35 protein-coding genes and 2 tRNA genes are annotated in these 52,282 nt (G+C 67.1%); 3 read left to right on the forward strand and 34 right to left on the reverse strand.

Annotated features, from left to right (window positions below):
- The 10 genes from FJY73_04730 to FJY73_04775 form a co-directional block, all read right to left on the reverse strand.
- Positions 1-6,709: hypothetical protein (locus FJY73_04730; protein ID MBM3319963.1), on the reverse strand; the 6,709-nt coding region annotated here is incomplete at its 3' end.
- Positions 6,710-7,285: 576 nt separating this feature from the next.
- Positions 7,286-8,617 carry a hypothetical protein gene (locus FJY73_04735; protein ID MBM3319964.1) on the reverse strand — a complete coding sequence of 444 codons (1,332 nt, stop codon included), beginning with the start codon at positions 8,615-8,617 and terminating at the stop codon, positions 7,286-7,288.
- Positions 8,614-8,967 carry a DUF1844 domain-containing protein gene (locus FJY73_04740; protein MBM3319965.1) on the reverse strand — a complete coding sequence of 118 codons (354 nt, stop codon included), beginning with the start codon at positions 8,965-8,967 and terminating at the stop codon, positions 8,614-8,616. Before FJY73_04740 ends, FJY73_04735 begins: the two co-directional genes overlap by 4 nt.
- Positions 8,968-9,199: 232 nt before the next feature.
- Complete coding sequence (locus FJY73_04745; protein MBM3319966.1) at positions 9,200-10,201, reverse strand: right-handed parallel beta-helix repeat-containing protein; 1,002 nt, start codon at positions 10,199-10,201, stop codon at positions 9,200-9,202.
- Between the two features lie 1,150 nt (positions 10,202-11,351).
- Positions 11,352-11,428: transfer RNA gene (locus tag FJY73_04750), tRNA-Asp, on the reverse strand.
- A 54-nt stretch (positions 11,429-11,482) separates the two neighbouring features.
- Entirely contained in the window at positions 11,483-12,976 is a 1,494-nt protein-coding gene (locus FJY73_04755) for a glycoside hydrolase family 3 protein (GenBank protein ID MBM3319967.1), read from the reverse strand.
- Positions 12,976-14,373, reverse strand: a complete 1,398-nt coding sequence (locus FJY73_04760; GenBank protein ID MBM3319968.1) for a SpoIID/LytB domain-containing protein — start codon at positions 14,371-14,373, stop codon at positions 12,976-12,978. Before FJY73_04760 ends, FJY73_04755 begins: the two co-directional genes overlap by 1 nt.
- Positions 14,370-15,557 carry an anhydro-N-acetylmuramic acid kinase gene (locus FJY73_04765; protein MBM3319969.1) on the reverse strand — a complete coding sequence of 396 codons (1,188 nt, stop codon included), beginning with the start codon at positions 15,555-15,557 and terminating at the stop codon, positions 14,370-14,372. The genes FJY73_04760 and FJY73_04765 overlap by 4 nt, the downstream gene beginning before the upstream one ends.
- Complete coding sequence (locus tag FJY73_04770) at positions 15,554-17,245, reverse strand: Na+:solute symporter (protein MBM3319970.1); 1,692 nt, start codon at positions 17,243-17,245, stop codon at positions 15,554-15,556. The genes FJY73_04765 and FJY73_04770 overlap by 4 nt, the downstream gene beginning before the upstream one ends.
- Before the next feature lie 165 nt (positions 17,246-17,410).
- Entirely contained in the window at positions 17,411-21,511 is a 4,101-nt protein-coding gene (locus FJY73_04775; protein ID MBM3319971.1) for a hypothetical protein, read from the reverse strand.
- A 219-nt stretch (positions 21,512-21,730) separates the two neighbouring features.
- On the opposite strand from FJY73_04775, the gene FJY73_04780 reads away from it, so the two are divergent.
- Positions 21,731-23,287 carry an FG-GAP repeat protein gene (locus tag FJY73_04780; GenBank protein ID MBM3319972.1) on the forward strand — a complete coding sequence of 519 codons (1,557 nt, stop codon included), beginning with the start codon at positions 21,731-21,733 and terminating at the stop codon, positions 23,285-23,287.
- On the opposite strand, the gene FJY73_04785 is transcribed toward FJY73_04780, so the two are convergent.
- From FJY73_04785 to FJY73_04810, 6 genes are all read right to left on the reverse strand, one after another.
- Positions 23,268-24,620 carry a tetratricopeptide repeat protein gene (locus tag FJY73_04785; protein ID MBM3319973.1) on the reverse strand — a complete coding sequence of 451 codons (1,353 nt, stop codon included), beginning with the start codon at positions 24,618-24,620 and terminating at the stop codon, positions 23,268-23,270. The two genes, FJY73_04780 and FJY73_04785, sit on opposite strands and share 20 nt — an antisense overlap.
- Positions 24,617-27,022 (reverse strand): sulfatase-like hydrolase/transferase, encoded by a 2,406-nt coding sequence (locus tag FJY73_04790; GenBank protein ID MBM3319974.1) that lies wholly within the window; start codon positions 27,020-27,022, stop codon positions 24,617-24,619. The genes FJY73_04785 and FJY73_04790 overlap by 4 nt, the downstream gene beginning before the upstream one ends.
- Positions 27,019-29,145, reverse strand: coding sequence for a tetratricopeptide repeat protein (locus FJY73_04795; GenBank protein MBM3319975.1), 2,127 nt, complete (start codon positions 29,143-29,145; stop codon positions 27,019-27,021). The genes FJY73_04790 and FJY73_04795 overlap by 4 nt, the downstream gene beginning before the upstream one ends.
- Positions 29,142-30,452: a right-handed parallel beta-helix repeat-containing protein gene (locus FJY73_04800; GenBank protein ID MBM3319976.1), complete on the reverse strand. Its 1,311-nt coding sequence runs from the start codon at positions 30,450-30,452 to the stop codon at positions 29,142-29,144. Before FJY73_04800 ends, FJY73_04795 begins: the two co-directional genes overlap by 4 nt.
- Before the next feature lie 125 nt (positions 30,453-30,577).
- Entirely contained in the window at positions 30,578-31,237 is a 660-nt protein-coding gene (locus FJY73_04805; GenBank protein MBM3319977.1) for a hypothetical protein, read from the reverse strand.
- A gap of 179 nt (positions 31,238-31,416) precedes the next feature.
- The gene (locus FJY73_04810) at positions 31,417-31,974 is read right to left on the reverse strand and encodes a hypothetical protein (protein MBM3319978.1); all 558 of its coding nucleotides are present in this window, start codon (positions 31,972-31,974) and stop codon (positions 31,417-31,419) included.
- A gap of 713 nt (positions 31,975-32,687) precedes the next feature.
- Here FJY73_04810 and FJY73_04815 point away from each other — a divergent pair.
- Positions 32,688-34,724 carry a hypothetical protein gene (locus FJY73_04815; GenBank protein ID MBM3319979.1) on the forward strand — a complete coding sequence of 679 codons (2,037 nt, stop codon included), beginning with the start codon at positions 32,688-32,690 and terminating at the stop codon, positions 34,722-34,724.
- Between the two features lie 86 nt (positions 34,725-34,810).
- Here the strand turns inward: FJY73_04815 and FJY73_04820 are convergent, their stop codons facing one another.
- The 17 genes from FJY73_04820 to FJY73_04900 all read right to left on the reverse strand — a co-directional run bounded on the left by FJY73_04820 (position 34,811) and on the right by FJY73_04900 (position 50,287).
- Positions 34,811-35,545, reverse strand: coding sequence for a hypothetical protein (locus FJY73_04820; protein MBM3319980.1), 735 nt, complete (start codon positions 35,543-35,545; stop codon positions 34,811-34,813).
- A gap of 415 nt (positions 35,546-35,960) precedes the next feature.
- A tRNA-Val gene (locus tag FJY73_04825) sits at positions 35,961-36,034 on the reverse strand.
- A 33-nt stretch (positions 36,035-36,067) separates the two neighbouring features.
- A complete protein-coding gene (locus tag FJY73_04830) occupies positions 36,068-36,289 on the reverse strand; it encodes a hypothetical protein (GenBank protein ID MBM3319981.1) in 222 nt (73 codons plus the stop codon).
- Between the two features lie 58 nt (positions 36,290-36,347).
- Positions 36,348-37,355 (reverse strand): endolytic transglycosylase MltG, encoded by a 1,008-nt coding sequence (gene mltG / locus FJY73_04835; protein MBM3319982.1) that lies wholly within the window; start codon positions 37,353-37,355, stop codon positions 36,348-36,350.
- Between the two features lie 4 nt (positions 37,356-37,359).
- Positions 37,360-37,851, reverse strand: coding sequence for a Holliday junction resolvase RuvX (gene ruvX / locus FJY73_04840; protein MBM3319983.1), 492 nt, complete (start codon positions 37,849-37,851; stop codon positions 37,360-37,362).
- Positions 37,852-37,854: 3 nt separating this feature from the next.
- Complete coding sequence (locus tag FJY73_04845; protein ID MBM3319984.1) at positions 37,855-38,721, reverse strand: hypothetical protein; 867 nt, start codon at positions 38,719-38,721, stop codon at positions 37,855-37,857.
- Positions 38,718-39,608 (reverse strand): ABC transporter ATP-binding protein, encoded by an 891-nt coding sequence (locus FJY73_04850; GenBank protein MBM3319985.1) that lies wholly within the window; start codon positions 39,606-39,608, stop codon positions 38,718-38,720. Before FJY73_04850 ends, FJY73_04845 begins: the two co-directional genes overlap by 4 nt.
- On the reverse strand, positions 39,605-41,866 hold the full coding sequence (locus FJY73_04855; GenBank protein ID MBM3319986.1) for a SpoIIE family protein phosphatase: 2,262 nt from the start codon (positions 41,864-41,866) through the stop codon (positions 39,605-39,607). The genes FJY73_04850 and FJY73_04855 overlap by 4 nt, the downstream gene beginning before the upstream one ends.
- A gap of 65 nt (positions 41,867-41,931) precedes the next feature.
- Positions 41,932-42,381 carry an ATP-binding protein gene (locus tag FJY73_04860; GenBank protein MBM3319987.1) on the reverse strand — a complete coding sequence of 150 codons (450 nt, stop codon included), beginning with the start codon at positions 42,379-42,381 and terminating at the stop codon, positions 41,932-41,934.
- Between the two features lie 5 nt (positions 42,382-42,386).
- Positions 42,387-42,731 (reverse strand): STAS domain-containing protein, encoded by a 345-nt coding sequence (locus FJY73_04865; GenBank protein MBM3319988.1) that lies wholly within the window; start codon positions 42,729-42,731, stop codon positions 42,387-42,389.
- 306 nt (positions 42,732-43,037) lie between these two features.
- Positions 43,038-44,030 carry an RluA family pseudouridine synthase gene (locus FJY73_04870; GenBank protein ID MBM3319989.1) on the reverse strand — a complete coding sequence of 331 codons (993 nt, stop codon included), beginning with the start codon at positions 44,028-44,030 and terminating at the stop codon, positions 43,038-43,040.
- Positions 44,005-44,523, reverse strand: coding sequence for a signal peptidase II (lspA, locus tag FJY73_04875; GenBank protein MBM3319990.1), 519 nt, complete (start codon positions 44,521-44,523; stop codon positions 44,005-44,007). The genes FJY73_04870 and lspA overlap by 26 nt, the downstream gene beginning before the upstream one ends.
- On the reverse strand, positions 44,520-44,894 hold the full coding sequence (locus tag FJY73_04880) for a TraR/DksA C4-type zinc finger protein (protein MBM3319991.1): 375 nt from the start codon (positions 44,892-44,894) through the stop codon (positions 44,520-44,522). The genes lspA and FJY73_04880 overlap by 4 nt, the downstream gene beginning before the upstream one ends.
- Positions 44,891-48,082 carry an isoleucine--tRNA ligase gene (locus FJY73_04885; GenBank protein MBM3319992.1) on the reverse strand — a complete coding sequence of 1,064 codons (3,192 nt, stop codon included), beginning with the start codon at positions 48,080-48,082 and terminating at the stop codon, positions 44,891-44,893. Before FJY73_04885 ends, FJY73_04880 begins: the two co-directional genes overlap by 4 nt.
- Before the next feature lie 40 nt (positions 48,083-48,122).
- A complete protein-coding gene (locus FJY73_04890; protein ID MBM3319993.1) occupies positions 48,123-48,758 on the reverse strand; it encodes a DivIVA domain-containing protein in 636 nt (211 codons plus the stop codon).
- A 124-nt stretch (positions 48,759-48,882) separates the two neighbouring features.
- The gene (locus FJY73_04895) at positions 48,883-49,248 is read right to left on the reverse strand and encodes a YggT family protein (GenBank protein ID MBM3319994.1); all 366 of its coding nucleotides are present in this window, start codon (positions 49,246-49,248) and stop codon (positions 48,883-48,885) included.
- Positions 49,249-49,570: 322 nt separating this feature from the next.
- The gene (locus tag FJY73_04900) at positions 49,571-50,287 is read right to left on the reverse strand and encodes a YggS family pyridoxal phosphate-dependent enzyme (protein MBM3319995.1); all 717 of its coding nucleotides are present in this window, start codon (positions 50,285-50,287) and stop codon (positions 49,571-49,573) included.
- Between the two features lie 114 nt (positions 50,288-50,401).
- Between FJY73_04900 and FJY73_04905 the strand changes: the two genes are divergently transcribed.
- Positions 50,402-51,664 (forward strand): hypothetical protein, encoded by a 1,263-nt coding sequence (locus tag FJY73_04905; GenBank protein MBM3319996.1) that lies wholly within the window; start codon positions 50,402-50,404, stop codon positions 51,662-51,664.
- Between the two features lie 185 nt (positions 51,665-51,849).
- Here FJY73_04905 and FJY73_04910 read toward each other — a convergent pair.
- A partial coding sequence (locus FJY73_04910; protein MBM3319997.1) for a hypothetical protein occupies positions 51,850-52,282 on the reverse strand: 433 nt, incomplete at its 5' end.

The raw sequence follows: 52,282 nt of genomic DNA on the forward strand, positions 1-52,282 counted from the left end.
ACGGGCCGAAGTTGTAGCTCGCGTAGGCCACGTCGTTCGCGGAGAGCTGCGCCCCGAACTTGATCTTGTTGCCGCCGACGATCGTGAAGTCGTACTTCGTCGGGCTCGCCAGCGCGTCGAAGTGGGCTTGCGTGTGGTACGTGCAGACCACATCGGCCGCGCCGGTGTCGATCGCGACGTCGACGGAGTACGCGTAGTTCGTCTCGTCGCCCTGGATGGCCCCGGCCAGCAAGGCGGTGGAGATGTACGGATAGAAGTTCTGGACCGTGAGGACCTCGTCGAGCACGCGGTTCGCGTACCAGAAGTACACCGCCGCCTTCTCGGGATCCGCCGCGTTCTGCGAGTCGCTCAGCTTGGCCCGGATCCAGAGCTCGCTTCCCCGCGTCACCCAATCGAGAACCGTGTCGGTGTAGTGGATGTCCTCGGCCGCCGCCTTGGCGAGAGGACGAGCCGCCGTGTCGATCACGGCCTCGGTCGAGAGCCGGCCGAACTCGTACGGGTTGAGATGCGGAGGCGTCGTGTTCAGCTCCTCGTCGGTCGCCCCGATCGAGAACTGATAGCGCCCGTCCGTGAGGCCGCTGATGTTCCAGGCGAACGTGTACGGGTAGACCGCGTCCGCCGGGACGTTCGCGCGCGTCCACGGGTTGTTGAAGATGTTGAGGTCCGGATCGGTGTAGTAGCAAGGATCCAGACGGAACCAGACATACACCGAGTCGACCGTCGTGGTGTCCTCGGCGGTCACCATGAGATCGAGGGTCGTATCGTCCGCGCCGAGCTGGTCGCCGGCGTCGCCGTCCGCGACGGGGCCGAGCACGTCGATCGTGTCGCCGTTCGAGAAGGCGTAGATCACGTCCGTCTCCGGCGGCACGTTCTCTTGGATCGTGATCGACACGTAGTGCGGGAACGGATCGAAGTTTCCGGTCTTGTCAAACGCGACGGCGTGGATCAGAACCTGCGTGTCGGTGTGGAACCACCCGAGCGCCGTCATCGCGTCGATGTCCATATAGACCGCATACGGCGCGAGGTGATCCTGCGCATTGAAGTCGTCCTCGTCCGCGACCCCGTCCCCGTCCGTGTCGGTGAGGTTCGTGGGGTCCTCCTCGATGAGCGGATGGATCCGCATGCCGAGCATCTCGGTGAGCGCCGGCGCGATCCCGTTCCGGAGGAGGATATCCGTCGAGGTGACCGTGAACGTCGTGTCGTCGGCGTAACGGTCGTGGACGATCGCATCCCCGAGCGAGAACCCGGTCGTATCGTCCAAGTTCACAAAGAAGTCGTTGTCGTCGTTGAGGTCGAGCACGTCCCACGTCGCGCCGCCGTCGAGCGAGTACTCGAACTCGACGTACTTCAGGTCGGCGTCCGGGCTCTCCGCCCAGATCTTGATGAAGCCGTTGTCGCCCGCGACGATCAGGTTGTTCAGATTCGCCGCGCCCACGGTCTTCTCGCCGCCGTGACCGATCGCGATCGCGGCGATCGTCGCCGCCGGGGGCTCGGTGTCGAGCGAGATGACCTCGTACGGGATCGGCGAGCCGGCGGAGGTCGTGTCGGTATTGCCGAGCTCGTCGGTCGCCACCGCGCGAACGAGGTACTGGCTTCCGAGGCCGGCCACGTTCCAGTTCCCCATCCAGAGCTGGAGGCTGTCGGTCGGGCCGTTCTGGAGGAAGCCGCCCATGTTCTGGCGGAAGATCCAGTCCGGGTTGTTGAACGCGTCGCTCGAGTCGGCGTCCGCGTAGAACTCGATCGCGGCGAAGGCGGTGAGCGGGTCCCCGAGCGTCGGCGTTCCGATGATCACCACGTCGCCTACGTTGTAGACGCCGTTCATGTTCACGTCCCGCACGATCGGGTCACGCTCCGAGTAGCCGTCCCCGTCGTAGTCGACATACTTGATGTTCGTCGGGAACGAACGGTAGAGGTTCGCGCCCCAAACGCCGTGCAGGCTGTCGAGCATCCGGAGCGTCCCGGCACCCTCCCGAAGGATGATGTCGCCTCCCGGATCCGCGGAGAGCGTGTCGTCGTTGTCGTCCCTCGTGATGTATACCCAGTAGCTCCCCGCGTCGTTCGGCGTGCCGTCCGCGTCCAGGTCGTACCAGTACTCGAAGTCGACTCGGTCGACCTCGATGTCGTGGATCCAGACCTTCGCGTAGAGGGCGAAGGTCGAGTCGTCGAGGCGGGTCGGTGGGTCGATGTACGCCCGGAGCCCGGTCTCGCGAACCTTCGCCGTGAAGATGAAGGTCGTGAGCTTGTTGTCGTTCCCCTCGACGTCGCGCGCCCACGCGCGGATCTCGTAATCACCCTCGGTGATCAGGGTGTCCGCGGTGTTCCACGTCACGGCGACCGGCGGGTAGAGGTCGGCCAGCGTGTCGGTGCCGGAGATCGTTCCGGTGACCGAGCCCATGATCTCCCAATCGCCGTACGCGGTGGCGGTCTTCCCGTACGTCACCTTGCGGTACTCGAACCGCACGAACGGCACGTCGGTGAACGCCGTGAGGTCCCGGTCGTCGAGATCGCCTCCGGTGATCCGGAAGATCACGACCGAGTCCTTCGGCACCTCGCAACCGTTCGAGAGGTCGGCGTCGATGTTCCCGCCGAGCACCTCGCACGACGAGATGTTCGTGATCGGGATCACGCCGTCGACCACGGTGAACATGAGGTCGTAGGTCGCGAGCGTGGTGTCGAGGATCTCCCAGTTGCCGAACGTGTCCTTCGAGCGGACGCGGAAGTAGACGTCCAGCGTGCTGTCCGGCGGGGAGTTCCCCATGATCGGCGCCGTATAGAGGTACGCGAACGGCGCGTTGTTGTCCGTGCCGGCGGTGACCCAGGTTGACGTAGCAAAGTTGTACGCCTCGAAGAGAACCTCGACGACGTCCGGGTTCGTGATCGCATGGACCCAGTAGGTCGCCGGCGTCGGCGGCACGTTCTGCGTCGAGTCGTACGAATCGAACACCTGGATGCCGGCGAGCGGCTTGACGTCGTAGGCTCCGAAGGCCGCCACGTCGATCGTCGCGTCCTCGGCGGTCAGGTTGAGGACGAACTTCTCGGACGTCGAGTTATCCGGATTGAAGTTTCCGGTCCGGTTCGCCGGGTTGTACCAGATACCGGTCGCCGACGGCGGCAGGTACCAGTGGCCGACCGCGACCGAGTCGTCGTTGTAGCCGATCTTCGGGCCGATCGACTGGCCGACCCAGTCGTACGCCACCGCGCGGATCTCGAACGTGTCCGCGTCGGTGATGCCGTAGAGGGTGGCCACAAGGCCCATGTTGATGTTGAAGCCGTTCTGGAAATACCAGTGGAACGCGCTGTCGGCGGCGGAGACGGTCTCGTCGCCGTACAGGCCGTTCGGGTTCTTGCCGAGCCCGTTCAGCGTGTCGCCGCTCAGGTCCCACCAGTTGGCCACGTCGAGGAGCCACGGCATGTAGTCCACGCCGGTGCCGGTCCGAGCGAGGCCGTCGACGTCGTTTTGGGAGATCGTCGAGCCGTCGATCATCCCGTCCTCGTCGTCGTCCCAGCGCATGTAGTGGGTGTAGAGGGTGTCGGCGTTGTTGTCGACCGTCCCGTCGTTGTTGTTGTCGACGCCGTCCGCGAGCGGAGTGCTCCTCGCCGCCTTGACCTCGACGTCCGCCGTGTCGGCGAGACCGTCGCCGTCATCGTCGTACCCATCGATCCCCGGGAACCCGCCGTCGCCGGCGTTGTCCCCCCTCGGGTCGAGAGCCATCTCGGTCCACGACCCGCCGTTCTTCTTGATCTGAACGACGAGGTAGTCGACCAGCGAGTCGGACGGGGTCTCGAACGTCAGGTCGATCCAGTTCCCGATCTTGAAGATCTGGAGACCTGGCTCCTGCATGTTCGTCTCTTCGTCGACGTCCCACCGGCTGTCCTGCTGCTCGACGCGCGAGATGTAGCAGACCTCGGGCGCGACCTGATCGAGATCGATCAGCATCGTGTCGAGCGCGAGGTTCTGGTGCGAGTCCATGAGGTTCACGATGACCGGAAGGTCCTTGATCACCGCGAAGCCGGTCTCGGTCTTCGGGAGGCCCGACTCGTCGGTCACCGAGGTGGACGCGCGGATCGTGTCGAGGACCGCCCAGAAGAGACGCTCCTCCGGATCGTTGTAGTCGAGGTTCCCGTCGCCGATGTTGTAGAGCTTGTTGCCGCCGTGGTTCGTGTAGGCGGTGTCGGCGATGTTCCAGAACTCCTCGCCGAGATCCCAGACGCCGTTTCCGTTCTCGTCGATGAACGGCTCCGGCCAGTTCTTCTGGTTCGCGAAGGGCTGGTACGTGTCGCCGCCGGCGGCCGTCGTGTCCCAGTCATCGTCGTTGTCGGTCTGGTCGGCGAGCCAGTTCTTAAACGCGATCGAGTCGTTGCCGGTGTAGGTGTCGACCTTCGAGAAGTCGGCCCACATCCGGCCGCGGGAAGCCGCGAGGTTCAGATAAGTAAGCAATGGGTCGAGCGCGAGCGGGTTCACCGTCATCGTGTCGCCCGCTCCGGAGAAGTCGAGCCTCACGACGATCGAGTCGCCGTTCGCGTAGATGCGGAGCGGGTTGTACGGATCGACCATGTTCCCGATGCGCGCCGAGAAGATGTCGTTGAGGTGCGCGAAGGGATCGCTCGCGTTCCCCCACTGGTCGTAGGCGACGAGCCAGACGAAGTTGTCGTCGTCTCCGTTGTCGTGGCCCATGTTGACCGGGCCCCACGCGCCGCCGCCGTTCGCGTTCGCGACGGCCAGCGTCTCGGTGAGGGCCGCGTCCCCGTAGACGACCACCTTCGCGTTCGCCTCGACAGAGCCGGAGTCGGCGTAGATCGAGTCGTTCAGCGTGCCGGCCGCGTTCCAACGGCCGATCACGTGGATCACGTTGTCGTCCTGATCGAACTTCGGATCGCCGGCCAGGATCCAGTCGCGGATGTCGTCGATGTGTCCGGCCACGAACGTCTGCTGCAGGGCGATCGCCTGCTGCGTTCCGGCGAAGTTGATCACGCCGTAGTTGCCGTTGTAGTCCACGCCCACGATCCCGACGTGGATGATGTCGCCGTCCTCGATCACGTCCCGGTTCGAGACCACGCTGTCCGGGGTGATGTTGAGGTAAGCGATGATCGGGTTGTCCCGGTTCGGGGTCGGGTTGAAGACCGGGATCCCGCGGTTCCAGTTGGCGGTCACGAACGTGTCGGTGACCGCGGCCCCGATCCGGGTGAAGAGCTTGTAGTACTTCACGCGATCCGTGCCGGCCGACTCGCGCCACGCGATGCGCGCGATCGAGGAGTCGTTCGGCCAGGAGAACTCGCGGACGAGATCGGTGCGGACCTGAATGATGTCCGACATCGTCGGCGGGTTGTTGTAGCGGACCGGATGACGGACGCTGGAGGTCGCGACCTCGCCGGAGGCCGAGCCCTCGATCGGGGTCGCCGCGCCGGTGTTGATCGCGATCGTCGCGCCTTCGGACCAGGAGTTGTCGTTGATTCGGCGGGCGAAGCGCCGGCCGGTCCCCACCCAGTTCGAGGCGCCGTTCGGCGTGAACCCGCGGATGAGGAACGCTCCGTCCTGAACGGTCGAGCCGGTCACCTGCTGGCTGAAGTGAACGATGACCGAGTCCTGTCCGCCCGTCAGGTTGTCCTTATAGAGAGCGGCCAGAATGATGGGCCCGAGAGAGACCGTATTGGCCTGCGTGTCGGTGTTCGGGTCCCACATGTCGTTCTGCATCACGTCCGTCGCGGAGTGCCGGATGTTGTCGCCCGCGGCCGCTCCGGTCGCCGGGTTCGTGAAGCGGACGACCCACGGCGTCCACGGCTGCTCGACCGGCTCCGAGAGATCCGGGTTCGCGCCGGTGAGGTCGAGCGTTCCGGTCCCGCCGATCGTGAAGTCGGTCCGGTCGATCGTCGTGACGTCGTTCAGGTTGATCGTGTCCGCGCGCACCGGCATGTTGTAGACGATGTAGAGGGTGTCGTCCCCGAGGCCCGGCGTGCTCAGCGAGTCGTACGCCGCATCGAGGATGTACGCCCCCTCGGCGCTCGTGATCCGGTGCAAGACCCGCGAGGTCGCGGTGTCCCCCGCTGCGTTCTCCACGTCGTTCCCCGCCCGGAAGGCGATCGTCGTGATGTAGGGGAGGAGCTGGACCGCGCTGTCCGGCGCCGTGGCGAAGCGGAAGTTCGCGAGTATGTAGGTCGTCGGACCGCCGACCACGTTCAGCGCGGTGTCCGAGAGGGCCATGCTGAACGCGAAGTCGGTCGAGTCGACGTTGCTCGCCGCCTCGGAGAGGATCACGACCAGAACGTCGTTCGTCGGATCGTCGTCCAGGTTGGTCGTGAGCACCGCCGAACGGATGATCGGCCCCTTGTTGATCGGGATCGGGGTCGCCTCGTTCGAGAGGAGCTGATCCGGAGAGGACGCGATCGCCTCGATCCAGCTAATGAAGACGCTGTCCGTGCTGTCCGGCACGTTGCTGACGAAGCTAGTCCATTCGATCATGTCTCCGGAGAAGGCGCCGCCTGCCGCGGCAATCGTCGTGTCGGTGAAATCGATGTCCGTCACCTGCACCGAGCCGAAGACGGTCGATTCGTTGAAGACCGTGTACAGGCTGCTCGTCCCGTCCCACGCCGCGTCGATGATCGCGGGGCCACCCGGCCGCGGAAGAGCGTCCGCGCCGCTCGCGAAAAGGGACACCGCGAGCAACGCTCCGACCAACGAATTCAGGATCAGACGTCCCAAGCGATCAGACATCTTCTCGCCCTCCTTTGAACGGGCTACCGGCCCGCCGCGAGGTTTCAATTTCCGACAGGAAAGCGGGATAACGCTTGTTCTCGAGCCGTTCTCCACCTTGTTCCTCCTGCATCCAACGTTTCCGCAAAACCAAGCTCTCCAAGCCTGTTCGCCATGCGCAGAAAAAGGTATGGTCTCTCGGACTTCCCTTTCGGCTCGCCCGAAAGATCAGGCATACTTTATCTGCGAACTAGTCTCCAACTCAATGAGATTTCTACTCTTCTTCTCCCTCGGAATGTCCCCATTCCAGAAAATCGGAGACACTTTCACACGCCCCGAAAGGCTTGTCAACAAAAAAGTCCTTTCGCGGCCTTTCCGTAGTTTCGGCCCTTTCGCGGAATCTCTTAGGGCTTTTCTCTCGGTTGCCGTTCGCCCGGCGGAGAGGGTTTCGGAGCCGCGAGGTGAGAGAGATGGGGCCCGCTCGCTCATCGCGCGGCTCGAACCCGATGTGTCGATGTCGAATGAACGCACGTTCCGTCCCTTCCGCGCGTCATCGCCGGAAAAACGCGGCGAAGCTATCAGGAGCGCCGAGCCGTGTCAAGGGTTTTTGCCGGCCTCCGGAGAAGTTTCAGGTTGCGGCGATTCCGGCGCGGGATCGAAGTCCGGACATCCGTCTTCGTCGCGATCGCCGTCCATGTCCTCCGCCTCGTCGGGGCAGAAGTCCTCCGCGTCGGGGATGCCATCCTCGTCGTTGTCGACATCGGGGACGCCGTCCTCATCCTCGAATCCGTCGCGATCTTCCGCGTCGAGCGGCGCCTTGTCCCATGCGTCGGGGATGCCGTCGCGATCGTTGTCCCTGTCGGGACAACCATCGTCATCCTCGAACCCGTCGTAGTCCTCCGGCTCATCGGGACACCGATCGAGACCATCCGGGACGCCGTCGTCGTCCTCGTCCGTTCCTCCCAGAATCCCGATCCAATGAACGCCGAGCGAGACGCGCCAATCGGGGAAAAGAAGCTCCGGAGGCGCCCAAGCGGTCGTGCTCGGATCATCGCGGGAGAGAGAGAACCCCGCCTGCCCCGACAGATGGAGCCCGCGCCGCAGGCGGACCCGAATGCCCGGAGCGAGCTCGAGAACGTTCTCGCGCGCCGAGACGACGCCGGACCTCGGGAGCCGGTCCGCCAGGACCTCGGCGAAGAGATCGACTCTCCGGGAGTGGATCTCGAGCGCGCCCCGCAGGATCAGGGCATCGTTTTGCGTATCGTCCTCGCCGGGGCCCAGTTGAGGGTAGAAGAGCGGATAGAGGAGAGCCCCCTCGGTCTCGTTTCGGTTAACTCTGTATCCCGTCTGAAGATGGACTCGGAAGCCGTTCCCTCGGTACGCGAGCCCGAGGAGGATTCCGCCGTCCGTTGCGTCGGCGGAGAAGCCCTTGTCCGGGTTTCCGGTCGGGACGTTCGCGAAGGCCTCCGCCGACGCGCGGAGGCGGCGCGCGATGGCGGGGAGCGCGAAGCGGACGCCGAGGCGGCTGTCCCCCATGTCCCCGTAGGATGTCGCCGGGGTCGCCGCTCCTCCCTCCGCCCCCGCCGGCTCGAAACGGGTGCCTCGCGCATCGAAGGCGAACGAGAGATCGACCCGCCCCCCGATCAGAGCGTAGGCGAGGAAGAGCCTCGCGTGCGCGCTCTCCGCCCGATCGGACCGCGCGGACCCCTCGACCGGGAGGGAGATCCGGTGATAGCCGGTGCCGAAATGCACGTAGTAGGCGCGCCGGGGGAGCACGGAGGCGTCCCGGACCTCGCCAAGCCAGAGCCCGCGGGGGCGAGAAAGCTCGTCGGAAGCCGCGCGCGGTGGAGCTCCAGAGGAGCTTCCCGCGAGCAAGAGAACGAGAAGCGCGGCTCCTCCGGCGGGTCGGAAGAAACGAAAAGGCTTCACGATCCTCCGCCGTTCCCCGGCCGGTCCTTCGCGGAATCGCCGGCGGGGGCGTCTTCGGACTTCTCCGGCGCCCGTTTCGCCGCTTCCTCCCGCTCGTCCACGTAGTTCAGGCGGAGGTTCGCGAGGATGTGCTCCAGATGATCCGCTTCCGCGCGGATGAGGTTTCCCTTGGTCTTCGCCTGGAGCGTCGCGAGGAAATCGATGTAGATGCGCGCCTTGTCGAGATCGCGCTCCACGGCGCCGGTCGTCGGGTCGGCGATCTTGCCGAGAAAGGCCATCGCGGCGTGGTAGAAGGAGTCGACCAGCGCGAAGAAACGGATCGTGTGGATATCCGGCTTCTCTTCCGCCACCGCCTTCCCCCTCTCCCTTCTCTCTTTCTCTCTTTTCTCTTTTCTTCTCCGAAGGCCCTGTAGGTTAGCATCGCCGTCCTGCGGTGTCAACACGCGACCCGGGGCCGTCGATCGCGCGCCGAAGAACGGCTCATGCTATCTATGCACCTCAACAAAAGCCCATGAAGACTGAAGCAAAAAGAAAGCCGGCGACCGCGCGGCCGCCGGCAGCGTTCGAATGCGAGAGCCGAACCTAGCGGTACATCGACTTGACCGCTCCCCAAGAAGTGTTCTCGGTCGCGGTTTCGCCGCAGCCGATCGAGAGCGCTCCGATGAGCCCGCAGGCGGGATCGGAGACGGCCGGGCTCGACCCGCTCACGGTGAGGTCGTCGCATCCCTCCGGCGAGCAGAACAACGGATCGGCGGAGACGCTCCCCTGACCCTGCACGACGCCGTGATAGTTCCCGGCCGGGTTCCCCCAGACGATCGAGCAGAGGTCGCTCGGCGTGCAGTTCTGCGCCCAGACGCCCGGGCCGCCCGTGTTGAAGGCGACGATGTTGTTCCGCAGAGCCGGCGACGTTCCCGCCAGCGAGATGCCGGAGCCGTACCCAGGAGCGCACGAGTTGTAAGCGATCGTGTTCTGTTCCACGACGGCGCCCGTGCAGAACGCGAGATGAATGCCTCCGCCGAACGAGGTCGCCTGGTTGCCGCAGATCACGTTCCATCGGATGACCGGGGTCGATGTCTGCGCGTAGATCCCCGCCCCCTCATGAGCCGTGTTCTCCGTGATCCGGCAAAACTCGATCGTGGGAGAAGCCATGTTGTCGACGAAGATCCCTCCCCCGCGAATGGAGGCGCGGTTCTGGCGGATATGGCAATTCGAGATCACCGCGGTCGACCCGGACTGGAAGTAGATCCCCCCGCCCTTCTGATAGCTCCCGTTCCGGACCGTGAAGCCCTCCAGGCGTGTGGAGGAGGTCGCGTTGTAGGGGACAAAGACCGTGATGTAGCTCCCCTTCCCGTCGATCGTCGTGAACTCGGGGCCCGCGCCGATGAGCTGCACGCCCGCCTTGAGAGAGATGTTCTCGCTGTAGGTGCCGGGGCCCACCTGGACGATATCCCCCGATCGAGCGGCGTTGATCCCCTTCTGGATCGTGTTGTACGACCCGGGAACGAAGATCGTGGCCGCGCCCGCGGGCCACGCCGCGGCGAGCAAGAGAAGCCCGAAGAGAAGGACCGTGGACGCTTTCTTCATGATGCGCACCTCCTGACGGCCGCCCCGTTTCGTTCCCGCGATGCGGCCGAGCCTTTCCGGATTTGTCGCGCCCCGCTCGGAGGCCCCGGTTTCGCGCCTCGACCACGGGTGAGAGCGAGCCTGCCCGGTTCTTCGTTATGGCCGGGCGGTTCTCAGCGAGCAATCGGGGGAGCAAGGAATGTGCCAGGGAGCGTCCGCAGACCAGCGGTTCGGGAGTCCTAACTTACCTATTTGAATATACTAAGGTTCTGTTGAGGTCGCTAGGAGAAGCGGCTGTTTTTTTGCCACTCTCCTGCGTCCGTGCACCGTGCAGATTCCGTCTCGCGCGTTCAATCGTGCAATGTCCGGTTCTCGCCATCCACGAGCTTCTTCTTGGCATCGTCGAGAGGAAGGACAACCTTGACGGTGCGCGCTCTTCCTCGCTCGGCGGGCCGACCTCCCCCTCGGGGCCTGATCGACGAGGCCGGGTACCCGCACCTCGACGATGGAGCCGAAGGCTCCCGCACCAGGGGGGCGGGTGGCCGAGCGATTGGAGCCGAGAACGCGCGGGGCGCGTTCGGAGGCGTCCCCGAGGAGGAGGTCGGCCTGACGAGCGGGCCCGCCCATGCTCCTTCTTGGCGACAGACACCTTCTTGGGGAAGAGCTCCGGAGCCGAGGGGGTGAGGCTCGCTTGCTCAAACATGCCGCGCGCGGCGCGCGGCAACTCGCCGCTCTGCCTCCCCCCCGTCTCCGGAGCAAGACAAACTTGCTCCTGTGGCACCCGCCGTCCGACGACAGAGAACGCAACCACGGCGGGTGACCGCGGCAGGTGTCCGCGAGAAGCGCAGCCACCAAGGCTCGGCGACTTCAATCACTCGTCCTTGTAGGCGCGACCGAGGCCGCCGAGGGAGTCCCCGGAGCGCGAAGCGCGAAGGGGGAGCATCGAGCGGACAGCCGCGGGCACGACCGAGCCGGGGCTCCCCGTCGCGAAGAGCGACGGGGGGGCGAGGAAGCTCCTTCGCGCATGCGGCGCGAAGGAGAGACCCGCCGTACGACAACAGACGACGCCGCCACAGCGGGTGGGCGCGTCCGTCCGCCGTCCGTGAACCTCGAATCCCAAGAGCCTAAATCATTGATGGATTATGGAAGAAAACCGCTGCGAGGGAGAAGATGGCGGGGCCGACGGGCCTCGAACCCGCGACCTCTGGCTTGACAGGCCAGTGTGCTAACCAACTGCACCACGACCCCGACCATGAGCTGTCGTTACGCTGAGAGGAAGGTAACAGACGAACCGCCCTTCTGTCAACGACGGCCGAAGGGGGAAATTCCGAGAGGCCTCTTTCTTCCGTCGAGGATTTCGAAGAGCGCGGAAAGGGTATCCCTCCCGAAGTCGAACGCGAAGAGACGCTCGACCCCTCGGATTCGGAGGAGCGGCTCCGGATCGGCGAGGGCGACCGCGACGAGCCGCCGGCGCCCCTCCATCAACAAGCGGAGAAGGCGCGATTGCCCTGCGGGGAGCTCCCCGCGCGCGAGAAGCCCGAGGACGACGGCTTCGGCTCTTCCGGCCTCTCGCGCGACCGCGCGGCACTCCGCGCCTGACGGGTCGGCGGGAAAGAGATGGACTGCCTCCCGTCGAAAACGCTCCCCGAAGCGCTCGTCGATCCCCGAGAGATCGAGGCTGATTCGAATCCGACCGGGAAGAGCCTCCGGGAGAAAGGCGACCCAATCCCCCTCGGGAAGCGGGCGGAAGCTCCCCGGGCCGGCCCACACGATCCCGCGGGCCGGGTCGGCCCGCACGGCGGCGCCTCCCGCCGGCCGATGGAGCCTTCTCCCCGCAAGGGCTCTCACCCGCCGCGCCGCCGCCCGAGCCGCCCGGGGATCGACCCGCCCGCTCCGAATCGCCTCGGCCAACCGGCGCGACGCGCGCCTCCCCGCCGCGAGGGAGCGGGTCACGCAGAAGAGATCGACCCCGGCGGCGAGCGCCTCCGGCAGGAACGTCTCGCCGGGAAAGCCGGCCATCTCGACCGCGTCGCTCATCACGACACCCCGGAAGCCGAGCCTTTCGCGGAGAAGCCCCCGGATCACGGACTCCGAAAGGCCCGCCGGCAGCGCCCCGGTCCCAAGGGCGGGATAGGCCACGTGCGCGATCATCACCGCCGGGAGCCCCGCGCGGAACGCCGATCGGAACGGGGGGATCGACGAGCCGAGGATCGCCCGCGCGCCCCGCCGATCGATGGGAAGGGTGAGGTGCGAGTCCGACCGCACGCTCCCGTGACCAGGGAAGTGCTTCCCGACCGGGAGTACGCCCCCGCGAAGATACCCTCGAACGGCCGCCGCGCCGAGCCGCGCGACCCGCTTCGGATCGCCGCCGAACGAGCGCGTCCCGATCACCGCGCTCCCCCCTCGGTCCTCGACGTCGAGCACCGGCGCGAGGTTCATGTTGATCCCGACCCGCCGAAGGAGCGACGCCTGTCTCGCCGCCCACTCCCGAACGGCCCGCTCGCTCCCGGCGGCCCCGAGGTGCATCGCCGAGGGAGGGCGCCCCGCGATCGCGGCGGCCGCGCACACGATCCCCCCCTCCTGGTCGACCGCGACGAGCGGCGGACGCGGGAGGAGAGAACGCGCCTCGGCGATGAGATCTTTCGCCTCTTCCGGATCCCTCAGGTTGCGCGGAAAAAGGACGAGGTGGCCGACCGACCCTTCCGCGAGGATCTCCTTCTCCCGGGAGGTCAGCCTCCGGCCGGCCGGAGCGGCCATCACGAGCGAAGAGGCGATCGCCGCTTCCGATTCCGGCATCAACGGCTCTCCTCGAGATGCTTCCGGGTCGCGTGCTCCAGCCGCGCGCCCGGATAGTAGTGGCGCAGAATCTCCTCGTATCGGTGCCCTTCGTCCGCCCTCCCGATCGCACCCCACTGGCACATGCCGACCCCGTGTCCGTTCCCGCGCCCCTCGGCGACGATCTCTGCGGCGAGACGCCCGGAACGCTTGACATGCAAAGTAAACGCGGCGCTCCGGAGGATTCCGCCTCCCCGGGGCCTTCGGAGAACCCATCGCACGCGATCGCCTCCGATCCGGACATCCGCCTTCTCCGTCACGAAGAGCGTGGAGAGGACACGCCCGGACCGGCCGACCTCCTCGATGCGGACGTCGCGAAGACGGCCGAGGCGCTCCGGGCTCATCCCTTGTTCCGCCGCGAGATTCCGGACGATCTCGACGAGATCGCTCCCCTTCCAGCGCTCCGTCCATCGGAAGTGGGGCGATTCCCTGCAGAAGGCGCGCGCGGGCGCTTCGCTCCCGTCCGGCCCGTCGCCCGTCGAGCGAAGATAGGGAGCCGGCTCCCGGTTGAACCAGACCTCCTCGACCGGCGCGCTCCGTCCGCCGCAGGTCGAGGAGTAGTAGGCGCGAACGAGCGCCCCCTCGTACGAGAGGATGACCCCCGCCGTCTCCTCGAGCGCCCGATCGACGACCGCGTCCGTCCGTTCGAGCCCGCGGTAGACCTGATCGCTCTCCGTCGCGACGAGATCCCACGGCGCGTCCTCGGCCGCGGCCGCGACGCGCCCGAGCGCGTATGTCCGCGCGGCGACCGCCTGCGCCTTCAGCGCCTCGAGCCTCTTCTCCGAAAGCCATCCGATCTCCCACGGGACGACCCCCCGGAGGTAATCCTCGAGACCGATCCCGTTGATCGCGGAGAGGCCGCGCTCCGATGCGACGAAAACAAGCGTCCCCGCGTACGGATTTCCTTCAAGCGTGAAAGGTTCAGCCCGCTCGGGAAGCACGCTCACGGGGGAAGGGACGGCGATCGGATCGAACCGCCCGCGCATCTCGATTCCTCCGCCCGCGGAGAGCGCGAACCGAAGAAGGCTCCCCTCGGCGACCGCGATCTCCCCGCCCGTCCAGCGAAGGAGCCCGCCGCTCGGAAGGCCGGCCTCGAGTGAGGGCGCGTCCATGCGGAGCGCGACGCGGAGCGGTCCGATCGGCCGGCCGCCGTCCGGTTTCCCATGCCGCGCCGGGTCCTCTCTTCCCGGCCGCTCGCGCTCGGTGTCTCGCTTCTTGCCGACCCCGCTCCGCGTGGTCCAGCCTTCGTCGGTCGGGCGGGAGCCGGCGGGGGGGCGCGGCGAGCAGCCGCCCAGAGAGACAAGAAGCGCGGCCGCGAGCGCGAGCGAGGCGCGGACGAGCGGGGCTCGGCGGCTCATCGCGGGCCGCTCCGCCCGATCCGCAAGCGGAACGATCTCGGGCCTGGGGCAAGGATGCCGAGGAGCGGGGCTCCGCGCGCACCGGTGATCGCTTTCATTGGGTAGCGCGCCCCGCGGGCGAACTCGGCCGCGAGAACGGCGAAACCGACCGCTTCGCGCGCATCGGCCGGGATGCCGAGCCTCTCGATCGGAAGGAGGTTCCGGGGCGCGATCTCCTCGGCGAGCCTGCGGACGAGCGTTCGGTTTCTCGCGCCTCCTCCGCATAGATAGACCTCGGCCCCCGGAGCGGACCTCTTCCGAATCTCGCCGGCGGCGCTCGCGGCGGTGAAGGCGGCGGCGGTCGCGAGAAGATCATCGGCCCCGATCCTTGCGGCGCGCCCCCTGTCCCAAAGATCCCTCGCGAGCGCGTCCCCGAAGACCTCGGTCCCCGTCGAGCGGGGAGGTCGTCTTCGGAGAAACGGGTGGGCGAGAAGGGCGCGGAGGATTCCTCGATGGACAGTCCCGCGCGCCGCACGCCGCCCCCCCCGGTCGCAATCCTCCCGCCCGCCCGAGGCGAGCGCGGCGAGACGATCGAGGAGCGCGTTCCCGGGGCCGGTGTCGTAGGCGAGGGTCTCTTCCCAGGCGCCCCCCGCGGGGAGGACCGTGAGGTTCGCGATCCCCCCGATGTTCAGAAGCACACGATCCACACGGCTCGAACGGAAGAGGAGATAGTCCGCGATCGGAAGAAGAGGCGCCCCCTCCCCCCCCGCGGCGATGTCCGCCGAGCGGAAATCGTGGACCGTCGGGACGCCGGTCCTCTCCGCGATCACCACTCCGCACCCGATCTGCACCGTGGCCCCCCCGCGTCTTGCCGGAGCGTGAAGGATCGTCTGCCCGTGGCTCCCGATGAGATCGACCGCGCCGATCCCCCCATGCCGGGCCGCGAGCCGGCTCGCCGCGCGCGCGAAAAGCTCCCCGACCCTCACGTGGAGCCGCGCCCGCTCCTCGGCGTCCCTTGGGCCTCGCCCCGCGATCGCGGAAAGCCTCGCGCGGTCCGCACGCCCGAAGGGGAAAACCGCGAAGGCCTCGAGCTGGAGCTGTAGAAGAGACCCGACCCCGCGGATCTCGAGGAGAGCCGCGTCGATCCCATCCATCGACGTCCCGGAGAGAAGCCCGATCACGCGGAGAGAACCCGACCGGCTCATGACCACTCCTCCCGGTTCAGCATCCGGAAGAGGAGGACGGCCCCCGCGAAGCCGCCCGCGAGGAGAAGCGCGCCGAGGCGCGGGCTTCCGAGAAGGAGACCACCGCCGCCGAAGAGGAAGAGATAGAGCGACGCCGCGCCGACCCCCCAGAGGAGGAGCCACCTTCCGAGCTCGCCCCTCTTTCCGGTCCGGAAACGCCCCCACGCGCCGACCGGACGGACGCGCTCGGCGAAGCGCATCAGGCGTTCCTCGTCGGTCGGCCGGGTGAGGAACGTCACGGGGAGCCAGACGAGCGCCGAGAGCCCGACGATCCAGGGGAGCGTGTAGGGGAACGCGATCTCCGGCGCGAAGAGGCGAAGCCCCGCGTTCGCCGCGAGCGAGGCGAGCATCGCGGAGAGCTCCGACCAGGCGTTCACGCGCCACCAGAACCAGCGGAGCACGTAGACGATCCCCGCGCCCGCGCCGAGCGAGATCGTGAGGATCCACGCGCCGGTGATCGTCTTGTATTGGAGAGCGACGAGCGCGCCCCCCGCCATGAGGAGCGCGGTCGCGAGCCGCGAGAGAAGAACGAGCCGCCTCTCCGACGCCCCCGCGTCGAGGAAGCGCCGGTAGATGTCGTTCACGAGATACGAGGCGCCCCAGTTCAGGTGCGTGACGAGCGTCGACATGAAGGCAGCGAGGAGCGAGGCGAAGAAGATCCCGCGCCACACCGTCGGAAGAACTCGGAACGCCGTGTCCGGATACGCCGTTTTGTGATCGGTCGCATTCGGGAAGAGCACGAGCGAGACGAGGGCGACGATCACCCAGGGCCAGGTGCGGAGCGCATAGTGCGAGAACTGAAACCAGAGGGTGGCGCGCACCGCCTCCCTCTCGTCCCTCGAGGCGGACATCCTCTGCACGATGATCCCGCCGCCGTCCGCGTTGTCCGTGCACCACCAGAGCATGAAGAAGTAGATGAGAAACGCGGAGAGCGGGAGCCACGACTCCTCCGCGCTCGGAACCGGACGAAGAAGCGCGCCCATTCGCTCCGGCCCGAGAGCGGCGGCGAGCCCGCCGAAGCCGCCGACCGCCCGAAGAGCGAAGACCGCGACGGCGATCGATCCGGTCATCGCGAGCGCAAACTGGAAGAGATCGGTGAGGACGACCCCCCAGAATCCGGAAAGCACCGAATAGAGAAGCGCGACCGCGCACGAGATCGCCACCGTATGCACGCGGCTCATCCCGGGAAGGATGCTCGCGAGCAGGGTTGCCATCGCGAGGATGATCCATCCCATCACGAGGCAGTTTCGGATCGTCGCGAAGTAGAAGCCGCGGAATCCGCGAAGGATGCCTGCGCCCCGCCCCGAGTAGCGGACTTCGGTGAGCTCCGCGTCGGTGAGCACGCGCGCCCGCCGCCAGAAGCGGGCGAAGACGAAGACGGAGAGCATGCCGCCGAAACCGTAGCACCACCAGAGCCAGTTTCCGGCGACGCCCCGCGTGCGGACGAGCTCGGAGACCGCGAGCGGCGTGTCGGCGGAGAACGATGTGGCGACCATCGAGGTTCCGGTGAGCCACCACGGAAGCGAACGCCCCGAGAGGAAGAACTCCTCGACGCCGCGCCCGGCGCGCCGCGTGAGCACGAGGCCGAGGACGAGCGAGAGAAGCATGAACCCGCCGACGATCGCCCAGTCGACCGCTTCCATGCGCAACGCGAACACCCCCCCGGCGGATCCTACCGGAAATCAGCGAAGAAGGTATCGGATACCGTTCGGAAGAAGGTATCGGATACCGTTCGGAAATAGAGGAAGCTCCCGGAGCGCGGAAGCGCGAAGGGAGACCCGCGGCCGCAGTAGGAAACGCGCGCATCCTCCAGGCTACCGGAGGATGACCGCCTTCCCGAGCGCTTCCGCGCGCTCGCCCGGACGGACCGCAACGAGGCGATAGAGATAGACCCCGTTCCCGACCCGATCCCCGTCCTGGTCGGTCCCGTCCCAGACGTTCGGGTTCTCGTTGTACCCGATCCTTCCGGAGAGCCCCTCGAGCACGCGGATCCTCTTGCCGGTCGTCGTGAAGACCTCGGCGCGCACCGCGTCCGCGCCGTCGGTGAGATGGTAGTAGAAGCCGGTCGCATCCTCGGTCGGGTTCGGGTGGTTCAGAAGATCGACGATTCGGAAGCGCTCCTCGACGCGGAAGCGGAACGTCTTGCCGAGGGCGCGCACGAAAACATGAAGCGCGTGATCCCCGGAGGAGAGCGCCGGGCGAAGCGCGCCGAGCCAGCGGAAGGAGTCGAGCGGGCGAAGTGAATCGGGCTCGATGGCCGCTCCGTCGAGCGTGAAACCGATTTCTTCCTCGGCGACCGGGACCGGGGTCGTGATCTCTGCGCGGATGAGCGGCCCCGGCGAGACGTAATCCCCGTCCCGGATCGCGATCCCGTCGAACGTGAGCGCGACCTGCACGAACACTCGAAGCGTGAAGGTTCCCTCCCGCCCCGCGCCGTCCCTCGCCCGGAAGACGATCGTGTACTCCCCGAAGCGGACCTCGGGGCGATAGACGATCTTCCAGCTCCTTCCGTCCTCGGGAAGCCCGTCGTCGGGCGAGACCTCGTAGAGCGCCGTGTCGAGCGGCTCCCCCCCATCGAGGACCGCAAGAGACGAGCGGTCGATCCGGACCTCGTCGTGAACGCGCGCGACGATCGTGACCGGTCCCCCATCCGCACGCCCGAGAAGCGCGCCTCCGTTCTCGACCGGAACGCCGTCCACGGTCACCTCGAAGTGGGGCGGCCGCGCGTCGATCGCGAGAAGAGGATCCCCGAAGAGCGCCTGCCGGCGAAGCACCAGGAAGCGTTGGAACGAGGGGATCGACGCGAAATCCATGAGACCGAGCGCGAAGATCTCCCCGAGAGTCCAGCGGGGCGATCCGGCGTACCAGGGAGGGAGCGCGTCCGGATCCGCGCCCGGAACGACGCCCGGCGTTCGGAAGAAATACTTGAGCACGCTATCGTTGAGGTCCAGATTTCTTATGAGCTCTTCGGTTCCGGTCGAACCGAAGGTCGCCACCGCCCCTCCCCGGTCCGAGAGCATCATCTCCTCGGGGATCGACTCGTACCCGAGCGAGAGGAGCCGGTCGAACTCCGAGATCGAGCATCCGTATCCCATGAAGATGTAGGGACGGCCCGCGTGGTTGCTCTTCTGCCGGATGTCCTGCGAGACGTTCTGCCCGAGCGGCCGGTAGCTCGGCCCGTTTCGAAGGATCACCTCGTGCGTGAGGACGTTTCGGTTCCCGTGCCCCTGAAAGTTGATGAGCCCGACCCCGGGTCCGTTGATCTGGTCGAAGAGCGCGCCCGAGACCGCCTGCCGGCAAAGCCCGATCGTGCAGTCGATGTCCGCCCGGTTCGCGTTCGCCGAATCCCCGTCGTAAGGGCAGAGCGGATGGAAGACATCGGTGAAGCGGGAGAGGAAGATGTTCACCGTATCGATCCCCTTCGCGGCGGTCTCCTTGATCTCGCGGGCGAACTCGGCCGAGTTCCTCTCGAACTGGACCTGGAACTCGTTCTGGAGGGCCTCGCCTTGGGCGACCCACGCGTCGTCCGCGAGGAAGAGAACCCGCGAGCGCCACGTGTCCTCGGGGCGTATCGTCTCGTAGGCGATCGTCTTCTCGACGAGGCGCGCCGCCTCCTCGGCCGTGCCGACTGGGAACCGTCCGAGAAGGAGATCCGGGAGCGGATCCTGGGGGCCGTCGAGAAGGACGTAGGCGAAGTCGCTTGCGTCCCAATGGTCTCCGCTCACGCGCGGGTCGGCGACCTTTTGGAAGACGGGACGGGTCGGGATGAAATCGAAATCTCCCGGCTGGGCGTTGCGCGCGATCCCCTTGAAGTCCTCGTATCCGTCGCCGACGAGAAGAACCGCGATCGGGGGCGAGGCCCACCGATGGAACGCGTAGCGGATCCAACGGGCGATCGCGGTCGTGTCCTTCACGCCTCCGTTGAACTCGTCGTACACGTCGCTCACCGGCACGATGCGCGTCCGATAGCCTTGCGCTTCCCGGTGCGAGGCGAGCGGCTCCATCGCCGCGGCGAACGCGTCCCACGCGAGAACAAGAAAGTCCGCCTCTTCGGAGGCTCGGTCGGTCGGCGCGTCGGCCGCGATCGACGAGGCGGTGATCCGTTTCGCGCGCTCGAGCGCGCACGCGGCGTAGCGCTTCGTCGCGCCGGCGGAGTCCTGAAAGACGATCGCGTACCCGCCCCCCGGCGCGGGCGACGCATCGGCGAGGATCCGCGCGCTTCGATACGGGTCGGTCACGTCGAAGAGGAGAACGTCGGGCCCCGCGAACCCGTCGACCTCGATCTGGAAACGCCCCGTCGCGCCGCCGCTCGAGAAGAGGAGACAGCCGTCGATCGCTCGATAGAGGAAGTTCGCGTGGACCTCGTACCAATCGAGGAAACCCCGCGCCTGCGGAACTTCATTTCCCTGCGGGGTCGCCCCGCGCGTTCCTTGATACAAGAAGCGGTTGACCCCGGCGGCGAGCGAGGAGGCGGGGCGCGTCCGCTCCGCGGGGAAGAGGCGCGGTCCGATGCTGTCCACGACCCCCCGGAACGCGGTGTCCGCGTCCGCCTGGTTGATGAGGATGTAGCGATCGTAGGGATAGGTCCCCTCTCCCGGCGCTTTGACGGAGACGGCCATCGCCTTGATCCCGTACGGGAGCGAGACGTCCGGCGCGGGGAGCGCGATCTCGGTCATCAAGCTCCACGTCTCGTACGACTTCGGGAAGTAGAGATCGACCGTATCCGAGGGGGTGCTGGTGTTGTAATGCTCGTCCACCTCCCAGCGGATCGAGTCGGGGAACGAGACGAGAGGAACAAGGCCTGTCCAGCCGCGGGACGCCGGCCGCGTCTCGAGCGGCTCGCGGGTCCCCTCGACCGACAGGAAGTAGACCGCTTGATACGCGAAGCGATCGTCGCTGTCCCGCCTCATCCGATCCTCGCGAAAGCCGGGAAGAAAGGCGAAAAGCGCGTCCCCCTCTCCGAAGAACCCGTCCGCCGCGGCGTCTCGCACATGAAACGGAATCGAGATCTCCGTGAACGGATCTCCTCCCTCCCGGAAGAGCGAGTCCGCGAACCCCCGGCGGTAGAGAGCGAGCGCGTCGATCGGCGTTCCCGCGGCGAGCCCCGCCTTCTTGAGCTCGGAGAAATCGATCCGGTAGAGCCCGCTCTCCTTCACCGAGATCTTGTATTCATTCATCGCGCGGAGCTGCTTCCGGAGCGGGGCAACCGGTCGAGGGGCTCGCGCGCGGAAGGACCGGGCCTGGTCGTAGTTCAGGACCGCCCCCCGGTAGACATCCTCCCACCGTCCCTCGTTCCCTACCGGCTCCCCGGGGACGGACGGGTCGGCCTTCGACGGATCGGGGACGAACTCCACCTCGACCGTGAGCCGATCGTAGACGCGGAGAAGCCCGCTGGACGGCTGGAACTGGAAGGGCGAAACGGCAACCGAAACGAGCGTTTGGTGGCGGAGCCGCGCCGGCTCGCCGACCGTGACGAGCGGCTCCGGATACCAGGACGCGCCCGCGTAGAACGCGCGGTCGATCGTGAAGAGGAGGACCGGGCTCCCGTCAATGAGGCTCTCGCTCGGCGTCGGCTCGACCGGCGGCCCCGGAAGATCGCGAAACTCGGCGTGCACGACGCGCGCCCGCGCCGTGTGCCCCTCCGGAACCGCGATCCAGAAACCCCGCACCGGAAGATCGGGGAGTCCGGTCTCCCCCGTCCGACCGGCGCCGAACAGGCGGACGCTTCGATACGCCTGGCCCTCCCGCACGACCTCCTCGATCGTGTGGCGGTCCGGTCCGACCGTCCATCGGAGACCGTTGTCTCCGAAAGTGGTCGCGGATTCCGCTGCGACGCCCCCGACGAAAACCGCGCCCAAAAGGACGGCCGCCCCGAGAACCCACCAACTTACACGAACGCAACAAGATCCGATCATGACGCCACGTCCTGTCCTGGAGAGCGCCCGCTCGGACGCCGGAAGGGAAGGGAATCTCGCGTACATACGGAGAAAGGTAGCAATCCTGGTGCCAGGCGGTCAACGGCTTGGCCCGACGATAGGAGAAGACGCGGGGCGGGGACTCGCGACGAGCCCGCGCCCGTTGACCCCCGCGTGAGCGGCTGGTAGGATGCCGCGAGACAGAACTTCGAGGGGATCATGAAGCTAAGCGCCTTCTTGCTGTCGTTCGGTTGGGCCCTCCTCGCGCTCGCGATCGGAGCCGCCTCGCTCGGCGCCGAGTCCCTCGACCTCCAGGCGGAAAAGACTCTCGTTCTGTGGGGCGGCGAGTCGGGAGGACAGTTTGGGAACGCGGTCGCGGCGGGAGATTTCGACGGGGACGGGATCGACGACCTCGCGGTCGGCGCGCCCGCGGCCGGGGGGACGGCGGGCGAGCCGATGGCGGGGCGCGTCTACCTCTTCTTCGGGCGCGCCGGGCGGGAGCTCGCGGGCGGGTTCCGCGCCGCGGAGACCGCGGACCTCGTGATCGTCGGCGCCTATTCCCGCCATCAGATCGGGATGCGCCTCGCGGCCGGCGACATGGACGGAGACGGTCGCGACGACCTCGCGGTCGGCACGATGTACGGGACCGGGCCGGACGGACATCGGGCCGGCTGCGGCGAAGCGCGCGTCTTCTTCGGGCGCCCCCGCGACGAGCTTCCCGAGCGGATCGATCTCGCCGAGTCGGAGGCGGACATCACGCTCTACGGAGCGGAAACCCACGACCGCTTCGCCGGGGAGATGGCCTTCGGCGATCTCGATGGGGACGGGCTGCAGGATCTCGCGATCGGCGCGTTCTACGGGGACGGTCCGATCGGGGATCGATATCACGCCGGAGAGGTCTCCCTTCTCTTCGGCGACAAGAGATCCCGCCTTCCGCGCGTCGTCGATCGTGCGAGCGACCGGCTCCCCACGATCTTCGGGCCCGAGCCGACCGACACCTTCGGGCGCGCGATCGCGACCGGAGACGTGGACGGGGACGGGCGCGAGGATCTCGTCGTGGGCGCCTACTATGGGGACGGTCCGGGGAACACGCGCATCAACGCCGGGGAGACCTTCCTCGTGTTCGGAAGAGAGCGGAGCGCCTTCCCGGAGGGACTCGATCTCGCCGAGGGAGGGGCGACGATCCTTCATGGCGAAGAGGATGGGGATGTGTCCGGACGGTCGGTCTCTACGGCCGACCTCGACGGGGACGGCCTCAAGGATCTCCTGATCGGCGCGCACCTCTCCCCGTGCCGTTCGTCCGCGGGCTCGCCGGGGAAGTGCGGGGCGGTCTATGTCGTCTTTGGCCGGACGCGGGCCTCATGGCCGCGCGCGCTCGATCTTCGGACCGACGCGGACGCGAGGATCGAGGCGATGGCCGAGAACGACCAGCTCGGCTGGCCGATCGCCGGCGGGCGTTGGGGGAGCGAGGGAGATGTCGCGCTCCTCTTCGCGCGCGGGTCCGACGGGGGCGATCTCCGCCGATCGAAAGCGGGAGAGCTCTTCGTTCTCGGACGCTGTTCGCGGGAAGACCTTGCGCGCGCCGAGACGATTCGGTCGGCGGCGCGCTTCTCCCTCGTCGGGTTGGACGAAAGGGACCGGATCGCGGCCGACGCCGTCCTTCTCGATTGGAACGGGGACGGGCGGCCGGAGATCGCCCTCGGGGTCCCCGTGGCGGCCGGGGAGAAGAACCTCTTGCCTCAATGCGGCGAGGTCGCTATCTGGTCTCGTCGGTAGGCCGCGCCGGAACCTCTTTGCCCTTCTTCTGATGAATCGCGCTGCCGACCTCCTCGGTCCTCCACGTCTGCGGCTCCTCTTCGGGCACCGGCTCCCCGCGCTCCAGATAGGAGATCGCGCGCCTCGCCTCGTACCCCTCCCAACCGTACGGCGCCATCTCGTTGACGCGCTTCCACGCATCCACCGCCTCGGCGTACTTCCCTCTCTTCTGGAGGATGTTGGCGTAGTCGATCCAGCCGTGGAGATAGTCCGGATCGACCTCGATCGCGCGCCGCACGTAGAGCTCGGCCTTCTCTCCGTCCCCGAGATCCCGGTAGCACATGCCGAGGTTCCTCCAGGCGAGCTGGTTCCTCTCGTCGAGACGACCCGCGGTCTCATAGAAAGGGATCGCGCCCGCGGGGTCGTTTTCCATCCGGTAGATGAGCCCGAGCTGAACGAACGCCTCCACGTGAACGGAGTCGAGGAAGATCGCAAGCTCGAGAAAGCGCTTGGCGGCCTGTTTTTCCGGAACGCTCCGATGTTGGATCCCGAGGTAGAGGAGTTTTCCCGGGAGACGCGGGTCGATCGCGTGCACGCGCTCCCGGAGACGCGCAGCCTCCTCCTTCCGGCCGAGCCGCTCCTCGACGAGCGCGAGAATCGCGAGCGCCTCCGCGTCCTCGGGGGTCTCCCGGAGTAGCTCATCGAGAACCCCCTTCGCCTCGGCGAGATCTCCCGCGTAAGCGAGCGTCGTGCCGAGCTCGAGCCGGACGGGGAGCGACCCAGGGTCGAGACGGTGCGCTTCCCGCACCTCCGCTTCTTCCTCCCCCCCGCGCGCCCTCGTCCGGTGCACGAGCCCGAGGTAGAGCCGGGCCATCGCGCGTTCCGGATCGAGCTCCACCGCCCGCCGGAGCGCCTCCTCCGCCGCGAGGAATTGGAAACCCTCGAGAAGCGAGCGCCCGTATTCCTCCCACGCGCGGGCGAAACCCGGGTTCTCGGCGAGCAAATCATCGAAACCTTCACTTTTTAGCTGGGAACGTCCGAGAAGAACGACGCGGGCCAGGCGGACCGCTGGGTTGCTCGGATCCTTCAGGACGAGCCGCTCGTACTCCTGGCGAACCGTCTCCCTCTCCCCCGCCGCCGCGCGCAAATGCACGTAGGCGAGGTGCGCCTCGATGTCGTCGGGAACCTCCGCGATGCGCGCCTCGAGGAGAGCGCGCGCCTCGTCGACGCGCCCGGCGCGATGGAGGGCGGCCGCCTCGCGCACCGCGTCTTCGGCTCCGAGCGCCCCGGGAGCCGCAAGCGCGCACGCGATCCACGCCGCGAGTAGAACGCTTCCGAACCCGTTCCGAATCATTGAACACCCTCCATGTTCGCGCGCGCGGACCGGATGTTCTCCCGGGCCGTCGCGGCGCTCGGCGAGTCGGGCGCCGCGAGCGACGCCTTCTCCCACGCCTCGATCGCTTGGGCAAGATTCCCGTGGGCCGCCTCCGCCACCCCCAGGTTGAGATAGATATCGGGATCCCGTCGGTCGAACTGAAGCGCGAGACGATACTGTTCAGCCGCCTCCCGGTGCTTCCCTTCCTCGCGCAGCAGGTTGCCGATCCCGTACAGGCCCTTCGCGAACCGCGGGTTCACCTCCACCGACTTGTTCAAGTACTCGGCGGCCAGCCGCCGATCCCCGCGCTTCTTGGCGAGAATCGCGATGTTGTAGTAAGCCTCCACGAGCGTCGGATCGCTGTGGAGCGCCTTTCGATACTGATCGACGGCCCGCTCGATCTCTCCCGCTTTCTCGTATGCGAGCCCGAGATGGTAGTAACCCTTGGCGGCTTCGTTCGGGCTCTCGATCGCCCTCTTGTAGTACTCGATCGCCTCCGGGAGACGGTTTTGCTTTTCCGCGACCTTTCCAAGACCGATAAGGGCGACCCCGGACGTCGGCACGATCTCCATCTCCTTCCGGTACTCCTCCTCCGCCTCCGCGAAGCTCCCCCGCGCAAGGGCAATCTCCCCGAGGCGCGCGTGCACCCTCTGGGCGTGCGGGTCCGCATCGAGAACCGAGTGAAGGATCTCGGCCGCCTCGTCCGCCCTCCCCAGCCGGAGGAGAGCGTAGGCGCGGTTGCTGAGCGTGGGGAGGGTCCTCGCTCCCAACTGGATCGCCTTCGTATACACGCTCTCCGCGCGCGCGGCGTCCCCCATCGCGAGGAACCCGTCCCCGATCGAGGCGAGAATGCGCGGGCTCGCCGGGTCCTCCTTCTCCAAATCGACCAACGCCTGGAGCCCTCCCGGGAAGTCTCCCCGGTCGAACAGGTTGAAGGACGCGAAGTACTTCCTGAGAAGGTCGATCCGATCCTTTGGATCCGGAAGATCTTTGTACGAAATTTCTTCGTCGACCTCCGCTTCTCCCGCGAGGTAGCCGAGCGCCTCGAGTTTCCGCCGAGTCTCCTCGTCGACGGTGATCCCGTCGGTCTCTCCGCGGCGCCGATTGTCCTCCGCGATGATCTCCTCCAGTAGAGCCCGCATCTCCGCGGCGATCTCAGGCCTCTCCGCGATCCGGTTCGCGGTCTCCCCCGGATCGACGGCGACCTCGTAGAGCTCCTCCCTCGGGAGAAGGATGAACTTCCACTGGTCGTTGGAGACCGCGCGCACCTCGCTCCACCCGAAATCCTCCCGCGAGGAGATCGACTCGGCGTAGTGGACGAGCCCGAGCGGCGCGTCCGGATCGAGGAGGAGGGGAACGAGGCTCACCCCCTCCGCCTCGGGCATCCCCGGAAGGCCGAGGAGGTCGAGGATGGTCGGGGCGGCGTCTACCATCCGGACGATGCTCTCCACCACCGTCCCCCGCCGGAACGGCTTCTCGCGGAAGGCAGGATGATCGGGCCACCGGATGATGAACGGCACGCGGATCGTCGATTCATACGTGAAGGTTCCGTGCGTCACCTCGCCGTGGTCTCCGAGCCCCTGCCCGTGATCCCCGACGAGAACCACGAGGGTCTCTTCCGCGAGCCGGAGCCTCTCGAGCGCGTCGAGGAGACGCCCGATCTCACGGTCGGTGTACGCGATCTCTCCGTCGTACAGGTTCGAGGCGTAACGCGTGAGGAACGGCTCCGGAGGTTCGTACGGCTGGTGCGGATCGAAGAGATGGACGAAGAGGAAGAACGGCTTCCCCTCCTTCTTCTCCAGCCACCGGATCGCGCGGTCGATCGTGACCTCCGCGCGCACCTCGGGGATCCCTCTTTGGAGCGGGGACTCCCTCTCCGGGGGGAGGGAATCGACGTACGTGTCGAACCCGCGTGCGAGGCCGAAACGGGCGTCGAGGACGAACGCGGAGACGAACCCCGCCGTCCGATACCCTTCCGCGCGGAGCCTGTCGGCCAGCGTCTCCTTCCCCTCGGGGAGGCGGTACGTCCCGTTGTTCCGCACCCGGTGCCTGTAGGGGAACTGGCCGGTGAGCATGCTCGAGTGCGAGGGGAGCGTGAGCGGAGCGACCGACGCCGCGCGGGCGAAGCGGACCCCCTCGGCCGCGAGCTTGTCCATCCGAGGCGTCTCGATTTCTTTATATCCATAGCATCCGACGTGGTCCGACCGGATCGTGTCGATCGAAAGAAAGAGGACCGAGAGACCGGTCCGAGCGGACGGGGCGCCGTCCGGCTTCTGCTCGCGGACGTCCGCCCGGTCCCCGGCCGGCTTCTCCCCGCCCCCTCCGCAAGCCAAGGCGGAGACGAGAACCACAAGGACGATCGCAAGGCTTCTTCGGATCAACGGGATCCTCCTTCCCGCCCCTCGGCCAGGGCGGCTTCGGCCATCCGGATGTTCGCGATCACCGGGCTCTCCGGATCATAGTCGAGAATCGTCCTCCACGCCTCGATCGCCGCGTCGACCTCTCCTTTGTGAAAGCGGAGAAGACCGATGTTGTTCCAGGCCGCGGAGTGGCGCGGGTCGATCTCCACCGCCCGCCGGTACTCCCGCATCGCCTCCTCGTCGCGCTCCTCCTTCTCGAGAAGATCGCCGAGGCGGTTGTGGAGATCCGCCGTGGACCCGATCCGCGCGATCGCCTCGCGGACCGTCCGCTCCGCCTGCGGGAGGTCCCCCCCCCGCTCGAGGGCGTTCACGAGGTTCCGAACGATCCTCTCGTTCCTCGGGTCCATCTCCACGGCGGCGGCGTACTCCGCGGCCGCCTCGCCGAAGCGGCCCATGTCGTAGAGCGCGTTCCCGAGGTTATAGAGGAACTCGGGCGACGCGGGCCGGAGATGGATCGCCTCGCGGTACTCCTCCACCGCCTTCTCGTTCTCCCCGAGCGAATGATACACCGTGCCGAGGTTCGCGCGAGCCTCCGCGAACGCGGGGGAGCCTCGGATCGCTGCTCGGTACTCCTCCGCCGCATCGGCCGCTCTTCCCTCCAGCTGCAGGAGGCGCCCGAGCCCGTAGTGCGCCGTCGGGTATCCGGGAAGAAGCCGGAGCGCCTCGCGATAGGCGGCCTCCGCCTCCTCGCTCTCCCCGCTCGCCAGAAGCCCGTTCGCGAGGTGCACGAGCGAGTAGGCCCGCGCGATCCCCTTCCCCGCGCCGAAGGAGCCCCCGTTCACGAGGACGAAGAGAAGGGCGAGAGAGCCGGCCGCCCAGAGGCGGGGGGCCCACGCGCCTCTTCGAAGAACGCCCGCGAACGCCGCCGTCCCGACCGCCGCCGGCGGGATGAGCGCGACGGAGAAGGGGATCCGGTACCTCGAGTGCGTGTAGAAGAGAAGAGCCGAGAGGAACTGCGCCGCGAGAAAGAGGAGGACCGGCGCCCCCCTCCGCCGGCGGAGAAGGACCGCGAGACCAAGCGCGCCGAGCGGAGCGATCACGCCGAACACGAACGGAGCACGCCGGAGCGCGGGGATCTCCTCTTGAAAAAAGGAGAGATCCGCGTTGTCCGGCGCCTCGGCGTTGTTCCAATGGAGCACCGCTTTTCGGCCGAGAAGAGCGAGATACGCGCCCGGGTCGCCGCGGATCCAATCGAGCGCGCGGCGCGTCCAGTACCACGACACCTCGGACGCCTTCAGCGAGCGCCCCGCCCCTGCCTCGGCAATCCGCCGGGAATCGCGGATGTTGATGTTCTCGGGAGAGAGAGGGATCGGCTCGTCGGGGAACGCGAAGACCCCGGCCGCCTTCTCGTTGTTCCCCATGTAGAAGTTGATCCCGCTGTGCGAGGAGACGAGGACGAAGTCATTCCCGCGGACGAGGTTTCGGATCGTCGCCGGGGAGACGGCGAGGAGTAGACCGGCGAGAAGAAGAAGGGCGGCCCGCGCCTTCCTTGTTTCCTCGCGCGCAAAGAGGATCCAACCGAGAAGAAACGGAAAGAAGAGGAGGAGGTTCCCTTGGATCAGCGTTCCGACGCCGAGGAGGATCCCCGCGGCGAAAAGCTTCGCGTATGAAGCGCCGGGACGGCGCCGGAGAAGGAGCGCGAGAAGAAGGAGATTAACGAAGACCCCGATCGCCGTCGGGAGAAGGAACGCCTCGTAGAAGAGCGCGGGGCGGTAGAGCCCGCCGGCGAGAAGCGCGAGAAGTCCGGCCGGCGCGCCCCCGAGGCGGCGCCCGATGTCGAAGAGGAGGAGCGCGCTCCCGATTCCGAGAAGGAGCTGGAAAAGGACGATCGGAACCGGCCCGGCGCCGAAGACCTTGTAGAAGAGGGCGAGGGAATACGGGTAGAACGGGTTCGTCGCGAAGACGTCGAGCGGATACCCCTCGCCCGCCGCGATCGCGCGGGCCAGCCGGTCGTTCACCTCCGCGTCCACGGCCGGATGAAGGAACAGAGGGTGCGCGCGGACCTCGGCGAAGTAGGCGACCCGGAGACCAGCCGCGAGAAGAAGAGCCCCCGCAAGGAGGAGCGCTCCCCTCCTCGCCCTCACGGCTCTCCCCGCCGGAGCGGCGGCTCCCCGGGGCCCGGCTCTTCGGAGCACGCGGCCCGGTAGCAGCCGGCGCGGAGATCCCCGAGAAGCGGAGAGCGCGCGTGAAGCCGATGGTCCGTTGCCTCGTCGCAGAAGCCGGGGTCGAGAACGCGGACGCCCTCGATCGGCGCGGCGCCCTCCGGCCCCTCGGCCGGAGCGCACGCCCAGACGACGTTCCCCTCCGCCTCGAGCGACGCCTTTCCTTCATGCATCAACCAAGGTCCGGTCGAGCGAACGACGAGGTTCCGGCGGATCGCCGCGCTCCCCGTATCCTCCACGCGGATCCCTCCCATGAAGCCGTGGTTCCGGACGAGCGTGTTCTCCTCGATCCGGGCGCTCGACTTCCAGGAGTAGAGCGACGCCCCCTGTTGGCCGCAGTGGTTGTCGAAGGCGAGGTTCCGCTCGATCCGCCCGTCGACCTCTTGGAGGAACGAGACCGCCCCGCCCCGCTTCATCGCGAAGTTCCCCTCGAACAGGTTTCCGAGGACGGCAGCGACGCACTGTTTGAGCGCGGCGACCCCGCCCCCCGAATCGAAGACGACGCGGTTATCGACGAAGCGGTTCTCCGCGATCTCGACCCGCGCGCGATCGAGAAGGCAAAGGCCGCCTCCGTGAAAGACCGCCGAGTTCCCCTCGAACAGGTTCCTCTCCACGCGGCCGGATGCGCCCGCGAAGAAGCACGCGCCCCCGCCGTGGTAGCGCGCGTAGTTGTCCCGGATCACGCAGTCGCGGATCACCGCGTGCACGCCGCCATAGACGAAGACCCCCCCGCCGTTCCCCTCGAAAACCCATCCGTTCCGGATCGTGAAGCCCTCGAGGAGGATCTCCTCTCCGCCGTCCCCGTAGGCGGTCACGACCGAACGATCCGCCCCCTCGCCGTCGATCACGGTCTCTCGGGCGCGCGGATCTCTCTCCCGGAAGGAAGGGTCCCAGCCCCCGAGGAGGATCTCTTCTCCGCCGTCCCCGTAGGCGGTCACGACCGAACGATCCGCCCCCTCGCCGTCGATCACGGTCTCTCGGGCGCGCGGATCTCTCTCCCGGAAGGAAGGGTCCCAGCCCCCGAGGAGGACGAGCGACTTCGAAAGGTAGAGGGTTTCGCGGTAGACGCCCTCCGCGACGAGGAGCGTGTCGCCCGCCGCCGCCGCCTCGGCCGCTCTCCCGATCGTCGCGTGCTCGGCCGGGACGCGGAGAACGCCCGCCCGCGGGGCGCACGGAAGCGCGAGAAGGAGGAGAAGAAGAACCCGCCGAAGCCGCTCCGGTCGAGACATGAGGCGATTATAGCCCGCGCGCGAAAGGCGGGGCAAGAGAACGCGCCGGCCGTCCGCCCGACGGGCGCACGAAAAAGGGCTCCCGCGCGCGGCGGAAGCCCCCACTCGGAAAGAAGTAGACTTCGTTACCGGAAGAGCTGCTTCACGCTCCCCCAGCTCGCGGGCTCCGTCGCCGCGGGGTAGGAGCACGTCATCCCTTCCTCGCTAAATGGGAGTGACTCCAAAGCGGACGACGAGAGGACCGAGGTCGCATCCCCATCTATAACCCAGAGAATCGCGCCTTCGGCCGCCACGTTGAAGGTCAGGCTTCCGACCTTGGCTGGGAAAGCCTCGTAAGGAACTCCCCCGCTCTGGAGATTCCAGTCGATTCCCTGAACCAGCCAGCACTTGTAGTTCGGGTAAGCGCTCGTGATCCACGGGCTGACCTCGATGGGGAAAGTCCCCGTGTCCGAGGCGAAGGTGGTGAACTGAGTCCAACCAGCGGCCGGGTGATTCGAGGTCCAGAGCGCCGTCCCAACCAGGCTCCCCTCCGTTACGCAGAACGTGCAGCCGTAACCGTAGAACGGCGGACAGTCGTCGTAGAACACGTTCACCGTGACCTGCGTGCCGATCTCGCCGGCGCCGAACGTGCGCCCCATGTCGAAGTCGCCCGGCTCGCAGTCGAGGTCTGCGTTCACGTCCAGGCCGACGAACCGTTCCGCCGCGGCGAACGAGAAGGCGAAGAGGAGAAAGAGCATCGCGGCGGCCCCCGCCGCGAAACGCTTGACATACGAACGACCACGCATGATTCCGCTCCTTTCCGAGTGGTACCGAGCAATGGGGACGAGGCGCCCCCCGCGAACCCGTCGGGACGCGGCTACTATAGGCAGTGGGCGTGAGAAGTGTCAACCGGAAAAGTGACGGGGAAACGGAAAGAGGCGGTCCGTACGCCGGACCGCCTCCTCTTCTTGGATCCGAGAAGGATTTACCGGAACAGGCTCTTCACCGCGCCCCAGTTGGTCTCCTCGGTTGCGATCGAACCGATCTGAACCGTGCCGAGCACCGTCCCGTTGTTGTCCCAGCTGTACGTGTAGAAGCTGAGCGTCAACACGCCCGAGCCCTCGAGCATGTACAGATCGTCGATCGACTGATCGACCGCCGCGTGGTAAGTCACCCTCGCGACCTTATACGGGAACATGATCGGAACGTCGAAGGTGAGGTTCTGTCCCTGGGCCGTGATGCAGTTCTGGGCATCCGGCGGCTGGAACGGGAACGACCAGCCTCCCCCCGGCGAGTAGGCCACGAAGCCCTGGTACTCGAGGGAGCGATCAAAGTTGCAAATGAACGCGCCCCAAACCCAGGTGCCCTTGCCCTGCGGACCGTACAGCCAGATATCGACGCCCACGTAGTCGCTCTGGTTAACCTGGATGTAGTCCACCCCGTTCATCGGGTTGCCGTCGAGATCAAGCTCGAGGCGGTACTGGCCCATGCCGGCGGACGCGAACAGCAACAGGGCCGCCGCCGCAACAAAAGCCTTCTTCATGCGCAGTTGCTCCTTTCTTCCGAATCGGAAGTTACCTTCGCTCTCAAGCCGCGCGCCGCGATCCACCCGGGGACCCACTCCCGAAAGAACCGCATGATTCAGCCGCCCCTGACCGCTTCCCAACAATCATTCGCGGCCGAACGCACACTTCCTGAAAGCACTTGAGATTCTACCAGGAAGGCCCGGTCCGTGTCAACTCAAAATCTTGTTTCGAGCTACTTCGGATCCGCCCGTTCCCGGTGAGCCTCCAACCCTTTCCACCGGCCTGCGCCGGTTAAGAAGCCGTTTTCGCGGCTCCCCGCACCCTGCTTATCGGCTCCGAGGGTGAGGGGTTTGACCGCTCCCGCTTCCGTGCGCTCGTCCGGGGCCGGGCCCAGGGAGCCCGCCCCGGCGGTAAGGCCGACACCTTACCCGATTTGGTAGCCGTCAACGCTCTCTCCGCATCACCTCCTCGGCTGCAGGATAGTCTCTGGAACCGACTGAAGAATACCACTGGGGAAGGGGCTTCGTCAACAGGAAATCAGGGGCCCGGGCCCCGTGAGGCCTTCCTAACCGATTCTTGATCACCCTGTTCGTTTCGTCGTCCCGGCGGGCGCCCGACGAGGCAGTTGTCGCTGGGGAACCCTCCTGCTACAAATAGAAGCGCGTATGCAAGCCCACTCGGCGTCACTCGCACTTCCCCGCGCGGACCGGATCCCCGGTCGGGAGGAGTCATGAGAACCCGTCGTTTCCCGGCGATCCCCTTTCTTATCACCCTCGCGCTCGCGGCCCTAGGACATTCGATTCCTGCCCACGGAGGGACGGAGAACCGGGCCGATGAGCCCCCGGAGGCGTGGCGGCTTCTGAGAGGTCCCGGTAGAGCGGAGCTGCTCGACCGCATCCTATCCGATCTCGACCGCCTTTCGGAGCATGAGAGCGCCTTTTCTCCACGAAGCGCGCGATCGAGGGAGGAGAGGACCGATGAGCTTTCTATAGGCCCTTGGCCCTACCGCGAATCCGGCCGCCCTCGCGTCTGGACGATCCGGCCGGACGGCACCGGAGACGCCCCGACGATCCAGGCAGGGGTCGACTCGGCGGCCCCAGGCGACACCGTTCTTCTCGAACCGGGGATCTTCCACGGAGAGGGAAACCGCGATATCCGCTTCCGCGGAAAGGCGTTGGTCGTCCGCGGAAGAGACGCCCCCGAGCTTCACGTGATCGACTGCAAGGGGACGCAGGAGGATCCTCATCGAGGGTTCGTCCTCGACCAGGGCGAGGGGCCCGGGTCGGTCCTATCGACCCTAACGGTGACCGGCGGCCACTCGACCGACCACGGGGGCGGCATCCTCTGCCGAAACGGCTCGTTCCCCACGTTGGAGAACCTGATCGTGCGGGAGAACCGCGCGGACGCTTGGGGGGGCGGGATGTTCTGCTACGATGCCTCGGCGGAGATCGTCGGATGTGTCTTCCGCGGGAACACGAGCCGCTGGGGCGGGGGGATTTACGGAAGGCGGGCGTTCCTCGAGGTCAGGGACGCGCTTTTCGCAGAGAACGTCGCCGGACACCAGGATTTCGACTGGGGCGGCGCGATCGGATGCGACAGCTCCGATTACTTGAAGCTCGAAAGGGTTCGGTTCGAGTCGAATCGCGCGCCGGTCGGAGGGGCGGTTTCCGCGTACGACACGCCGCTTCTCGCCGTCGACTGCGCGTTCATCGGAAATGAGGCCGATCTCCTCTGCGGTGCTCTCTACAGCTTTCCGATCGCTCCCGGCGACCCAGTCGTCCTCAGGAATTGCGACTTCTCGGAGAACACGGCGATCCTCGCCGCGGGGGCGGCCTCCTCCCTGGGGGGATGCGATACGATCGCCGAGTGCTCATTTACGGGAAACGAGGCGAACTGGGCGGGCGCGGTCTTTCTGGGAGGAGACACGCACGTCCGCGCGTGTTCCTTCACGAACAACCGCGCGCGCCGGAGCGGGGGAGCCTTCAGCATCTACGGGAGGGCGTTCCTTGACACGTGCACGATGGCGGGAAACACCGCCGCCGACTCCGGCGGGGTCGTTCAGACCGAGTACGCCGACCCGATCCGATTCGAACGATGCACGATCGCCTTCAACGGCGCCCCGCACGGAGGAGCGGTCAGCGTGCCGTCCGGAGTGTCGTCGTCGGTGATTCTCTCGCGCTCGATCGTCGCCTTCAGCGATTCAGGGGAGGCCGTTCTTTGCGATGGGACGGGCGGCACCGCCGTCTTGAGCTGCTGCGACCTCTACGGAAACGAGGGAGGCGACTGGGTCGGCTTCATCGCGCCGCAGGCGGAGATCAGCGGAAACTTCTCGGCGGACCCGCTCTTCTGTGGCGGGGAGACGAACGACTTCACGCTCGACGCGGAGTCCCCCTGTCTCGACGCGGCGGGCTGCGGCCTCGTGGGCGCGTGGGGTTTGGGATGCGGGGGATCGGTCGGCGTTGCGGCCGAAGACGGGGCTCCGGCGAGCTCGACCTTCCTCGCGCCGAACGCGCCGAACCCCCTTAACCCGTTCACGACGATCCGGTTCGGTTTGAAGGAACCGGGAGCGGTCTTGCTCGCGCTTCACGATCCAGCCGGACGTCGCGTGAGGATCCTCTGCAATGGGGAACGCCGAGATGCGGGGGAACACTCGGTGACTTGGGACGGCCGCGACGCAACAGGCCGAGCCGTTGCATCCGGGGTCTATCTGGTCCGGATGGAGACGCAAGGTTTCTCGGCCGCGCGAAAGATCCTCATCCTCAGGTAGCAGTCCTCTTCTTCGAGGAATGAAGGATGGAGAGAAGCCCCCCCGGCGGAGCCGAGGGGGCTGTCGATTCGGAGAGAATCAAGACACTAGTAGATCTGGTCGCAGTCCAACCCCATGCTCGTGTTCCGAGTCAGCGTGAAGCTGACACCCGCGCCGCCCGGGCAAACATCGCCCGCGTTCACGCGGGGCGCGTAGATGAACGTGTCCTGGAAGTTAACCGAGTTCGTTGCCCCGCAGGCCCGGAAGTCACCCGAGTAGCCGGCTCCGGCGTTCACGAAGGGCGCGAACTTGAACGTGTCCTGGAAGTTCACGTTCCCCGTGCCGTTGAAGTCCACCGACTTGACGCAGAGCGTGTCGAAGTTGTTGGAGAGCTCGACGCTCGGGTCCCCGCAGAGGGCCGTGACCTTCCAGTTGAGGGCGAACTTCGCTCCGCCGCCGCCGTAGAGATCGAACGCCACCACGCCGTTCGCGTTGGTCGCGGCGGTCCGAGAGGCGGTCCCGCAGATCCGGCCGTTCACCGACGTCGGCGACCCGAGATCGTTGTTCGGGTCGAACTGGCCGGAGAGGTCGAGGCGCACGTTGCAGGTCGGAACGGGCGCCGAGAGGCAGTCGCGCACGGTCACGCGGATCCAAACCTTCTCATAGGTGCCGGCCGGGCTCCACACTACGTTGCATGTGGCGCAGGGAAGCCCGGTCCCGGACACGCGCTGAAAGGCCATCACCGTGCTCGAGTACGCCGCGCAGGGAAGGCCCGCGAACGCCGTGGTCGCGAACCCGAACGCGAAGAGAGCGAGCAGTCCGAACATCAACCCTTTTCTCATTGCTACCTCCTGCAGGAAAGTTCCAGCGATCGTTCCTTCCCGGTTCTCCGGGCGCTCACACACATCTATCGTCTGGGCCTGTGGCGGAGCCACGAGGACCTATCCAGGATGAAAGCTTCCCCGCACCTCCTTTCGGCAGATTGATGGGTATAGGCAAGGGAGAACTCAATCGCGATTCTGGTAGCGCTGGTACTATACCAAACTCCCTTTCCGCCTGTCAACCGTAAAACCTCAGCCCTCCGATAGGTTACGCGACAGGCAATCGGCTCCACACCTGGAAGAAACTCTACCAGAAGACGGCCGGGAAGTCAACGGGTTTGTCCGGTTAACTCCAATCTTCATCGGATCCTCGAAGGTTCCTGATGATCGTTCCGATCGTCCCGATCCGGGGAGCCCGGCCAGCCGGGTCTGCGCGTGGGCGAAGCAGGATTCGAACCTGCGGCCTCCTGCTTGTAAGGCAGGCGCTCTCACCATCTGAGCTATCCGCCCGGACGTGATTCCGGCCTAACATACTATCGGACACTATTTTACCGCGATCGCAAGGGGAAGGATCACGCAGTACCCGGCGACGAGGAGGATCGGCGCCAGCGTGATCGAGTTCTTGCTGAGGAGGAGGTAGCCGAGGAGGATGAAGAAGATCCCGACCCCAAAGAGGATGTAGTTCCGCTGCCCGAACGCGAGCCCGTCCTCGGTCCTTGCCGCGGGGCGGGCCGGCTTGACCGCTTTCTTCTTCACCTTCGCCACGATTCGTGCCTCCCGGGGATCCTGTTCGTTTCGATTACAGCGGCCTTCGCCCCTCCCGTCAAGGAGAATCACGGAGCGCCTTCGCACTCCTCTTCGCGCGGCCGTGCTCTTCCGCAGTCGCGGTGAAGACGTGCCGCCCCCCCTCTCCCGACGCCACGAAGAAGAGAGCGTCCGAATCCTCGGCCGGATGGAGAGCCGCGCGGATCGACGCCTCCCCGGGGGAGCAGATCGGCCCCGGCGGGAGGCCCGGGTTCTTGTACGTGTTGTACGGAGAGTCGATCGCGAGATCCGCGAGGAGGGGCGCCTCCCGCGTTCCGAGCGCGTACTGCACCGTCGGGTCCGCCTGGAGCTTCCAACCGAGGCGAAGCCGGTTGTGGTAGACCGCCGCGATCAAGGGCCTTTCCTCAGGGAGGACCGCCTCCGACTCGACGATCGAGGCGAGCGTCACCGCCTCGCGCGCCGAGAGACCCATCTCCGCCGCCCGCGCCTCCTCCTCCGCGGAGAACCGTTTTCGAAAGGCCTCAACCATTCGACCCAAAACCAGTTGGAGCGGGTCGGTCGGAAAGAAGAAGTACGTGTCCGGGAAGAGATAGCCCTCGAGCGTCGGCCCGGGCGCGCCGAGGCTCCCCGCCAAGGCCGGCTCGGACGCAACCCGGAGGATCTCCTCTTCCGGGATGGAGAGCGCCGAGGAGAGGATCCGGGCGACCTCCGGGAGGCGGAGCCCCTCGGGGATGGTGACACGGACCGCCTCGTTCGCCCCCCTCTGAAGCAGACGGAGGATCCGCCCGCCCGGCGTCCCCGGGACGATCCGGTAGACCCCCGCACGCACCTTCCGATCGGTCCCCCCGATCCGGCCGACGAGGGTGAACCATCGGGCGTCGTCGAGGATCCCGTGGCTTTTCAGGACCGCGCCGATCGATCCGAGGCCCGCCCCCTCCGGGATCACCACGCGCTCTGCCTCGAGACCCTCGGGAGGCTCGCCTTGATAAAAGCGGTGCACGGCCGCGCCGAAGAGGACGAGGACCGTCGAGAGAGCGAGAGCCGCGGCGAGAGATCGCCCGCTCATCGGTCTAATCCTCCGCCGGCCGCGCGCCGCGCCGGCGATCCAGATACGACTGCAGGATCAGGACGGCGGCGATTCGATCGATCCTCGCCGAGGCCGCCTTCGTCTCTTTCGGGCGCCTTCGCCTCGCGCGCCGTCTCGGCGTCTCCCCCTTCTCCCCTTCGCGGCCGTCGGCGAGGCGAAGCACGCGCTCCGCCTGCGCGGATGTCAGGCGCTCATCCCACGTCTCGACCGGAACCGCGAGGAGCCCCTCGAGGAGCTTCGCGAAGCGGGCCGCGTCCTTCGCCATCTCGCCGACCGTTCCGTCCAGGTTCCGCGGGAGCCCGACGACAACCCGATCCACCCCCCTCTCGACCGCGAGGATCCGAATCGCTTCGAGAAGCGCCTTCTCATCGATCCCGTCGAGAACGGGGAGCGGGAGGGCGAGGATCCCCTCCGGATCGCTCACCGCAACCCCGACCCGCTTCTTTCCGAAATCGATCCCGAGCACGGCTCCCATTCTCTACCAATCCCTTCTACGGAACAGCCGAATCGACCCCCACCAGACGAGCCCGCCCCAGACGGCGGCTCCCGGCAACGACCACCAATCGAAAGAGGGGAAGACCGGGCGTCCGAGCGCGAGGTCGATCCCGACGCTCGTCGCGTTTCCGATCGGCGGGAAGAGGCGGACGAACGCGCGCACGAGGTCCGCCTTCCATCCGATCGGCTCCCCGCCGAGAAACGGCTGAAGGATCGGAAGCCACCAGGGGGCGACGTTCTCCGGAACGTCGACCGCGAAGAGCGAGGACTCGAGAAGATCGAGCGAGAGGACCGCGCTCGCGATCCACACGAGGAGCGCGCCCATCGCCCCCCAACCGCCGCCGAGAAAAAGCCGGAAGAGGACGAGAACGCCGAGGAGGAGTGCCTGGGCGAGGACGATCACCGCCGCCCCCGCCGCGATCTCGGCGCGAAGGCTTCCGGTCCTTGAGAAGAGAAGTATCTCGAAGAGGACGAGAGCCGCCGCCCAGAAGAGAAGAACGACGAGAAGAACCCCCGCCGAGCGGCCGGCCAGGTAGCGCGCGCGGCTGATCGGCGCGGAGAGGGAGAAGGCCGCGCGTCCCGTCTCGGCGTCGCCGAGAACGAGCCCGGCCCCGTGGAAGAGCAGAAAGAGCAGGATCAGAAACGAGACCGCGCGCACCCCGAGACCTATGGCGAGGGCGACCCGCGCGCTCTCGTCGAGATCGACCGGCTCGCCGTTCACGGTGAAGGTCCCCGTCGCCTGGAGCGCGATCCAGAAGAGAGCCGCCGCCCCGGCGAGGAGAAGAAGCGAGAGGGGGAAACCCCTCCCGCGCCGGAAGACGAGGAACACCTCGCGCGCGAGCTCCCTCATCTCGACACCTCCCCGAGCGCGTCCCGAAGGGAAGCGGGGCGGAAGACCGTCTCGCGCGGCGGAAAGCCGCCCTCCTCGAGCGCGCGGACCACCTCGTTCCCCTCGCCGCGATCGGACACGAACACCCGGAGCCTCCGCGCCTCTCGGTTCGCGACGTGCGGCCGCCCGCCGAGGAGCGCGGCCGGTTGTTCGGGAAGCGCCGGGAGAACCAGATCAACGAGAAATGGGGCGGGAAGGAGATCGGCCGGAGGGGCCGCGCGCGTGAGCCGGCCCTTCTCGATCACGCCGACCCGATCGCAGACCCGCTCCACCTCGGAGAGGATGTGCGAGGAGAGGAAGACCGTCGCCCCTTTGCCTTTCGCTTCAATAATCGCATTCTCAATCATCTCGCGCCCGGCGATATCGAGGTCGGCGGTCGGCTCGTCGAGAAGCCAGATCGCCGGCTCGAGCGCGAGAAGGAGAAGGAGCCCGGCGCGCCGCCGCATCCCCTTCGAGAAGGCGGCAAGCTCGCCGTCCATCCGGTTCGAGAGACCGGCCCGCTCGGCCGCGTGCGGAAGGCGCGAGAGGTCGCGGCCGCGGAGACGGATCTGGACGCGCGCCCACTCGCCGAGCCGGAGCCCGCTCGGGAAGAGGAGATCCTCGGGGAGGTAACCGACCGCGCGGCGGCTCTCGGCGCGAGAGGCGGGGACTCCCGCGAGAAGGACCTCCCCCCGGTCCGGGCGCGCGAGGGAGGCCGCGATCCGGATCGCGGTCGTTTTTCCCGCCCCGTTCGGACCGAGAAATCCGAACACCTCTCCCCTCTCGACGGAGAGATCGAGATCGACGAGCGCGGGGAGCGCACCGAAGCTTTTCGAGACGCTGCGCCAGACGATCCCGCCTCCGCTCATGCGCCCCCTCCGCTCGCGCCCCCGCGAAGAACGATCAGCGTGAAGTCGTCCGCGTGCCGGTCGCTTCCGGCGAAGCGCGCGACCTCCCCCCGCACCGCCTCGACGATCTCGGCAGCGCTCCGCGCGCAGTGCCTCCGGACCGTTTCGACGAGACGCGTCTCGCCGAACTCCTCCTCGCCGCGCGCCTCCTCGGTGACCCCGTCGGTGTAGAAGATCGCGAGATCCCCCTTGGCCACGCGGACCGTCCCCTCGCCGTAGGAGGCATCCTCGGCGAAGCCGAGCACGAGCCCCCCCTCCGCGAGCGTCTCGATCCGTCCGTCCGCGCGAAGGACGAAGGGGCTGTTGTGCCCTCCATTGCAGAAGCGGATGACGCCCTCCTCCCTCCGATAGACGCCGAAGAAGAAGGTCGCGAACTGCTCGACGGAAGTCGAGCGGCAGAGGACCCGGTTCAGCCTCCCCACGAGCTCCGCCGCGCGCGCCGCCCGGCTCATTTGCACGTGAAGGGCCGCGTGAAGCATCGACATGAGAAGCGCGGCGGGGATCCCCTTCCCCGACACGTCCCCGACCGCGATGCCGAGATCCCCGCTCTCCATCGGGATGAGATCGTAGTAGTCCCCGCCGACCTGACGGCTCGGGACGTTGATCGCGGCGACGTCGATCCCGTCGACGCGCGGGCTCCGCCTGGGGACGATCGACTCTTGCACCGAGCGCGCAAGGGCGATCTCCTCGTCCACGAGGCGGCGCTCGACCGCCTCTTCGTGGAGGCGCGCGTTTCGCGCCGTGAAGCCGATCTGCGTTCCGAGCATCGAGAGGAGCCCGATCTCCTCTCCCGTGTAACGACTCCCGGTGATCTTCGGCCCGAGCGCGAGAAAGCCGAGACCATCCCCCCCGCCGGGGAGATGGACGGGGACGACGACCTCCGCGCGAAGACGGAGAAGCGCCTCGCGAACCTCCTCTCGCTCCTCCGCGGCGACCGGCTCCTCCGCGAGATCGCGCGCGGGGGCAGGCTCGCGCAGGCCGTCGGCGGCGCGGACGATCGGATGGCTCGCCTCGAACGCGGCGGGAGTCTTCTCGCTCGACCCATGCTCCAGATAGCGCTCTCCGCTCCGGTCCCGCAGGAAGAGACGGACATCGTCCACGGCAAGCGCGTCCCGGAGCGACCGGACGATCCGGTTCGAAACGAGCGCGAGGTCGAACGCCGTCGTCATCTCGCGGCTGAGATCGCGGAGGATCCCCAGATGCGCGGCGCGCTCCCCCGCGAGCACACGGTCGACCGCCCGTTCGACGCGGCCGAGGATCGGGTGGAAGAAGACGATCGCGAGAAGAACAAAGAGGCCTTGGAAGAAGGGGATCGCGGTTCCCGCCTGGACGTGAAGAACCCGGTCCATCTGCCGGGCGAGAAGAAGGAAGCCGGCGACGAGCGCGCCGAACGTGAGCGAGAAGAGGAACGCCCGGCGGAAGACCGTTCCCACCTCAAGGAAGCTCGCGCGGACGATCGCGAAGCCGATCGCTCCGGTGCCGACGAGAAGGGCCGCCGTGACGAGAACCGTGCGCGTCCCCTCCGGGAGCGTCGCCGCGAAGAGGTTCGGGAGCGGTACGGCGATCGCGTAGAGACCGACGCAGCTTCCGAGACCGAAGAGAACCGCGCGGAGCTGCCGCCGGATCTTGGGGACGCGGGTTTCCCGAAAAGAGCGCGCGAGGAGGTAGATCGCGAGCGTCACGAGGAGAACGTCGAGAAAGGAGAAGAACCGGATGTGGAAGCGGGCGAGAAGCCGGAGCGCAAGCGCCCCGAGGCCGATCCCGAGGCGGAAAAACTCCCCGAACGCCCCGCCGATCCCGAAGGGGGCGGACGGCTCGAAGCGCGCGAGGGCCGGCCCCATCCTCCCGAGAAAGAGGAGAAGCGCGAGATGGAACACGTACGGAAGATAGAGGAGCCAAGGGAGCGAGGGGCGGCGCGCGAGAAGGGGATGCTCGCGCGGAAAGACGAGAGCGAAGAGAAGGAGCGACGGGAAGAAGAGCTCCCACACGTAGGCGAAGGTCGTCGCGAGATCGGTCCCGAGGAACGGCGTTCCGCCCTTCGTCCCGAGGAGCATGCCGAGCCCGCCGATGAGCGGCCCGAACCCGCCGAAGAACATCATCGCGGCGGCGACCCGACGGAGGCGTTCGCCCGGGGCCTCGCGGAGGATGACGATGCCGAAGAGGAAGACGGCGCTTCCGCAGACGAGATAAAGGGAGGCGCCGACCAAGGTCCAGTTCATCGCAAGCCGCACCCTGAAGGGGGTGTGCGAGGGACGGCGCGGGATCGGCGGACCTTCGGGTCCGGTCAGCCTTCCTTCCGGTGCGCGGGCCCCAGCATCTTGCTCATCGTAACGGTCGTCCCGCGGGAAGGTTCGATCGCGAACCGCACTTCATCCATGAACGTCCGAAGAATGAAGATCCCACGCCCTCTCTCGCGCATGAGGTTCTCGGGGTCCCGCGGGTCGGCGACGGAATCCGGATCGAAGCCCGTTCCCTGGTCCGAGACCTCGATCTCGAGCCGCTCCGGTTTCGACCGGAACCGGATGCGGACCTTCTTCCTCCGGTCGTTCTTGTTGCCGTGCTCGATCGCGTTCGTGCACGCCTCGATCACGGAGCTGCCGATCGCGTCCCGGACCTCGCGCGCGACCCCGAGACGTTCGGAGATCTCTTCCGCCACGGCGTTCACGAGAGAGAGATACTCGAGCGAGCTCGGAACGACGAGCTCGACGTTCTCCCAGCCGCCGGAAGGGTTCATCGGACCTACTCGCTCCCGAACGTGACGAGCGCTTCATCCTCGGTGGGGTACGTTTCGAACACGGTCGAGAGTTTCGTGATCATGAGGACGGATTCGATCCTCTCCGCGACGCTCGCGAGCTTGAGAACGCCGCCGCCGTTCTTCACCGACGTGTACCCCGAGATGAGGATCCCGAGCCCCGTCGAGTTGATCCACGAGAGGTTCCCGAGGTTAAGGAGGATCTTCTTCCTTCCGTCGGCGAGGAGCTGCTTGACCAGGTTCTGGAAGGTCGCCGCGTCCTCTCCCCCCATCAGCTTGCCGGAAAGCTCCAGAACGGTGACATCTCGAATGTCTCGACGTTTAATGTTCACTTCTCGCCCCCTTCTAGCCTGGATTATGCACGCGTTTCCTGCTGCGGCTGTGGATCTCCCTTCGCGCTTCCGCGCTCCGGGAGCTTCCTCGGCGACCCGTCCCCCCGGGACGGGTGCCCGCCTCGGTCGCGCGAGGAGACGCCTACGAGGCCTCCCTTCCGTCGCCGCTTCCTCAACGTAGTGCCGAGACTACGTTTCCGGGAGCGGCTCGTCCAGGTCGGCCTCTCGGCTCGCGGTCCGCATCCTCGCGACGGAAACGTGTGCATAATCCAGGCTTCCGATCCGTCCCTCGAACGCACTCCGTTTCTAGGATCGATGCCCGCCGCGCCGCTCCTCCCGCCGGAGGATCGAGAGGAGCCCCGCGAAGTCGCTCGGCGCTTCCGCCTCGAACGCCATCTCCGCGCCGGTGCGCGGATGCCGGAAGCGGAGCCGCCAGGCGTGGAGCGCTTGCCGGTCGATCGCTTCGAGCGCCCGCTCCGCCGAGCGACGGTGCTCGCTCGGCAGCGCCGCGAGCGCCTTCCGCCTCCCGCCGTACTCCGGATCGCCGAAGACCGGGTGCCCGGCGTGCGCGAAGTGGACCCGGATCTGATGCGTCCGCCCCGACTCGAGCGCCACCTCCGTGAGACAAGCGTAAAGGAAACGCTCCCGCGACGTAAACCGGGAAACCGCCTCCTTCCCCTTCTCCGTCACCGCCATCTTTTTCCGATCGCGCCGGGAGCGCCCGATCGGCGCGCGGATCACTCCCTTGTCGGGGGGAAAGCCCCAGACGACGGCGAGGTACTGCCGTTCGACATCTCGTCTCTCGATCGCGCGCGAAAGCGCGAGGTGCGCCTCCCGGGTCTTCGCCGCGACGAGAAGTCCCGACGTGTCCTTGTCGAGCCGGTGAACGATCCCCGGTCGGACCGCCTCTCCGGCGTCGGAGAGGGTCCCGCACCGGGAGAGAAGCGCGTGCACGAGCGTTCCGGTGCGAACCCCCGCGCCCGGATGCACGACCATCCCCGCCGGCTTGACGACGACGATGAGGTCCTCATCCTCGTGGCGCACGTCGAGAGGGATCGCCTCCGGCACGAGGGCGGACGGCTCGGGAGGGGGGAGCGTTATCGTCACCGTCTCCCCCGCGGCGAGCTTGCGGCTCGCCCGCGCCGTCTTCCCGTCCACGAGGACCCTCCCCTCGCGGATCAGCTTCTGGCCGAAGGCGCGCGAGGGGAGCCCCGCGTCCTCCGCGAGAAACCGGTCGAGGCGGACCGCATCCCTCTCCGGAGGCACCAGGACCCTAACCGAGCGCGTCTCCTCCCGCATCCGTTTGCTTTCCATCGAAAGGATCGCCGGATCTCATCGATAGGAGAAAGAAGAGGGCGACGCCGGCGACGACCCAGGCGTCCGCCAGGTTGAACACCGGCCAGCGAAGGTCGCCGACGCCGACATCGAGAAAATCGATCACGCGTCCGAAGCGGAGGCGGTCGATCAGGTTGCCGATCGCGCCGCCGAGAACGAGGCCGATCGCCGTCCGCCCGCCCGGCGTGCGGATCCGCCCGCGCGCGGCGAGATAACCGAGCACGGCGACCGCCGCGATCGAGAGGACGGTGTAGAGGTTCCCGTGGTCGCGGAAGAGGCCGAACGCCCCGCCGGGATTCTGAACATGCGTGATCCGGAAGACGTCGCCGGCGACAGGGACCGAACGGCCGAGATCCAGCCTGGAGGCGACGATCGCCTTCGCGGCTTGGTCGAGGAGGAGCGCGCCCGCCCCGACGAGAACGGAAAAGAGAAGCCCGAGACGGGCCGGGGTCTTCACGGTCCCGATTGCCCTTCCTTCTCCTTGCACGCGGCGCAAAGACGCGCGTGGGGAACGATCTCGAGTCGCCCCTCGGGGATCGGCTCCCCGCAATCCTCGCAGATCCCGTACGTTCCGACGCGGATCCGCTCGAGCGCCTGATCGATATGATAGAGAAGACGCGTATCGCGGGAGGCGAAGTGGAACGCCTTCTCCCGCTCCATCGCGTCGGTCCCGAGATCCGCCATGTGGAACGAATAGGCGGAGAGATCGCCCGCGGCGTCCCTCTGCGTCTGGTTCGACGACGACTGATGCCGCTCGAGAGCGCGGAGCAGCTTCGCGCGCTCCTCGAGGAGGCGCTCCTCGAAGTGCGCGAGTTCCTTCTTGTTCACCTCTTGTCCCCTTCGCTTTCCGTCCGGCCGGCCGCCGCCGGGGAAACCCGCGAGACGGCGATCCGGGCCGGCTCGCCGTTCAGATCCCACTCCTGGGCGCTCTCCCCCCGCGCCTCGCCCCGCTCGAGGGAGACGGTGAGAGTGTCCGAGCGGATCTGATCGGAATGACGGTCCACGGCACGCGCGAGCCGATCGCTCCCCTCGTACACGACGCGGACTCGATCGACGACCTCGAACCCGGCTTCTTTACGCATGAATTGAATCTTGTTCACCATCTCTCGGGCGAATCCCTCCATGAGAAGGTCCTCGTCGAGAGACGTATCGAGGAAAAGAACCGTGCGCTCTCCCCGTTCCATTTCGTAGGTACCGGCCCCCTTCTCCTCCGTCTCGAGATGCGAGGGGCCGAGGAGGACCGCCTGCCCGTCCACCTCGATCTCCCCTCTCCCCTCGTCCCGAATCCGCCGCACCGCCTCGGAGGGGAGGGCGCGGATCGCCGCGGCGACCTTTCCCGCGAGAGGGCCGAACTCGGGGCCGAGAACGGAGAAGACCGGCTTCGCCGAGAGGCGGAGAAGGGGACCCGCGTCCCTCGCGATCTCGAGCGCGCGGGCGTTCAGCTCCTCGCGCACCGGCCCCAGCATCCGCTCGAGCCGGCGGATCGACTCCTCGTCGGGTAGGACGACCACGATGCGCCGCACCGGCTGGCGGGTCTTGATCGATCTTCGCATCCGAACCGCGCGGCCGAGGTTCGCGACCTCGCGCGAGAGATCGACCGCCGCCTCGAGGTCCGCGTCGATCCGCGTCCCGTCCGGTTCGGGGTACGACGCGAGATGAACCGACTCCGGCTCGTTCGGATGGAAAGGCGGGACGAGGGCGCGATAGACCTCTTCGCTCACGAACGGGACGATCGGAGCGAGGAGCTTCGAGAGGACGACGAGCGTCTCGTAAAGCGTCTCGAACGCGGCGCGCTTCTCGGCGTCCATGCCGCTCTTCCAGAAACGCTTCCGGTTCCGCCGCACGTACCAATTGCTGAGGTCGTCGATGACGAACTCCTGGAGGGCGCGCCCGGCCCGCGTGAGATCGTATCGGTCGAGCGCGGCCCCGGCCTCGCGAGAGGCCCTGTCGAGGCGCGAGAGGACCCAGCGGTCCATATCGGTCCGGCCCGATTCCCTCTCGCCGCGCGCGGACGGGTCGAACCGATCGAGCGACGCGTAGAGAAGAAAGAACGAGAGCGTGTTCCGGAGCGTGTCGACGAACGGGTATCCCACCTCGCGCACCGTTCCGACGCTGAAGCGGCGCGGCACCCAGAGCGGCTGGCTCCAGACGAGGTACCACCGGAGAGCGTCGGCGCCGTATTTTCTCAGGATCTCCCACGGATCGACGACGTTCCCCTTCGTCTTCGACATCTTCTTCCCTTCCTCGTCGAGCACGAGGCCGATGACGAAGCAGCTCTTGTACGAGCTCGTTCCGGAAACGTGCGTGCTGATCGCGAGGAGGGAATGGAACCAGCCGCGCGTCTGATCGGTCCCCTCGCAGATGAACTCGGCGGGGAACTGGTCGGCGAACAACCCCTCCTCATCGAAGGGGAAGCGGTACTGCGCGTAGGGCATGCAGCCGGAATCGAACCAGACATCGATCACTTCCGGCACGCGCTTCATCGCACCGGCGCACGCCTCGCAGCGGATCTCGACCCGATCCGCCCACGGCCGGTGGAGATCGATCGGCTCGGGAAGGGGCGCGGTCGCGCGCCGGCGGAGATCCTCGACGCCGCCGACGGACGCGGTTTCCCCGCACGAGGCGCACCGCCAGATGTTGAGCGGCGTTCCCCAGAAGCGGTCGCGGGAAAGACACCAGTCGACGTTGTTCTCGAGCCACTTGCCGAAGCGGTTCTGCCCGAGCTCGGGCGGGTACCACGCGATTCGTGTGTTCTCCTCCACGAGCCGATCGCGGTAGGCGGTCGTCCGGATGAACCAACTCGCCCGCGCGAAGTAGAGGAGCGGCGTCGCGCAGCGCCAGCAGTGCGGATAGCTGTGCGTGGTCCGCTCCTCGCGAAAGAGAAGGCCGCGCGCAACGAGGTTCCGAATGATCTCCGGATCCGCCTCCTTCACCGGGCGCCCGGCCCACTCGGTCACCGACTCGACGAAGCGGCCGGTCGCGTCGACGAGCGAGATGACCGGAAGCCCCTCTTCCTGGCCGATCCGATAGTCGTCCTCGCCGTACGCGGGGGCGATGTGAACGATGCCGGTCCCCTCCTCGAGCGACACGAAGTCCGCCGCGATCACGCGCCACGCGCGCGGGTCTTCCTCTGCGTAGGGAAAGAGCCTCTCGTAGCGCATCCCGACGAGATCGGCCCCGCGAAACCGCCGCGCGATCCTCGGCGCGTTCTTGAACACAAGCGAGAGACGCGCTTCGGCGAGGATGAGCGTCTCCCCCTCTCCCTCGACCTCGACGTACGTTTCCGCCGGCGCGACGGCGATCGCCGCGTTCGAGGGGAGGGTCCACGGGGTCGTCGTCCACGCGAGGAAGCTCCGGCCCTGCTCTCCCAGGACGCGCATCCGGATCGTGATCGAGGGATCGATCACGTCCGCGTACCCCTGCGAAACCTCGTGGCTCGAGAGAGGCGTTCCGCAGCGCGGGCAGTACGGAACCACCTTGTGCCCCTCGTAGATCAGCCCGGCGTCCCAGAAGCGCTTCAAAACCGCCCAAACCGACTCGATGTATTCGTTCGTGCAGGTCACGTACGGGTTCTTCATGTCCACCCAGAAGCCGATCCGGTCGGACATCCGCTCCCATTCCTCGGAGAAGCGGAAGACCCGCTCGCGACACTTTTGATTGAAACGATCGATTCCGTATTGTTCGATCTGTCCTTTGTTCGTGAAGCCGAGCTCTTTCTCCACCTCGATCTCGACGGGAAGGCCGTGCGTGTCCCACCCGCCCTTCCGAACGACGCGGAACCCTTGCATGGTCCGGAAACGGCAGACGAGATCCTTCACGATGCGGCCCGCGGCATGGTGGATGCCGGGAAGGGCGTTCGCCGTCGGCGGGCCCTCGTAGAAGACGAAGCTCCTCGCGGCCGGGCGCTCGACGCTCTTCCGGAAGATCTCCCGCTCCTTCCAGAAGCGGAGGATCTCCTCTTCGCGTTCGGGGACCGGCGCGGGGTTCGGCTCGGGGAAGCGGGATCGTTCGGTCATGATGTTTCGCGGGTCCTCCGGCGAAACGCCGCGCGCATCGCTACGAGGTTTCGCCGGCGCTCCGGGCGGCCTCCTCGGACCCGGGGAACGCCTCGCGCTCCCCGGGGACGGCGGACGGCGGGCGCGCGCCGGCGCTCTCCTCGGAAGGCTCTCCGCGCATGAGATGGAGATCCTCGAACAGCTCGCGCTGGAGCTCCTCGAGACGGCGGAGATCCTCCTCGCCCTCGTACTCGTTTCTTTTGAGGTCAAGCATCTTGAGCTGGGTCTCCACGAGAAGGCGGAAGCGAGCGAGGAAGTCCCGCCTCTGCTTCGCGAGATCGACCAGATCGCCCCGCACGCTCTCGAGGATGCCGCGCGCGGTCTGGACCGCCTTCTGCGCCCTGAGGTCCGCGTCCTTGAGTCGGATCTCGACCTCCTGATCCGCGTTCTTCTTCGTGTCGCGGGCGACCTTCTCCGCGGTCACAAGAGCGTTCCGCAGGGCTTCCTCGATCCTGCGGTAGTTCTCGAGCTGAATGTCCGACGTGGCGATCCGATCGCGGAGCACCCGGTTCTCCTGCACGACCTCCTCGACCTCGTCGGCGACCATTTCGAGGAACGAGGCGACCTCCTGCTCGTCGAGCCCGCGCAGCGCCTTTCGGAACGTCTGCTTCCGAATGTCGAGGGGAGAGATCTTCATGACGCGGCTCCCTCCTATTCGTCCGTCTCCCGGTCGTTTCGCAGAAACCTCAGCCTATCCGAATTCGCGCCCCCGGCCAAGCGAAATCCTGCGAGGAGAGCGGTTCGGGGCGGCGGCACGGCCCTCAGGCTCTCAAAAAGAAGGCGAGGATCGCCCCCTTGAGGAGGTGGAGGAGTACGAACACGAGAAGCGGGGAAAGGTCGAGCATTCCGAGAGGCGGGAGGATCCCTCGGACCGGGGCGAGCAGCGGCTCGGTCGCCGCGTAGAGGAAGCGAGTGAAGCGACCTCCGCCGTACGGCCCGACGCGGAACCAGGAGAGCAAGATGCGAAGGATGAGAAGGGTCGTGTAGACCGAGACAAGCCCGCAGAGCAGGCGGCCGATCGCCTCGAGGAGCGCGCCGCTCGAAAGAGCGGCCGCGGCGCGGAAGAGCTCGCCGAGAGTGTCGTTCGTCACGCCGACCGCGAAGTAGGCGGCGAGGAGGACGGCCATCATCGCCAGAACGGTCGCCACCGCCCCCGAGGTTCCCGGGGGGAGCATCGCGCGGATCGGGAGAACGAGGAAGTCGCTCGCCCGCGCGATGCGGTGGCGAACGGAGCGCGTCCCGAAGCGGAAACGCTCCGGCCGGAGAAGGAGGCGAAGGACGAGAAGGGAGAGGAATGCGAAGGCGAGCGCGCGGACGGCGAGATGCGCGACTCGAAGAATATCTGAACTATTCATGGTTCAACCTCGCGGAACCTGTTCTTCTCGCGGACATTGTGACGAACACCATCTTCCCCAAGCGTGTCTGTCACCATCTATGGACCCGGCTTGCTCACGCCCGCTCTCCGAAGATCGCGGTCCCCACGCGGACCATCGTCGCCCCCTCCTCGACCGCGATCTCGAAGTCTCCCGACATCCCCATCGAGAGATGGCGCATCGCGATCCCGCCGACCGGATCCGAGCGGAGCGCGTCGAAGAGGCGGCGGAGCGAGCGGAACGCGGCGCGGATTCTCTCCGCGTCGCCGGTGAGCGGCCCGATCGTCATGAGCCCGTCCGGAAGGATGCCGGGAAGCTCCGCGATCCCATCGAGTATCGCCCGCACCCCCTCCGGATCGACGCCCGCCTTCGATTCCTCGCCGGAGACGTTCACCTCGACGAGAACCGGGATCTTCCTCCCGGCCGCCTCCGCTCGGCGCGAGACCGCCTCGGCGAGCCGAACGGAGTCGATCGACTGGATTCGGTCGAACAGCTCCACCGCCTTCCCCGCCTTGTTTCTCTGGAGACTCCCCACCATGTGGCGTTCGGGACCGGCGAGGATCTCCGGCCATTTCGACTCCGCTTCTTGCACCCGGTTCTCTCCGATCGCGGGCGCGCCCGCGCGGATCGCCTCGTTGATCCGATCGGGCGGAACGTTCTTCGTCACCGCGACGAGAAGGACCGCTCCCGGATCGCGCCCCGCGCGCGCGGCGGCGGCGGCGATTCGATCCCGGACTCTGCGGAGATTCTCCTCGATTCCCACGCCGTCACCTCCCGCGCCGCAGGGTACCATCGGCCGCCGGGCGCCGCAACCCGGTGCCGCCCGGAACCTTCAGAGGCCCCCGGTGTGTCGGGAGAGGCGCTTCGAGAGGGGACGAAAGGGGCGTTCTGAGGTAGGATGGGGGACGTGAAGACGACGGCGGACAAGGCGCGCGTTCCGACTCCCACGGGTCCCGTCTCGTACGACGTCCATCCGTTTCTCGATCCGAGGTTCCCGAGCCGCTACGCCCCCCTCGCGCGGATCTGGGTCGCGACGATGCGGCGCGCCCTCGCCGACCCGGTCTACTACGCGGAGATGCTCCGCTCGTACGCCAAGCCGGTGAGCGAGAAGGGGAGCTCGAGCGTCCTTCTCGGGCGTTACTTCCGCGACGCGGACGCGTATCTCGACGATCTTCTCCTTCTCGTCCCCCCCTCCTTCGCGGCCCAGATGCGCCCCCTCCCCGACACGCGGAGGGCAAACGACATGCTCCGCCTCTTCCGCTCGGCGATCGACGGCGAGGACTCGAGGACCCGTTACGAGGCGCAGAGGAAGCTCTATCTCGCGAAGCTTCTCTTCGACGTCGACCACTGCCGGAGCGTTCGGGACGGTCCCCGCCATCAGGCGCGCTTCGAGAGGATCCTCAAGGAGAACCTTTGGGTCGATCTCGTCGGCCATCGGAGCATCGAGGTGTGCTGCCGCTTCGCGGAGGCGAAAGACGGCGAGCAGGCCTTCGAGGTCGGCGTTCCCCCCGATCCAGGAGCGACCTGCTGGCGCTTCCAAGTGAAGATGCTCCCGGCGAAGAACGGCGACGCCGAGGTGCCTATCTACCATTATCGTTCACGCTTCAAGAGAGAGGCGAACCCGGAGCCGGGGCGCCCCTCGAAGAACGGCTTCCTCACGCTGACCGAGAGGCCCCGCTGGCCGGGGCTCGGACGCCGGAGCGGATCGATCGTGAGCAAGATGCTCCGGCGGGGAATCGCCGACCCGCAGATGGTCGAGGATCTCCTCGGCGCGATGTTCATCGTCGGCGATCGGCGCCAGGCGTACGCGCTCGAGCGCCGGCTCATCCACATGCTGGGCGGGCCGCTGCGATGGCGCGATCGGGTCGACACGCTCGCCGGGGAAAAAGACCGCCGCAAGATGGGCGTCCGCTCGTCGAGCGGTTTTCGCGTGCTGAAGTCGATCGTGGATGTCTTGACGGACGACCCGGGCGGGGCCGGCCCGTATTTCTTCGGGGTCGAGGTTCAGATCTTCCCGCTCGAGGACTACCTTCGCACGCTCCACGCGCGCCACTTCGCGAGCCACTACGCGTACAAGAGACGCCAGTTCCTCCACGATCTCCTTCCGATGCTCTTCCCGAGCGAGATCTACGGAAAAGAGACCGCTCACCTGGCCGCCGAATCGAAGTGATCGGTACTAAGTACACAACCCCCGCGCTGAGGAAGCGGCGAAGGAAGGAAGGCCTCGTAGGCGTCTTCTCGCGCGACCGAGGCGGGCACCCGTCCCGGTGGGGCGGGTCGCCGAGGAAGCTCCCGGAGCGCGGGAGCGCGAAGGGAGATCCGCGTCCGCAGTAGAAAACGCGCGCGGAACCCAGGTCACATGGAGGAGAGCTCCTCGATCGTCCGATCGATGAGCCGCTTCGGGAAGATTCCCCCCTCCTCGAACACGCCGCGATCCTTCCGGAGCGCGAGGACTACATCCTCGAAGTTGTGCGGGATCGGCTCCGCGGCGCGGCGATCCCGATCGATCCGGCCCGAGTCGGTCTCCGCGAGGATCTGATCGATCCCCTCTGCCTCGGCGCCCCACGCCACTGCTTGCGCCACGCCGGCGAGGAGAAGATACGGGTGGGCCGATCCGTCGGGGAGACGAAACTCGATCGTCGGCGGGCTCACGAGCCGCCCCTTCTCGGTGCGCGCGGAGATCGGGATCCGGACCAGGGCCCTCCGGTCCGCATCTCCCCACATCACCGAGTGAGGGGATTCCTTCCCCTGCGAGAGCCTCGCGAACGAACCGCCGGTTCGGTTTCCG

It is taken from the genome of Candidatus Eisenbacteria bacterium (genome assembly GCA_016867715.1).
Classification (GTDB): Bacteria; Orphanbacterota; Orphanbacteria; order Orphanbacterales; family Orphanbacteraceae; genus VGIW01.

Excerpts from the sequence above, each read along its gene's own strand:
- ruvX (MBM3319983.1), bottom strand. The coding sequence starts at position 37,851 with ATGGGAGCCGTGCTCGGGATCGATTTCGGAAAGAAGCGGGTCGGGGTT.
- FJY73_04760 (MBM3319968.1), bottom strand. The coding sequence starts at position 14,373 with ATGAGCCGCCGAGCCCCGCTCGTCCGCGCCTCGCTCGCGCTCGCGGCC.
- FJY73_04870 (MBM3319989.1), bottom strand. The coding sequence starts at position 44,030 with ATGCGGGAGGAGACGCGCTCGGTTAGGGTCCTGGTGCCTCCGGAGAGG.
- FJY73_04820 (MBM3319980.1), bottom strand. The coding sequence starts at position 35,545 with ATGAGAAAAGGGTTGATGTTCGGACTGCTCGCTCTCTTCGCGTTCGGG.
- FJY73_04785 (MBM3319973.1), bottom strand. The coding sequence starts at position 24,620 with ATGATTCGGAACGGGTTCGGAAGCGTTCTACTCGCGGCGTGGATCGCG.
- FJY73_04805 (MBM3319977.1), bottom strand. The coding sequence starts at position 31,237 with ATGCGTGGTCGTTCGTATGTCAAGCGTTTCGCGGCGGGGGCCGCCGCG.
- FJY73_04745 (MBM3319966.1), bottom strand. The coding sequence starts at position 10,201 with ATGAAGAAAGCGTCCACGGTCCTTCTCTTCGGGCTTCTCTTGCTCGCC.
- FJY73_04895 (MBM3319994.1), bottom strand. The coding sequence starts at position 49,248 with ATGGCCGTCCTCCTCGCCGCCTACTTCGCGGTCGGCGTGACGAACGAC.
- FJY73_04845 (MBM3319984.1), bottom strand. The coding sequence starts at position 38,721 with ATGAGGGAGCTCGCGCGCGAGGTGTTCCTCGTCTTCCGGCGCGGGAGG.
- FJY73_04900 (MBM3319995.1), bottom strand. The coding sequence starts at position 50,287 with ATGGTACCCTGCGGCGCGGGAGGTGACGGCGTGGGAATCGAGGAGAAT.
- FJY73_04755 (MBM3319967.1), bottom strand. The coding sequence starts at position 12,976 with ATGCCGGAATCGGAAGCGGCGATCGCCTCTTCGCTCGTGATGGCCGCT.
- FJY73_04850 (MBM3319985.1), bottom strand. The coding sequence starts at position 39,608 with ATGAGCGGAGGCGGGATCGTCTGGCGCAGCGTCTCGAAAAGCTTCGGT.
- FJY73_04855 (MBM3319986.1), bottom strand. The coding sequence starts at position 41,866 with ATGAACTGGACCTTGGTCGGCGCCTCCCTTTATCTCGTCTGCGGAAGC.
- FJY73_04890 (MBM3319993.1), bottom strand. The coding sequence starts at position 48,758 with ATGAAGATCTCTCCCCTCGACATTCGGAAGCAGACGTTCCGAAAGGCG.
- FJY73_04885 (MBM3319992.1), bottom strand. The coding sequence starts at position 48,082 with ATGACCGAACGATCCCGCTTCCCCGAGCCGAACCCCGCGCCGGTCCCC.
- FJY73_04800 (MBM3319976.1), bottom strand. The coding sequence starts at position 30,452 with ATGTCTCGACCGGAGCGGCTTCGGCGGGTTCTTCTTCTCCTCCTTCTC.
- FJY73_04765 (MBM3319969.1), bottom strand. The coding sequence starts at position 15,557 with ATGAGCCGGTCGGGTTCTCTCCGCGTGATCGGGCTTCTCTCCGGGACG.
- FJY73_04780 (MBM3319972.1), top strand. The coding sequence starts at position 21,731 with ATGAAGCTAAGCGCCTTCTTGCTGTCGTTCGGTTGGGCCCTCCTCGCG.
- FJY73_04775 (MBM3319971.1), bottom strand. The coding sequence starts at position 21,511 with ATGATCGGATCTTGTTGCGTTCGTGTAAGTTGGTGGGTTCTCGGGGCG.
- FJY73_04860 (MBM3319987.1), bottom strand. The coding sequence starts at position 42,381 with ATGAACCCTTCCGGCGGCTGGGAGAACGTCGAGCTCGTCGTTCCGAGC.
- FJY73_04815 (MBM3319979.1), top strand. The coding sequence starts at position 32,688 with ATGAGAACCCGTCGTTTCCCGGCGATCCCCTTTCTTATCACCCTCGCG.
- mltG (MBM3319982.1), bottom strand. The coding sequence starts at position 37,355 with ATGAGCGGGCGATCTCTCGCCGCGGCTCTCGCTCTCTCGACGGTCCTC.
- FJY73_04810 (MBM3319978.1), bottom strand. The coding sequence starts at position 31,974 with ATGAAGAAGGCTTTTGTTGCGGCGGCGGCCCTGTTGCTGTTCGCGTCC.